At 67.4% G+C, this 44,351-nt stretch carries 40 protein-coding genes and 1 tRNA gene; 21 read left to right on the top strand and 20 right to left on the bottom strand.

Annotation, left to right across the window (positions count from 1 at the left end; translation table 11 throughout):
- Positions 1-46: 46 nt before the first annotated feature.
- From GGQ93_RS15655 to GGQ93_RS15645, 3 genes are all read right to left on the bottom strand, one after another.
- Positions 47-625 carry a Fic/DOC family N-terminal domain-containing protein gene (locus GGQ93_RS15655; RefSeq protein ID WP_183218304.1) on the bottom strand — a complete coding sequence of 193 codons (579 nt, stop codon included), beginning with the start codon at positions 623-625 and terminating at the stop codon, positions 47-49.
- Between the two features lie 351 nt (positions 626-976).
- Complete coding sequence (locus GGQ93_RS15650) at positions 977-1,534, bottom strand: ActR/PrrA/RegA family redox response regulator transcription factor (protein ID WP_054764658.1); 558 nt, start codon at positions 1,532-1,534, stop codon at positions 977-979.
- A gap of 108 nt (positions 1,535-1,642) precedes the next feature.
- The gene (locus tag GGQ93_RS15645) at positions 1,643-3,133 is read right to left on the bottom strand and encodes an ActS/PrrB/RegB family redox-sensitive histidine kinase (RefSeq protein ID WP_224764455.1); all 1,491 of its coding nucleotides are present in this window, start codon (positions 3,131-3,133) and stop codon (positions 1,643-1,645) included.
- A 44-nt stretch (positions 3,134-3,177) separates the two neighbouring features.
- Here GGQ93_RS15645 and GGQ93_RS15640 point away from each other — a divergent pair, with 44 nt between their 5' ends.
- The gene (locus GGQ93_RS15640; RefSeq protein WP_183218302.1) at positions 3,178-3,798 is read left to right on the top strand and encodes an SCO family protein; all 621 of its coding nucleotides are present in this window, start codon (positions 3,178-3,180) and stop codon (positions 3,796-3,798) included.
- On the opposite strand, the gene GGQ93_RS15635 is transcribed toward GGQ93_RS15640, so the two are convergent.
- Positions 3,795-5,438, bottom strand: coding sequence for a peptide chain release factor 3 (locus GGQ93_RS15635; protein WP_183218300.1), 1,644 nt, complete (start codon positions 5,436-5,438; stop codon positions 3,795-3,797). The genes GGQ93_RS15640 and GGQ93_RS15635 overlap by 4 nt on opposite strands.
- Positions 5,439-5,469: 31 nt before the next feature.
- Positions 5,470-7,044, bottom strand: coding sequence for a tetratricopeptide repeat protein (locus tag GGQ93_RS15630; RefSeq protein WP_183218298.1), 1,575 nt, complete (start codon positions 7,042-7,044; stop codon positions 5,470-5,472).
- 272 nt (positions 7,045-7,316) lie between these two features.
- On the opposite strand from GGQ93_RS15630, the gene GGQ93_RS15625 reads away from it, so the two are divergent.
- Positions 7,317-7,472 carry a hypothetical protein gene (locus GGQ93_RS15625; protein WP_183218296.1) on the top strand — a complete coding sequence of 52 codons (156 nt, stop codon included), beginning with the start codon at positions 7,317-7,319 and terminating at the stop codon, positions 7,470-7,472.
- A 22-nt stretch (positions 7,473-7,494) separates the two neighbouring features.
- Here GGQ93_RS15625 and GGQ93_RS15620 read toward each other — a convergent pair whose 3' ends face one another.
- Positions 7,495-7,869, bottom strand: a complete 375-nt coding sequence (locus tag GGQ93_RS15620; RefSeq protein ID WP_054764662.1) for a hypothetical protein — start codon at positions 7,867-7,869, stop codon at positions 7,495-7,497.
- 139 nt (positions 7,870-8,008) lie between these two features.
- On the bottom strand, positions 8,009-8,659 hold the full coding sequence (locus tag GGQ93_RS15615) for a DUF1345 domain-containing protein (RefSeq protein WP_152949446.1): 651 nt from the start codon (positions 8,657-8,659) through the stop codon (positions 8,009-8,011).
- Between the two features lie 172 nt (positions 8,660-8,831).
- Here GGQ93_RS15615 and GGQ93_RS15610 point away from each other — a divergent pair, with 172 nt between their 5' ends.
- Positions 8,832-10,949: a malate synthase G gene (locus GGQ93_RS15610; RefSeq protein ID WP_183218294.1), complete on the top strand. Its 2,118-nt coding sequence runs from the start codon at positions 8,832-8,834 to the stop codon at positions 10,947-10,949.
- A 57-nt stretch (positions 10,950-11,006) separates the two neighbouring features.
- On the opposite strand, the gene GGQ93_RS15605 is transcribed toward GGQ93_RS15610, so the two are convergent.
- Entirely contained in the window at positions 11,007-12,086 is a 1,080-nt protein-coding gene (locus GGQ93_RS15605) for a mechanosensitive ion channel family protein (RefSeq protein WP_183218292.1), read from the bottom strand.
- A 57-nt stretch (positions 12,087-12,143) separates the two neighbouring features.
- Positions 12,144-14,018: a PAS domain-containing hybrid sensor histidine kinase/response regulator gene (locus tag GGQ93_RS15600; protein WP_224764456.1), complete on the bottom strand. Its 1,875-nt coding sequence runs from the start codon at positions 14,016-14,018 to the stop codon at positions 12,144-12,146.
- Positions 14,019-14,209: 191 nt separating this feature from the next.
- Between GGQ93_RS15600 and GGQ93_RS15595 the strand changes: the two genes are divergently transcribed.
- The 9 genes from GGQ93_RS15595 to GGQ93_RS15555 all read left to right on the top strand — a co-directional run bounded on the left by GGQ93_RS15595 (position 14,210) and on the right by GGQ93_RS15555 (position 23,960).
- Complete coding sequence (locus tag GGQ93_RS15595; RefSeq protein ID WP_082382600.1) at positions 14,210-14,515, top strand: STAS domain-containing protein; 306 nt, start codon at positions 14,210-14,212, stop codon at positions 14,513-14,515.
- Entirely contained in the window at positions 14,512-14,880 is a 369-nt protein-coding gene (locus GGQ93_RS15590; RefSeq protein ID WP_054764668.1) for a response regulator, read from the top strand. Before GGQ93_RS15595 ends, GGQ93_RS15590 begins: the two co-directional genes overlap by 4 nt.
- A complete protein-coding gene (locus GGQ93_RS15585; RefSeq protein WP_183218288.1) occupies positions 14,877-16,922 on the top strand; it encodes a chemotaxis protein CheA in 2,046 nt (681 codons plus the stop codon). Before GGQ93_RS15590 ends, GGQ93_RS15585 begins: the two co-directional genes overlap by 4 nt.
- Positions 16,919-17,431, top strand: a complete 513-nt coding sequence (locus GGQ93_RS15580) for a chemotaxis protein CheW (protein ID WP_182715202.1) — start codon at positions 16,919-16,921, stop codon at positions 17,429-17,431. The genes GGQ93_RS15585 and GGQ93_RS15580 overlap by 4 nt, the downstream gene beginning before the upstream one ends.
- A 23-nt stretch (positions 17,432-17,454) precedes the next feature.
- Positions 17,455-19,512: a HAMP domain-containing methyl-accepting chemotaxis protein gene (locus tag GGQ93_RS15575; protein WP_183218286.1), complete on the top strand. Its 2,058-nt coding sequence runs from the start codon at positions 17,455-17,457 to the stop codon at positions 19,510-19,512.
- A 129-nt stretch (positions 19,513-19,641) separates the two neighbouring features.
- On the top strand, positions 19,642-21,471 hold the full coding sequence (locus GGQ93_RS15570; protein ID WP_183218284.1) for a methyl-accepting chemotaxis protein: 1,830 nt from the start codon (positions 19,642-19,644) through the stop codon (positions 21,469-21,471).
- On the top strand, positions 21,471-21,983 hold the full coding sequence (locus GGQ93_RS15565) for a chemotaxis protein CheW (protein WP_183218281.1): 513 nt from the start codon (positions 21,471-21,473) through the stop codon (positions 21,981-21,983). The genes GGQ93_RS15570 and GGQ93_RS15565 overlap by 1 nt, the downstream gene beginning before the upstream one ends.
- Positions 21,984-22,024: 41 nt before the next feature.
- On the top strand, positions 22,025-22,879 hold the full coding sequence (locus tag GGQ93_RS15560; protein WP_152949454.1) for a CheR family methyltransferase: 855 nt from the start codon (positions 22,025-22,027) through the stop codon (positions 22,877-22,879).
- A 4-nt stretch (positions 22,880-22,883) separates the two neighbouring features.
- A complete protein-coding gene (locus GGQ93_RS15555) occupies positions 22,884-23,960 on the top strand; it encodes a protein-glutamate methylesterase/protein-glutamine glutaminase (protein WP_054764674.1) in 1,077 nt (358 codons plus the stop codon).
- Positions 23,961-24,049: 89 nt separating this feature from the next.
- Here GGQ93_RS15555 and GGQ93_RS15550 read toward each other — a convergent pair whose 3' ends face one another.
- From GGQ93_RS15550 to GGQ93_RS15540, 3 genes are all read right to left on the bottom strand, one after another.
- A complete protein-coding gene (locus GGQ93_RS15550; protein WP_183218279.1) occupies positions 24,050-25,807 on the bottom strand; it encodes a hypothetical protein in 1,758 nt (585 codons plus the stop codon).
- 148 nt (positions 25,808-25,955) lie between these two features.
- Positions 25,956-26,031, bottom strand: a tRNA-Ala gene (locus GGQ93_RS15545).
- 221 nt (positions 26,032-26,252) lie between these two features.
- Positions 26,253-26,714 (bottom strand): TIGR02300 family protein, encoded by a 462-nt coding sequence (locus GGQ93_RS15540; protein WP_183218306.1) that lies wholly within the window; start codon positions 26,712-26,714, stop codon positions 26,253-26,255.
- 124 nt (positions 26,715-26,838) lie between these two features.
- Here GGQ93_RS15540 and aroA point away from each other — a divergent pair, with 124 nt between their 5' ends.
- From aroA to mscL, 7 genes are all read left to right on the top strand, one after another.
- A complete protein-coding gene (gene aroA, locus GGQ93_RS15535; RefSeq protein ID WP_183218277.1) occupies positions 26,839-28,158 on the top strand; it encodes a 3-phosphoshikimate 1-carboxyvinyltransferase in 1,320 nt (439 codons plus the stop codon).
- Positions 28,159-28,162: 4 nt separating this feature from the next.
- Entirely contained in the window at positions 28,163-28,489 is a 327-nt protein-coding gene (locus GGQ93_RS15530) for a type II toxin-antitoxin system RelE/ParE family toxin (protein WP_183218275.1), read from the top strand.
- Complete coding sequence (locus GGQ93_RS15525) at positions 28,479-28,787, top strand: addiction module antidote protein (RefSeq protein ID WP_182714921.1); 309 nt, start codon at positions 28,479-28,481, stop codon at positions 28,785-28,787. Before GGQ93_RS15530 ends, GGQ93_RS15525 begins: the two co-directional genes overlap by 11 nt.
- Complete coding sequence (gene cmk / locus GGQ93_RS15520) at positions 28,787-29,431, top strand: (d)CMP kinase (protein ID WP_183218273.1); 645 nt, start codon at positions 28,787-28,789, stop codon at positions 29,429-29,431. Before GGQ93_RS15525 ends, cmk begins: the two co-directional genes overlap by 1 nt.
- Positions 29,432-29,588: 157 nt before the next feature.
- On the top strand, positions 29,589-31,292 hold the full coding sequence (gene rpsA / locus GGQ93_RS15515; protein ID WP_054764680.1) for a 30S ribosomal protein S1: 1,704 nt from the start codon (positions 29,589-29,591) through the stop codon (positions 31,290-31,292).
- A 273-nt stretch (positions 31,293-31,565) separates the two neighbouring features.
- A complete protein-coding gene (locus GGQ93_RS15510; RefSeq protein WP_054766822.1) occupies positions 31,566-31,856 on the top strand; it encodes an integration host factor subunit beta in 291 nt (96 codons plus the stop codon).
- 23 nt (positions 31,857-31,879) lie between these two features.
- Positions 31,880-32,296, top strand: coding sequence for a large-conductance mechanosensitive channel protein MscL (gene mscL / locus GGQ93_RS15505; RefSeq protein WP_183218271.1), 417 nt, complete (start codon positions 31,880-31,882; stop codon positions 32,294-32,296).
- Positions 32,297-32,619: 323 nt separating this feature from the next.
- On the opposite strand, the gene GGQ93_RS15500 is transcribed toward mscL, so the two are convergent.
- Positions 32,620-33,756 carry a GNAT family N-acetyltransferase gene (locus GGQ93_RS15500; RefSeq protein ID WP_183218269.1) on the bottom strand — a complete coding sequence of 379 codons (1,137 nt, stop codon included), beginning with the start codon at positions 33,754-33,756 and terminating at the stop codon, positions 32,620-32,622.
- Positions 33,757-34,027: 271 nt separating this feature from the next.
- Here GGQ93_RS15500 and GGQ93_RS15495 point away from each other — a divergent pair, with 271 nt between their 5' ends.
- Positions 34,028-35,791: a peptide MFS transporter gene (locus GGQ93_RS15495; protein ID WP_054764683.1), complete on the top strand. Its 1,764-nt coding sequence runs from the start codon at positions 34,028-34,030 to the stop codon at positions 35,789-35,791.
- Between the two features lie 70 nt (positions 35,792-35,861).
- On the opposite strand, the gene GGQ93_RS15490 is transcribed toward GGQ93_RS15495, so the two are convergent.
- Entirely contained in the window at positions 35,862-37,934 is a 2,073-nt protein-coding gene (locus GGQ93_RS15490; RefSeq protein WP_183218267.1) for a TonB-dependent receptor plug domain-containing protein, read from the bottom strand.
- Between the two features lie 144 nt (positions 37,935-38,078).
- Between GGQ93_RS15490 and GGQ93_RS15485 the strand changes: the two genes are divergently transcribed.
- Positions 38,079-39,050 carry a TraB/GumN family protein gene (locus tag GGQ93_RS15485; protein WP_183218265.1) on the top strand — a complete coding sequence of 324 codons (972 nt, stop codon included), beginning with the start codon at positions 38,079-38,081 and terminating at the stop codon, positions 39,048-39,050.
- Between the two features lie 14 nt (positions 39,051-39,064).
- Here GGQ93_RS15485 and GGQ93_RS15480 read toward each other — a convergent pair whose 3' ends face one another.
- From GGQ93_RS15480 to GGQ93_RS15455, 6 genes are all read right to left on the bottom strand, one after another.
- Complete coding sequence (locus GGQ93_RS15480) at positions 39,065-39,370, bottom strand: hypothetical protein (protein WP_183218263.1); 306 nt, start codon at positions 39,368-39,370, stop codon at positions 39,065-39,067.
- 58 nt (positions 39,371-39,428) lie between these two features.
- Positions 39,429-40,859 (bottom strand): metalloprotease TldD, encoded by a 1,431-nt coding sequence (gene tldD / locus GGQ93_RS15475; protein ID WP_183218261.1) that lies wholly within the window; start codon positions 40,857-40,859, stop codon positions 39,429-39,431.
- Between the two features lie 59 nt (positions 40,860-40,918).
- Positions 40,919-41,797: a hypothetical protein gene (locus tag GGQ93_RS15470; protein ID WP_183218259.1), complete on the bottom strand. Its 879-nt coding sequence runs from the start codon at positions 41,795-41,797 to the stop codon at positions 40,919-40,921.
- A gap of 343 nt (positions 41,798-42,140) precedes the next feature.
- Positions 42,141-42,320, bottom strand: coding sequence for a hypothetical protein (locus tag GGQ93_RS15465; protein ID WP_183218251.1), 180 nt, complete (start codon positions 42,318-42,320; stop codon positions 42,141-42,143).
- Positions 42,317-42,826 carry an ATPase gene (locus GGQ93_RS15460; RefSeq protein WP_183218249.1) on the bottom strand — a complete coding sequence of 170 codons (510 nt, stop codon included), beginning with the start codon at positions 42,824-42,826 and terminating at the stop codon, positions 42,317-42,319. The genes GGQ93_RS15465 and GGQ93_RS15460 overlap by 4 nt, the downstream gene beginning before the upstream one ends.
- A gap of 1 nt (position 42,827) precedes the next feature.
- Positions 42,828-44,027 (bottom strand): reverse transcriptase domain-containing protein, encoded by a 1,200-nt coding sequence (locus GGQ93_RS15455; protein WP_183218247.1) that lies wholly within the window; start codon positions 44,025-44,027, stop codon positions 42,828-42,830.
- Positions 44,028-44,351 lie beyond the last annotated feature (324 nt).

Here is a 44,351-nt window from a genome sequence, read left to right as displayed (position 1 = left end):
GCTGCGCAGACCGGCCTCTTGCCAACCCAGCCGATCACAGCTCAGATCAACCTAGGACTCTCGTTATGGCTGGATGAGAAACGGGGGTCACGTCAGGATCGAGATCGGTGAGATCGTCATCGTTGATGAACGTCTCCAAGTTGGTCATCAATGTGAGAATGTCGTCGTGGCTCTGCGGTGGCGTGAAGACCACCTCTCCAGTCTTGTCGTTCTTAAGAGCTGTGCCGGGCAGCTTCCTGAAACCAGCCTTGTTCCGCTCCAAAGTAGATTGCATGGCGAGGATATCATTGGTTGTGATCAAGCCCGTTCGGCGAACGGTGTCAAAGCCCTCTCTCATGGCTCTGGCGTAGCTGAACACCTCCTTGGCGGCGAGACTCGCGAAACGATCAGCGAGTGCATCGCTTCGGTAGAGGTCATCATGCGTCGTGATGATATTTTCGATTGCCGAACTGTCCTTTGCTTCTTGCAAAGACAGGGTGTTGATCAAGATCGACTCGTTCGGCACCAACCCAGCGGCGCCTTTCAGTTCGGCAAGCGCGCCGCGCGCTGACGCGAGCTTTTTCAGGACAGTCTTGGTTTCCAGATCAATGGAGAGTGGAAGCAGGGGCGGCATATAGGTGGTCATCCTTGGAGGTCGCTCCTTACTCCAACCACTCGACTATTTCTGCCACCTATAGCCCAAATCTCCAGACCTGCGTTCGTCCAACCGCGGCTTGAGCCTTCCGAGGCGCTTTCACCCGAACATGAAACACCCTGCCTCTGACGATCAGGCCGGGAGGATTGGGGCGCCGACGATGTGGTGACCGCGAAGACGGTGAAGGGGGCCGTATGAACGGTTGGTTCATCAGGGCGTCGCGGACCTGGGCGAAGGGTGGGGCGCGCCGACAGCAGCCACAGACAGCGGCCCGAAAGCTCGCTCACGATCGACCGGGAAGCGAAAACGACCGCTCCACGGCCCCGGCTCCGCCCTCGCCCCTTACCGCGGCGCGCGCTTGGCCAGGATGCGTTGCAGGGTGCGGCGGTGCATGCCAAGGCGGCGGGCGGTTTCCGAGACATTGTGGTCGCACAGCTCATAGACCCGCTGGATATGCTCCCAGCGCACCCGGTCGGCGCTCATCGGGTTTTCGGGCGGCTCGGGGGCCGCGTCGCCGCTCGCCAGCAGGGCCTTGACCACGTCGTCGGCGTCGGCGGGCTTGGACAGATAATCGACGGCGCCGGCCTTGACCGCCGCAACCGCCGTGGCGATGGCGCCGTAGCCGGTCAGCATCACGATCCGGGCGTCCTCGCGCCGCTCGCGCACCGCCTCGACGATCTTCAGCCCGTTGCCGTCCTCCAGCCGCATGTCCAGGACGGCGAAGGCCGGGGCCTTTTCGTTCAGCCGCAGCTGAGCCTCGGCGACCGAGGCGGCGGTGGTCACCTCGAAGCCGCGCGCCTCCAGCGCCCGTCCCATCCGGGTGCGCAGGGCCTGGTCGTCGTCCAGCAGCAGCAGGGACTTGTCGGGCAGGGCGGCGATGCGGGTCTCAAGCTCGGGCATTCTGTTCTCCTGCTGAATCAAGTCGGGGCCGGAAGTCGTTCGGTCAAGGGCGAGCGGCCGCCTGCGACGCTTCGACCCAATACGGGCGGGGACGGGGTTTGGACGCGCTCAGGCCGCCACCTCCAGCGCCGGACGGGCCCATCGCACCGCCACACGCGCGCCGCGCAGGGGGGCGCGGCCGTCGGGGGCGGCGCCCGGCCGCGGCAGGCCCTGGCCCACGCTGACCACCCCGCCGGTCCGCTCCAGCAGGGTGCGGGCGATGAAGAAGCCCAGGCCCATGCCGCCCTGGCTGGGGGCGACCGTGGTCTCCGGCCCGCCGCGCCCGGCGCCGGAGGCCGCAGCGGCGATCTGGGCCGCCAGGGCCAGGCGCGCCTTGCCGTGCGGGCGGCTGGTCACATAGGGCTCGCCCAGCCGGGGCAGGATGTCGCTGGGAAAGCCCGGCCCGTCGTCCAGAATGGCGATCTCGATCCAGCCGGCGTCGACCTGGGCCTGGACCCGCACGGTGGAGGCGGCGAAGTCGGCGGCGTTCTCGACCAGGGTCGACAGGCCGTGCACCACCTCGGGCAGGCGGCGCACGCGCGGGGCCGGCTGGCCGGGCGGGGTCTTGACCAGGACCTCAAAGGCCAGGTCGAAGCCCCGGTGCGGCTCGACCACCTCCTCCAGCAGGGCCTTCAGAGCCACGTCGGCGTATAGGGCGTCGTCCCCCTCCGGCCGGCGCGACAGCTGGGCCAGTATGCCCCGGCACCGTTCGGCCTGTTGCAGGATCAGGGCCGCGTCCTCGGCGGCGTCGCTGTCGGGCGCCGAGGCGCGCTGAAGTTCCTTGGCTACGACCTGGATGGTGGCCAGCGGCGTGCCCAACTCATGGGCCGCGGCCGCCGCCAGACCGCCCAGGGCCGCCAGTCTCTGTTCGCGCTGCAGCACGTCCTGGGTCGTGGCCAGGGCCAGCTCCAGCTTCTCGGCGTCGGCCGCCACCCGCCAGGCGTAGCCGGCGGTGAAGACCACACCGGTCACCAGGGCCATGGCCATCCCCAGCCGATAGAGCAGGGGCAGGTGAAAATTCTCTCCCGGACGCCAGGGCAGGGGCTCAGACCAGAAGAACAGCACCCCCACGGCGATCAGGGCCAGAAGGCCCAGCGCCACGGCCTGGCGCGCGGGCAGGGCGGCGGCGGCGATCGTCACCGGCGCCACCAGCAGCAGGCAGAAGGGGTTCTCCAGCCCGCCGGTCAGGCCCAGCAGAAGGCTGAGCTGAAAAATGTCGAACCCCAGGTGCAGGGCCGTGGTGCGTCCGTCTGGCAGGCTGGCCTCCAGCCGCCGCACCCGCGCCATGGCGCCCACGTTCACCGCAGCGCTGACGGCGATGACGATCAGACAGGGCCACAGCGGCAGGGGGAAATGCAGCCCCTGAGACGCCGTCAGGATCGCCGCGCTCTGCCCCAGTATGGTCAGCCAGCGCAGGACGATCAAAGTCCGCAGGGAAAAGCCGCGTCCCCTACGGGCGCCGTCGGCGGGGCCGGGCTGCGACAGGGCGCTGTCCACGGCCGCCCCCTCTGAAAGGGACGGCCGCCCGTGCGGCGCGATGTGGTCTTCTGTCGAGGTCACGGGCCTTCTATAGACCGGGGCCGAGGTTTTCGTCAGAGGTCGTCATGCCGCGTCGTTCCATCCTGCTGTTCGCCGGCGCCTGTCTCGCCATCGCCGCCGCCCTGGCCATCGTCACCGTGGTGGTGGTCGGCAATCGGCCCAGCGCGACCCGGGGCGAGATCGGCGCGACCGGCCAGCCCCTGGTCGGCGGCGACTTCCAACTGGTGAACCAGGACGGGCGTCCGGTCGATCAGACCATGCTGAACGGCAAATGGAGCCTGGTCTTCTTCGGCTTCACCTACTGCCCCGAATTCTGCCCCACCACCCTGGCCGAGCTGGCCGCGGTGCAGCAGCGGCTGGGCGACAAGGCCGACGATCTCCAGATCGTCTTCGTCAGCATCGACCCCGAACGCGACACGCCTCAGCAGCTGAAGGACTATCTGTCCTCAGACGGCTTCCCCAAGGGGACCATCGGCCTGACCGGAACGCCGGACCAGGTGGCCCAGGCGGCCAAGGCCTACCGCGCCTATTATGAAAAGGTCGGCGAGGGGGAGGGCTATACGATGAACCACTCCCTGACCGTCTATCTGATGGGGCCCGACGGCCGGTTCCGCACCGCCGTCGCCTATGGCCTGGGGCCTGACAAGGCGACAAAGATCATCGAAGACGCCATGGCGCGGGGCTAACCCCGCTCCTTGGTCTTGGTGAAGGCCACCTTGGGGAAGCGTTCGCCGACATAGCCGGTCTCCCAGCTGGACTTGGCCAGGAAGACCGGGGCCTGGTCGATGTCGCGGGCCATCTGGGGGCGATATTTGCCCATGAAGTCCTCCAGATCGGCGTCGGACGCGTCGGAGGTCGGGGCGATCCAGCGCGCTTCGGCGTAGGGGCTGGGTTCGAAGACGACGTCCAGGCCGTATTCCTCGCCCAGCCGGTCGGCCATGACCTCGAACTGCAGCTGGCCCACGGCGCCGACGATGAAGTCGGCCCCGATCTCCGGGCGGAACAGCTGGGTCACGCCTTCCTCGGCTAGGCCCTCCAGCGCCTTCTTCAGATGTTTGGCCTTCAGCGGATCCTTGACCCGGACCCGTTGCAGGATTTCCGGGGCGAAGTTCGGCAGGCCGGCGAACCGCACCAACCCGCTCTCCGACAGGCTGTCGCCGACCCGCAGCACGCCATGGTTCGGAATGCCGATCACATCGCCGGCGAAGGCGTCGTCGGCCAGTTCCCGGTCACTGGCGAAGAACATGATCGGCGCATTGACCGACAGGGACTTGCCGGTGTTCTGGACCTTCAGCTTCATGCCGCGCTTGAAGGCGCCCGAGGCCATGCGGAACATGGCGATCCGGTCGCGGTGGTTGGGGTCCATATTGGCCTGGACCTTGAAGACGAAGCCGGTGACTTCTTCGGCGCCGGGCTCCACCGTCGTCTCCACGGGCGCCGGGGCGTTGCGGGTCTCGGGCGGGGCTTCTTTCCGCGCCTTCATGACCTTGGGCGCCGGCGCCCAGTCGCCGATGGCCTTCAGCAGTTCGTCTATGCCGAAATGGCGCAGGGCCGAACCCCACAGGACCGGCGTCAGATGGCCCTCCAGGAAGGCCTGACGGTCAAAGGCCGGATAGCCGCCCTCGACCAGCTCCACCGCCTCGCTCAGGGCCGCCCGCTCGCCCGCCTCGAAATACTGGGCCGCCTGGTCCAGGGGCAGGGCGGGCGGATGGTCGGGATCCTCGGCGGCGCCGGCGGCCTTGCGGGCATAGGGCTGGAACCGGCCGGTCCCGACCTCGACCATGCCGCGCAGACGATTGCCGCTCTCGGCCGGCCACCAGATGGGCGCCGGGTCCAGTTGCAGCCGCGAGGCGATGTCGTCCAGCAGGGCCATCGGATCCTGGGCCTCGCGGTCCAGCTTGTTGATGAAGGTGATGATCGGAATGTCCCGAAGACGACAGACCTCGAACAGTTTCAGCGTCTGCGGCTCGATCCCCTTGGCGGCGTCCAGCACCATGATGGCGCAGTCGGCGGCGGTCAGGGTGCGATAGGTGTCTTCCGAGAAGTCCTCGTGCCCGGGCGTATCGAGCAGGTTGAACATCTTGCCGTCGTGCTCGAACGTCATGACCGAGGCGCTGACGGAAATGCCGCGCTCCTTCTCGATCTTCATCCAGTCGGACCGGGTCCGCCGGTTCTCGCCCCGCGCCCGCACGGCGCCGGCCGCGCGAATGGCGCCCCCGGCCAGCAGGATATGCTCGGTCAAGGTCGTCTTGCCCGCATCCGGGTGGGCGATGATGGCGAAGGTCCGCCGGCGCGCGGCTTCTTCAGGCAGGGTCAGTGAGGACATGGCGCGCGACTAGCGCGCCCGGCGCAGAAAGTCACTCGCCGGCGGGCGCCGGGGGCGATTCCGGTTCGTCTTCCGGCGAAGGCTCGGGCTCGACGGCGGCGGCGTCCTCCGTAAGGCCGTCGAGGGTCGGCACGGCCTCGCCGTTGTTGAGCGCCGCGATCATCTGCGCCGCCCGGTCAGACGCCGCCCCGCCGTGGGGATTGTTCGCCAGGGGTTTCAGCACGGCGATCGCTTCATCCTTTTGATCCCGTTGGATCAGGGCGTCGGCATAGTTCAGACGAACCCCCGCCAACTGCGGCGCCCGCTCAAAGGCCAGACCGAGCGTGAGCATGTCGTTGTCGTTGGGATAGCCCGGCTCGCCGTGTCTCATCTCGGCGATCAGCATCAGGGTTCGATAATCGTTGTCCGTCGCGGCGTAGGCTCGACCCAGATAGACCCTGGCCTCTCGCTTCAGTGACACACGTTCCGCCTCATCCTCCGCTGCTTCCGCCAGGCGCAACCGTTCCTCGGCCAGGAATTGCAGGGCTTCGACATTGTCGGGCTCCAGTTCGACGAGCCGCTGCAGCGCCCGTTCGCCCGCCACCGTGTCGCCGAAATGCAGGCCGGCGTGACCGGCGGCCAAGAGGGCCAGGGGGTCATCGCCGTGACGCGCGGCGATCCGCGCCACCTCCTGGCCCAGGGCCGCACGATCCTCGTCCTTCACCCCGATCTTCAGTCTCTGATTGATGAGCAGCAGATCATTGGCGGATCGGGGCAGGCGCGTGACGACGATGTCGGCCGCCGGAAAGTCGCTCTTGATCACCCGCCCCATCAGCCGGCGGCTCATCAGATATTGGCGAAGCTCGGAGCGAAGCTGGGCCAGGCTCAGGCCAGTGGCGCTCTCCATGGCCTCAACCGGATCTTCACCGTCCGACACGGCCATCAGATAGGCGCTCAGCTGTCGCAGGCGGTCGGGGTCGCTGAAGAACCAGTGGGTCAGCAGCCAGGCGACCGGATAATAGGTCTCACGATAGCTGCTGCGCCTGACCTCGCCGGGACGAGAGCGCAACAGAACCTCAAGCGGCAGCCATGTGCCGTTGACCAGCCAATAGGCCCGATTCTCGCTGTAACCGCCCAGCTGAACCTCATCCGCCTCGATTTCCGCGGTCATATAGTATTCGGCGAAGCCTTCGACGAACCAACCCGGATAGGCGGCGGGGGCGCTTTCGAGCATGAAATGGTGCACATATTCGTGCAGCAGTATCTCGTTGTTTTCGCCTCGGATCGCGACGGCGAAGATGTCTTCCGAAGTGGGGAAATAGGTGCCCACGACATTCTGCGGCGTGGCGGGATTGACCCGAAGCATGCCGGAGCGTGAGCCGACCAGATAGATCGGCAGTTTGCGCAGCGGCGCCTGGTCCATGGGCAGGCCGGACCGATAGCGCATCACACGGTCGAAGGTCTCCAGCTTCTGGACATAGTCCCGGAGCGACCGTTCGCTGCCTTCGCTATAGACGATGAATCGCTCGCTTTCGGCCTTCAGCCAATCGGCGCGCGCCGCCGTCGCCGTCAGACTCAGCGTCGCTAAGGCGGCGGCCAATACGGCGACCAGTCCCGATCGTTTCATGGCTTGTTCCCCGTCCCCGCCGAATGGGACTGACGTCCATCCCGTCTCCCCCGACAACCTGAGTTGTCGCAAAGGTTGTGCGGGATCGTAAAGAGCCGCGTGCAGATTACGCGAAGAATCCTGCCCGTCGCTGCGCCTTTGCGCCACATCAAATAACCCCTCGCCATCAGGGGCTATTGGAGTCATGCTCGGCTCTGAGGAAGAGATCAGGCCGTCAGAGCCGGGCGTTCCTCTCCCGGAGCGATCCGGGTTCATAGGGAAAGGAAAAGACGATGGCTGTGATCCATCCACAAGACCGCGTTTCCGGCCTCGATCGCTCGTCCTACGAGCGCCCGCACAAGATGCACCCGGCCGTAGGGCTGGCGATGGGCTTCGGCTTCATCTTCGCCGTGGCCGCCGTCGTGCACATCCTGTTCACGGCGCTCTGACGCGGGTTTGAAGGCCGCCGCGTCAAGCGGCCAGACGGTTCCAGACGGCGCGATCGGCGGCGATCGCGTCGAGGCGACGGCCCTTGTCGTGCAGCTGTCCCATGACGGCGTCGGGCAGGGTGCAGAAGCGCGGCTCGACCAGATCGGGATTGCACCCGGCCTCGGGCGCGGCGAACAGGGCGGCGTTGACGTCCGGGCTGCGCTCGGCGATCAGCCAGGCCAGGCGGCGCGCCCGAGCGGGATCGTTGCGGTGCAGCAGCGGATCCTCGGCGAACAGCTCGCAACCCAGCTCCAGCACATAGTCGAAGCCCAGCTTCTCGAACCGGCGCGCGTCGGCGGGCGTGACCGGGCAGGCCTCGTCCAGGTCGAACACGACGTCGTTCAGAAGAAACAGCATGGGCGCGACGCCTTCGGCGATCCGGACGCGATGTCGTCCGTGATCCCCCTTCTAGCCGCCTGGGCTTGCAGTCCCGTTCACGGACGCGGTTAAGCCTTTGTGACCGGCGGGCTCAGTCCGCGCCCGTCACCCCGCCCCATCACCCCGCACCCAGGGCGCCCACCGCCAGATTGACCGCCAGGGCCACGATCACGGTGTTGAAGACGAAGGCGGTCAGGCTGTGGACGCTGGACAGCCGACGGACCCCCCGGTCGCTGATCTGCACATCAGCCGTCTGGCAGGCTACGCCGATGATCAGGGCGAAATGCAGAAAATCCCAATAGTCGGGCTGGGTCTCGCCGGGAAACATCAGGCCGCCGCGGTCCCCGCCCTCGTGGTCCCGCTGATAGAAGGCGTGGGCGTAGTGCAGGGCGAACATCAGATGGATGAAGGTCCAGGACAGGGCGACCGTCCCGAGGGCCAGCAGGCCGCCCGTCAGGGGAGAGCCGTGGCTGCGCGCCTCGCCGACCACCACGACGACGCTGGCCGCCGCCGCCAGAAGGCTGAGCGGCAGGACGGCCGCGCCGGTCTGATCCAGGGCGGCGGCGCGCCGGCGGATCGCATCGGCGTCCTGGGCCCGTGCCATCCGCGCCAGGGTGGCGGCGATGAAGACCGCGACCCCGGCGATCCAGCCATAGGCCGTCCGGGTCAAGGCGTCGTCGGCCACAGGGGTGAAGAGGGCGACGGCGATCACCACCCCCAGGCTGGCGAGGAGGACGCCGTAGAGGCGAAGGGGGCGAAACAGGCTCATGACCGCCGATCATGACGCCCGACGCGCCCTCGGCAAGGGGCCACCGAGCCCCCGCGCGCCCCTAGACGAAAAGCGAAGGGGCTGACGCGACGTGACCCTTGCGAAGCCCGGCGTGGTCGGCTTACGTGATCACGCATTGTTACAGCCTGGCCGCCGCCGGAAAGGGTTCCCCATGACCGTTTATGAAGATCGCGCTGGATTGCAGGTCGCGGCCGAACTCGCGGGCCTGATCGAACAGGAGGTCTTGCCGGGCCTGGGTCTGGACCCGGCGGGCTTCTGGTCGGGAACGGCGGCCGTCTTCGCCCGGTTCGCCCCGGAAAACCGCGCCCTTCTGGCCCATCGCGACGCCCTTCAGGCCCGGATCGACGACTGGCACGACGGGCGTCGAGGCCGGCCCTATGACGTCGCCGCCGCCCAGACCTTCCTGCGCGAGATCGGCTATCTGGTTGAAGAGCCTCAGCCCTTCACCATCGGCACGACCGGGGTGGACGCCGAGATCGCCCGGATGGCGGGGCCGCAGCTGGTGGTCCCGATTCTAAACGCCCGTTTCCTGCTGAACGCGGCCAACGCCCGCTGGGGCAGTCTGTATGACGCCCTTTACGGGACGGACGCCCTGGGCGACCTGCCGAAAGGCGGCGGCTATGATCCCGAACGCGGCGCCCGGGTCGTGGCCCGCGCCAAGGCGTTTCTGGACGAGGCCGTGCCTCTGGCCCAAGGCTCATGGTCCGATCTGACCGAGGCGGACGCCGTCGTGCTGAAGGATGCAGCCCAGTTCGTGGGACGGACGGAAGGCTCGCGCCTGTTCCGCCACAACGGCCTCCATATCGAGGTGATCGTCGATCGCGCCCATCCGGTCGGGCGCACCGATCCGGCCGGAATCGCCGATGTTGTGCTGGAATCGGCCCTGACCACCATCTGCGACCTGGAGGATTCGGTGGCCGCCGTCGATGCGGCGGACAAGGTCTGCGCCTATCGCAACTGGCTGGGTCTGATGAAGGGCGACCTGGTCGAGACCTTCGACAAGGGCGGCAAGACCCTGACCCGCCGCCTGAACCCGGACCGGGCCTTCATCGCGCCGGACGGTTCGACCCTGACGCTGAAGGGGCGTTCGCTGCTGTTCGTGCGCAACGTCGGCCATCTGATGACCACCCCCGCCGTCCGGCTGCCGGACGGGTCCGAGGCGCCGGAAGGGATTTTGGACGCCGTCGTCACCAGCCTGATCGCGCTCTACGACATCAAGGGGCTGGGCGGGCTGTCCAACAGCGCGACCGGCTCGGTCTATATCGTCAAGCCCAAGATGCACGGGCCGGACGAGTGCGGCTTCACCAACCGTCTGTTCGACGCGGTCGAGGATCTGCTGGCCCTGCCGCGCCACACGATCAAGGTCGGGGTGATGGACGAGGAGCGCCGCACCTCGGCCAATCTGGCCGCCTGCATCCATGCGGTGAGGGACCGGATCGTCTTCATCAACACCGGCTTCCTCGACCGCACCGGAGACGAGATCCACACCGCCATGCGGGCCGGCCCGGTGGTGCGAAAGGGCGACGTCAAGTCCAGCGCCTGGATCGCCGCCTATGAGGCGCGCAACGTCGCCATCGGCCTGAAATGCGGCCTGTCGGGCAAGGCCCAGATCGGCAAGGGCATGTGGGCCGCCCCCGACCGGATGGCCGACATGCTGGAGCAGAAGATCGGCCACCCCAGGACCGGCGCCAACACCGCCTGGACGCCCAGCCCGACGGCCGCGACCCTGCACGCGCTCCACTATCACGCGGTCGATGTCTTCGCCGTCCAGGCCGAGGTCGCGACGCGGCCGACGCCGGGGCTGGACGATCTGCTGACCCCGCCCCTGGCGAACGGCGTCAACTGGTCCGAGGAGGAGGTGAAGGCCGAGCTGGACAACAACGCCCAGGGCATTCTGGGCTATGTCGTCCGCTGGATCGACCAGGGGGTCGGCTGCTCCAAGGTGCCCGACATTCACGACATCGGCCTGATGGAGGACCGCGCCACCCTGCGGATCAGCTCCCAGCATATCGCCAACTGGCTGTTGCACGGCGTCTGCACCGCCGAACAGGTGGACGCGGCCCTTCTGAGAATGGCCGACAAGGTGGACGCCCAGAACGCCGGCGACCCGCTGTATCGTCCCATGGCGCCCGATCCGGACGCCAGCCCCGATACAAACCTGGCCTATCAGGCGGCCCGCGCCCTGGTGTTCCAAGGGGTGGAGCAGCCGAACGGCTATACCGAGCCCCTGCTTCACGCCTATCGACTTAAGGCGAAGGCCGCACACTGACGCCAATCAGCGTCCGTCGCCCTCGGGTGAGCGCCGGGTGTCGGGACGGAAAAGCCTTCAGCCCCCCGTTCGCCCCGGTGGGAGGTCGGGCGCGCGCTCCAGCGGCCCGTCCTCGTCTTCGGCCAGCATCAGGTCCTCGGCGGCGTCATTGTTGGCGCCGGAGGTCTGACCCTGGGCCGGACCGGGCGGCGGGGCGGGGCGGTTCGTCGCCGACCACGCACGATCGCCGTAGCCGAACCGGCCCAGCGCCTCGTCGCCCTCCAGGCCGAAGGCGCTGCGAATCCGCAGGTCGGTCTGGGGAAAGGGGACTTCGATGCCGGCGCCGTCCAGGGCGTCGGCGATCAGCCAAGTATAGGCGGCGTGCATGGCCGCCGGTCGCTTGACCGCCTCGCGCGTCGGCCAGACCAGCAGCTCGAACTCCAGCCCCTTGTCGCCGAACCCCACCAGCCAGACCTGGCTCTTGCGCGCCTCGGTCTCGGGCAGGGTGAAGGGGCTGGACCGGGCGCAGGCCAGCACCGCCTCGCGCACCCTGCCCCGATCCGATCCATAGGCGACGGCGAAGGGGACATGGATCCGCCGGGTGTCGCCCTTCAGCGTCCAGTTGGTGACCGGCTGTTCGATCAGCCGCGAATTGGGCACCAGGACATTGACGTTGTCATTGGTCCTGACCCGCGTCGCGCGCGGCCCGATCTCCATGATGGCGCCGCGAATGCCGATGTCCTCGATCTCGATATAGTCGCCGACAGAGACCATCCGGTCGAATATCAGGAACAGGCCCGAGACGAACTCCTTGACCACCCCTTGCAGGCCCAGACCCACGCCTATGCCCAGGGCGCCGGCGAAGACCGCCAGGGACGACAGGTTCAGCCCCGCCGTCGACAGGGCCGCCATGACGCCCAGTATGATCACCGCATAGCCGGACAGCCGCTCCAGCAGATACAGGGCCTGACGGCTGCGTTCGGCCCGTTCGCGCACGCGCCGCAGGGCGCGGGTGATCAGCCAGCTGACGCAGAAGGCGGCGATCAGGATCACGCCTGCGCCGACCAGACCGCCGACGGTCAGGCTGGCCCCGGCGATCCGCAGGACCGGCGACTGTTCGATCGCCTCCAGGTTCAGCTTCTCGATCGTAGAGACCATCCGCCTCAAGCGCGCGGCGAAAGGCCAAGGTTCCGCCCGCGATGACGCGCGTTTCCGTCAGTGACCCATGACGGCCTGGATTTCGCCGAACAGCCCGGCGGAGGTGAAGGGCTTGCCCAGGTGACGGTTCGCCCCGGCCTCCCGACAGGCGGCCACATGCTCCGCCTGGGTATTGGCCGTCAGCATGATGATGGGCGCCGGCGGCCGACCCGCAGCCTGTTCCCGGTCGCGAATGCGAGCGACCGCCGTGATTCCGTCCATCCGAGGCATCTGGATGTCCATCAGGATCAGGTCGAACCGTTCGCGCTCCACGGCCTCCACCGCCTCCACCCCGTCCTCCGCCATGACCACGTCGGCGACGCCGTCCAGCATCATCTCGACGATCCGCCGGTTGGTGGGGTGATCGTCGACGACCAGGACGTTCATTCGCCCTTGCGCCGCCGCAGCCCCCGGGTCGTCGCAGACGGCGGCGAGGGGGATGTCCAGCCAGAAGACCGAGCCCCCGCCCTCGCGCGGTTCGCCGTCCACCTCGCCGCCCATAGCCCTTGCCTGCTCGCGCGCCAGGGCCAGACCCAGCCCCATGCCGCCGAAGCGCCGCGTCAGGGCGTCGTCGCTCTGATGGAAGGGGGTGAACAGGGCGTCCTTCTTTTCAGGCGCGAAGCCGACGCCCGTATCCAGACAGGCGAAACGGATCACGCCGTTCTCGCGGCCTTCGATCCTCAGGCGGATCTCGCCCCGGTCGGTGAACTTCAGTCCATTCTGCAACAGGGGCGTCAGGATGCGCCCCAGGGCCTCCGCGTCGCCCAACAGCCGGGCCGGGAGGTCGGGCGAAATCTCGAGATGCAGGGCCAGACCCTTGGCCTCCGCCGCCGCGCGGTGGGGCGCGACAAGCTGTTCGGCGAAGGCGGTCGGCTCGAACGGCCCGGCCTTGGGCGCGCTGGGCGCAGCGCCCATGCGCGACACGGCCATCAGATCCTCGAAACGGTGCTGAAGCGACGTCGCCGAGGCCCGAATCATTGCGGCGATCTCGCGGATGTCGACGGTGTCGGCGCGACTGTCCAGAAGGTCGGCGCCGGCGATCACCCCGTTCAGCGGGGTGCGGATCTCGTGGGTGATGTTCGATATGAAGGCGCTGCGGGCGTGATTGGCGCGTTCGGCCTGCTCCAGGGCGGATCGCAGGGCGTCTGCGTCTCGCTGTCTCTGGGTCACGTCTTCCGCCAGGCCGATCAGATGGCGCAGACCGTCGTCGTCATAGGTGGCGACCTTGGTCGCCTCCAGATAGCGGACGCCGCCGCGGCCGTGATCCTCATGCACGGCGGTCTCTCGGCCTCTGGTCATGGCGGCGGCCGTCCATTCGGCCAGGCTCGAAGGCAGGACCTCGGCGGGCTTCAGCCCCGCCAGGCCCCCCACCCGGTCGAACAGGGTCTCTGCGGCCCTGTTGGCCAGGATGAAGCGTCCGGTCCGGGCGTCCTTGACCGTCAGGGCCAGGGGCAGGACATCGATGACCGTATTCAGAAAGGCGCTCGATTCCGTCTCGGCCGTCACGTCCTCCGACTTGGCCAACAGCCGCACGATCCGGCCTTGATCGTCGCGGACCGCGCTGACCAGGGTGTTCAGATAGAGGCCCGCGCCGTCCTCAGCGCCTTCGGACCTGGAAAGCCGGGCGCGGAAGGAGAAGGCGCGACCGGCCCGCGCCTCCCTGACCGCAAGATCCACCGAGGCGCGGCAGGCGGACGGCCATATGTCGCGCCAATCCTGGGCGGGGTCGTTCGGAGCGGAAGTTCGAAGTCGCCGCGCCGCGCTGTTGATGTAGACTATTCGACCGGAGGGGTTAAGCAGCCATACATTCGCTGGACAAGCTTCTGCGAGTTGGGCGTGAAAAGCATCGCCTTCGTAAGCCGTCTCGGCTTGAGGAGCGAACCTGTTCAACATTGAACTCCTAAACACTCAACACGATTCAGCTCCTCAGTATGCCGCACGGAGATGAAGTCGGAGTAAATCGGGCCGGTGAAATATTGCCCGCGCAAGTCTAGGTACATCTGCGTATGGCAAGCTTGAGCGGCATTTAACCATCCACGTCAATGATGCTTCCAGTTGTAGCGCCATAGCCGTGCGGGGGATGGATGAGACGAGTGTTGGTGGATGCGGCCCTGGTGGTTCGCAATGTCGCGGGTCTGCGCCAGTCCATTCTGGACGCCTTCGAAGAGGACGACGCCGTCACCCTGGACCTGGTCGAGGATCAGGCCGTCGATCTGTGCGGCGTCCAGCTGATCGAGGCGGCGCGCCGTCAGGCCCAGGCCGTCGGCAAGACCTTGAGCCTGGCGCATCCGGGCGAGGCGTTTCGCCCGGTGCTGGAAGCGGCGGGTTTTCTGACCGAGGCGTCCGAGGACGACCTGCGGTTCTGGTTTCATGAAGGATCGGTTCAATGACGGCTTCCATCCTGACCGTTGACGACTCGCCCAGCATCCGCATGGCCTTGAAGATCGCCCTGACCGGCGCCGGCTATTCGGTCGCCGAGGCCGGCGACGGCGCCGAGGGCATCGCCAAGGCCAAGGCCAGCGCCTTCGACCTGATCATCACCGATCTGAACATGCCGGTCATGGACGGCCTGACCATGATCGAAGAGATGCGCCGCATGCCCGAACAGATGGGCGTGCCGATCGTCTTCCTGACCACCGAGTCCGACGAGGGCATGAAGGCGCGGGCCAAGGCCGCGGGCGCCACGGGCTGGCTGACCAAACCGTTCGATCCCGACCAGCTGGTGCGGATCGCTAAGAAGGTGCTGGGCCGATGAACGAAGCCATCGCCATCTTCCAGGTTGAGGCGCGCGAGAACCTGGAACTGATCGAACAGGGCCTGCTGGACCTGCTGGATCGTCCCGAAGACCGGGATCTGGTCGACGCCGTCTTCCGCGGCCTGCACACGCTGAAGGGGTCGGGGGCCATGTTCGGCTTCGACGCCTTGGCCGGCTTCACCCACCATTGCGAAACCGCCTTCGACCGGGTCCGAAAGGGCGAGGTGGCGGCGACCACGGATCTGGTCTCTGCGGTTCTGGCCGCCCGCGACCACATGCGACAGCTGCTGGAGGATCCGTCGGGCGATCACGGCGCCGCAGGCGACGCCCTGCTGGCCGATCTGGAGCGCGCAGTGCGCGAGGCTGACGGCGCCGCCGCGCCGGAGACCCCGAAGGCCGGCGCGACGACCTGGCGCGTGAAGTTCGAACTGCCCGCCGACGCCTTCCGCAACGGCGCCAACCCCCTGGCCCTGCTGAACGAGCTGCGCGACCTGGGCGAGGCCCATGTGGTGGTCGATACCTCGCGGGTGCCGCCGCTCAGCCGGATGGAGCCGACCGACCTCCATCTGGGCTGGACCGTCACCCTGACGACCGAGCACGGCCGCTCGGCGATCGAGGACGTCTTCATCTTCGTCATGGACGAGATGACCCTGAGCATCGAAGCGGTGGACGCCGAAGCCGCCGCCCCGCAAGAGGCTCCCCAAGCCGCCCCCCAAGCCGCCCCCCAAGCCGCCCCCCAAGACGCCCCGGTCCAGGCCGCCGCCGAGCCGGCTCAGGCTCCGGTTTCGGCGGCCAAGCCCGCCGCCGTCGCCCCTGCTGCGCCCGCCGCCGAACCGGCTGAAGCAGGCGGCGCCAAGGCCGCCAAGGCTGCTGAGAGCGTGCGCGTTCCGGCCGACCGCCTGGATGAGCTGATGGACCGGGTCGGCGAACTGGTCATCGCCCAGTCCCGCCTGAGCCAGATCGCCGCCGGCGGGACCGACGTGGCCCTGCGCGCCGTGTCGGAAGAAATCGAGCGCCTGTCCGGCGAACTGCGCGACACCATGATGGTGCTGCGGATGGTGCCCGTCTCGACCCTGTTCGGCCGTTTCCGCCGCCTGGTCCACGACCTGGCGCGCGAGACGGGCAAGGCGATCGAACTGTCGACCGACGGCGAGAGCACCGAGATCGACAAGACCGTCATCGAGCGTCTGGCCGACCCCCTGGTCCACCTGATCCGCAACGCCGCCGACCACGGTCTGGAAACGGCCGAGGACCGGGCCGCCGCCGGCAAGCCGGCTACGGGCCGCATCCGCCTGTCGGCCCATCAGTCGGGCGGCGAAGTGGTCATCACCATCCGCGACGACGGCCGGGGCATCGACCGCGACCGCGTCCGCGCCAAGGCCGAGAGCCAGGGGCTGATCGAGCCCGGCGCGGCGATCAGCGACCATGACCTGCTGCAGATGATCTTCCATCCCGGCTTCTCGACGGCGGCGGCGGTCACCAACCTGTCGGGCCGCGGCGTCGGCATGGATGTGGTCAAACGCACCATTGAGGGCCTGCGCGGCTCCATCGACATCGCCAGCCGGCCCGGAGAGGGGTCGGAGGTGTCGCTGCGCATCCCCCTGACCCTGGCCATCATCGACGGCCTTCTGGTTCGCGTCGGCCACGGCCGCTACGTCATTCCGCTGGACGCGGTCGAGGAGTGTCTGGAGCTGTCGCTGGACGAGGATCTGCGTTCGCGCGGCCGCAGCTTCATCTCCCTGCGCAACAGCCTGGTGCCCTTCCTGCGCCTGCGCGAGATGTTCGACACCGGCACCCCGCCCGAACTGCATCAGAAGGTGGTGGTCGTCTCCACCGGCGCAGAGCGGATCGGCCTGGTCGTCGATCAGATCATCGGCGACCACCAGACGGTGATCAAGTCGATGTCCAAGCTTCATTCCGGCCTGCCGACCTTCTCGGGGGCCACCATCCTGGGCGACGGCGGCGTCGCCCTGATCCTGGACGTGGGCCACCTGGTCGCCAAGGGCCAGCAGCAGGAGGCGCAGATGCGTGAGGCGGTATGAGCGAGACGGCTGAAACCACCGGCTGGACCGGCGCGGAGCAGATGGAGGTCCTGACCTTCGAGCTGAACGGCGAACTGTTCGCCCTGGAGGCCGTCGCGGTGCAGGAGATCATGGACCTGGCGCCCGAGACGGTGGTGCCGGGGGCCGGCGCCTTCGCCGGCGCCGTGATCAACTTCCGCGGCAAGGTCATTCCCTTGTCGGATCTGCGCGTCGCCTTCGCCATGGAGCGGGGCGAGCCCACCATCGACAGCCGCATCGTGGTCATCGAGATCGATCTGGACGGAGAGCCGACCCTGGTCGGCCTGCGCACCGACAAGGTCCATGAGGTCACCACCCTGGCCCGCGCCGACGCCGAGGCCCCGCCCAGCGTCGGCATGCGCTGGCGGCCCGAGTTCATCCAATGCCTGGTCAAGCGCGACGGCGAATTCATCGTCGTTCCCGCCCTCCAGACCCTCTTCAACCAACAGCACGACGCTCGCCAGTCGACCGCGTCCGCCACCCGTCATTGACCGGTCCAGAAAGGACTCCCGCCATGCGCTTCACCATCAAGGCCAAACTGGCCGCCGGCTTCGGACTGATGATCGCCCTGCTTATCGGCGTGGCCGTTCTGGGGATGCACAGCCTGGGGCGGCTCGATGAGACAATGCATGAGGTGATCTCGGGTCCGGCCAAACGGCTGGAGACGTCGCAGTCGGCCAATATCCGTCTGCTGGAATCGATCCGGGCCGAAAAGAACCTGATCCTTTCCACAACCACGGAAGAGATGCGCCGGCATGTCGAGGCGGGCGATGCGGCGCGCAAGTCGATGGCCGAGCTTCTCGCCGTCGGCGAGGAAAAGGCGGCTGAGGCCAACAAGCCCGATTGGCAGAGGCTGAAAACTCTTTTGGCGCAAATGGGCGCTATGGAAGGCCGCATGGCCGATCTGGTCCGCGCCGGCCAGAACAGCCAGGCCGTGGCCCTGTCCAATGGTGAAGGCCGCGAGATCGCGGTCGAGATGAGCGAAATTTTCGACAAGATCGTCACGCGCAATGAGGCCGCCATGGTCAAGGCGGACGAGGACGCCAAGGCGCAATACGCCGAAACCCGCAACCTGGTCATCGGTCTGACGATCGCGGCCCTGGCCATGGCCGTCGCCTTCGCCCTGTGGATCGCCCTGGGCGTCAGCGCCGGCCTCAGCCGTCTGATGACGGTCGCCGACGCCGTCGCCATCGGCGATCTGGATCAGCGGATCGAAATTAAGTCGAACGATGAGATCAAGGATCTGGTCGAGGTGTTCAACACCATGACCGACAATCTGCGGGCCACGGCCGCCATGGCCGATCAGATCGCCATGGGCGACCTGAGCGTCGAGCCCAAGCCCCTGTCGGACAAGGACACCCTGGGTCTGTCGCTGCAAGGCATGACCCGGAACCTGCGCGCCACCGCCGCCATGGCCGATCAGATCGCCGTGGGCGACCTGAGCGTCGAGCCCAAGCCCCTGTCGGACAAGGACATCCTGGGCCAGGCCCTGCAACGGATGACGCTGAACCTGCGCACGACGGCGGCCATCGCCGACGAGATCGCCCAGGGCGATCTGACGGTCCAGCCCAAGCCCTTGTCGGACAAGGACACCCTGGGCCTGTCGCTGCAGTCGATGGTGGAGCGTCTGCGCGGCGTGGTCGCCGACGCCCTGTCGGCCGCCGACAACGTCTCCTCGGGCAGCCAGGAGCTGTCGGCCACCTCCGAACAGATGAGCCAGGGCGCCACCGAACAGGCCGCCGCCGCCGAACAGGCCTCGGCCTCGATGGAGCAGATGGCCGCCAACATCAAACAGAACGCCGACAACGCCGCCCAGACCGAGAAGATCTCGCGTCAGTCGTCGAGGGACGCTGAGGCCAGCGGCGAGGCGGTCAACCGCGCCGTGGACGCCATGCGCACCATCGCCGACAAGATCGGCATCGTGCAGGAGATCGCGCGCCAGACCGACCTGCTGGCCCTGAACGCGGCGGTCGAGGCCGCCCGCGCGGGGGAACACGGCAAGGGCTTCGCCGTCGTCGCTTCCGAGGTCCGCAAACTGGCCGAACGCAGCCAGACGGCCGCCGCCGAAATCAGCGCGGTCTCTGGCGACACGGTCAAGGCCGCCCAGGAAGCGGGCGAGATGCTGCAACGCCTGGTGCCGGACATCCGCAAGACGGCCGAACTGGTCTCGGAAATCAGCGCCGCCTGCCGTGAACAGGACGTCGGCGCCAGCCAGATCAACGAGGCCATCCAGCAGCTGGACAAGGTGACGCAACAGAACGCGGGCGCCTCGGAAGAGATGTCGGCCACCTCGGAAGAACTGGCGGCCCAGGCCGAAGAGCTTCAGACCTCGATCGCCTTCTTCCGCACCGACTCGGCCGGCGGTCGCGGCGGACGGGCTCCGGCCCGCGCCCCCGCCCGCACCTCGACCTTCAAGGCGCCCGCCAAGTCCGCCGCCCGTCCGGTCGGCAAGTCGGCGTCCCCTGCGAAATCCCCGGTCCACGCCCAACAGGCCCGGGCCAAGGGCTTCGCCCTGGACCTGACCAGCGGCGGCGCCGACGCCGAGGACATGGACTTCCGGGAGAGCGCCTGATGGCAGGCCCATCGCCTTCGCCCGGTTCACGCGATCCGCGCCTGTGCCTTGCAACCACGACCGGACGAACGTCGTCCGCATCCACCTTCGGACCTTCACCGGCCTGACATCAGAAAAAGGGGCTATGAAATGCGCTTAACGATCAAAGCAAAACTGGCCGGCGCCTTCGCCGCCGTCCTGGCGATCTCCCTCATTCTCGGCGTCGTCGGCGTCATGAAGATGAGCGCGGTCAACGACCAGTCGACCGTCATCACCGAAAACTGGATGCCGAGCATCGACGCCATCCACAGCATCAATACGGCGACTTCGGACCTGCGGGCCCAGCAGTACGCCCACATCACCTCGACCGATCCGGCGCGCATGGCCGAGGTCGAAAAGGACATCGCCGCCACGCTCGACACGATCAAGAGCGAACGGGCGAAGTATGAGACCCTCATCTCCTCGGACGACGAGCGGGCGCTCTACAATCAGTTCGCCGGCAAGTTCGAAAACTATCTGCGGGACGGCGAGCGGATGCTGACCTTCTCGCGCGTCAATCAGAACGAGGCCGCCGCCCAGGCCATGCTTTCCAGCAAGCCGCTGTATGACGACATGTCGGCCGACCTGCTGAAGCTCGTGAACCTGAACGTCGACGGCGGCAAGGCCGCCAGCGTCGAAGGCGACAAGGTCTTCGCCGAAGCCCGGACGATGTTCATCGCCCTGGTGGTCGCCGGACTGGTCATCGGCGTGGTCGCCGCCCTGTGGATTTCGCGCACCGTCACCCTGGGCCTGCGCAAGGTCTCCACGGCCATTGAGGCGGTCGCCATCGGCGACCTGGATCAGGACATCAAGGTCACGACCAATGACGAGATCAAGGATCTGGTCGATACGGTCGATCGCATGACGGCCAATCTGCGCGCCACCGCCGCCATGGCCGACGAGATCGCCCAAGGCGACCTGACGGTCCAGCCCAAGCCCCTGTCGGACAAGGACACCCTGGGCCTGTCGCTGCAGTCGATGGTGGAACGCCTGCGCGGCGTGGTCGCCGACGCCCTGTCGGCCGCCGACAACGTCTCCTCGGGCAGCCAGGAACTGTCGGCCACCTCCGAGCAGATGAGCCAGGGCGCGACCGAACAGGCCGCCGCCGCCGAACAGGCCTCGGCCTCGATGGAGGAGATGGCTGCCAACATCAAACAGAACGCCGACAACGCCGCCCAGACCGAAAAGATCTCGCGCCAGTCGGCCAAGGACGCCGAACTGAGCGGCGAGGCCGTGACCCGCGCGGTGGACGCCATGCGCACCATCGCCGACAAGATCGGCATCGTGCAGGAGATCGCGCGTCAGACCGATCTGCTGGCCCTGAACGCGGCGGTCGAGGCCGCCCGCGCCGGGGAACACGGCAAGGGCTTCGCGGTCGTGGCTTCGGAAGTGCGCAAACTGGCCGAACGCAGCCAGACGGCCGCCGCCGAGATCAGCGCGGTCTCGGGCGACACGGTCAAGGCCGCTCAAGAGGCCGGCGACATGCTGCAGCGCCTGGTGCCGGACATCCGCAAGACCGCCGAACTGGTCTCGGAAATCTCCGCCGCCTGCCGCGAACAGGACGTCGGCGCCAACCAGATCAACGAGGCCATTCAGCAGCTCGACAAGGTGACGCAACAGAATGCGGGCGCCTCGGAAGAGATGTCGGCGACCTCGGAAGAACTGGCGGCCCAGGCCGAAGAGCTTCAGGCCTCCATCGCCTTCTTCCGCACCGACTCGGCCGGCGGCCGCAGCGGACGGGCTCCGGCCCGAGCTCCCGCCCGCGCCTCGACCTTCAAGTCGCCGCCCAAGCCCGCCGCCCGTCCGGTCGCCAAATCGGCGGCCCCGTCTTCGGCCAAGTCTCCGGTCCACGCCCAGCAGGCCCGGGCCCAGGGCTTCGCCCTGGACCTGACCAGCGGCGGCGCCGACGCCGAGGACATGGACTTCCGGGAGAGCGCCTGATGTCCGGCCCCGTGGAAAAAGCGGGTGCGGCTGAAGGTCAATACGTCACCTTCGGCCTGGGCGAGGAGGTCTTCGCCGCCCCGGTCGGGCTGGTGCGGGAGATCCTGACCTATCAGCCCCCGTCGCGCATCCCCAACAGCCCCGCCTATCTGATGGGTCTGACCGATGTGCGCGGCCAGGGCGTTCCCACGGCGGATCTGCGGATCCGCCTGGGGATGGCGCCGGTCGAACCGACCCTGAACACCCGGATCCTGGTCCTGGACATCCCGCTGGAGGACCGGACCCTGAGCCTGGGTCTGGTCGCCGACCGGGTGTTCGAGGTGACCAGCTTCGCCGCCGACCAGATCGAGCCCTCGCCCGACATCGGCGTCAAATGGCGCTCGGACTATATCTCCGGCGTGGTGCGGCGCGACGACGGCTTCGTCGTCCTGATCGACCTGCCTCGCCTCCTGTCCACCACTGGCGATGCGGCCGATCTCGCCGCCTTCGCCCCTGTCGAACGCGCCGCCTGAGGGCGGCGCGAACGGCCCATAAAAAAGAAGAGAGAAACGCCTTGTCCCAAGCGGCGCTAGAACGGTCCGCCCCCACGCTTGATCAGATCAGCGCCCGCAACTTCGAACGGTTGGCGCGCTACATCTATGACTACAGCGGCATCAAGATGCCCTCGTCGAAGCGCACCATGCTGGAGGGACGGCTGCGTCGCCGGCTGCGCGTCACCGGCCATGAGACCTTCGACCGCTATTGCGACTATCTGTTCAAGGACGGCGGTCTGGAGACCGAGTCCGTCTTCCTGATCGACGCGGTCACGACCAACAAGACCGACTTCTTCCGCGAGCCGCGCCATTTCGACTATATGGCCAGCCACGTCCTGCCCGAGTTCAAGGCCGCCGGGCAGCGTCGCATCCGCGCCTGGAGCGCGGCCTGTTCCACGGGCGCCGAGCCCTATACGATGGCCATGGTCCTGCAGAAGTTCGCCGACGAAGAGGGCGGGCCGGACTATCAGATCCTGGGCACCGATCTGTCGACCGAGGTGCTGGAGACGGCCCTGCGCGGCGTCTATCCCGACGAAATGCTGACGCCCGTGCCGGCGGACATGAAGCGCTGGGTGATGAGGGCGCGCGACGCCAGCCGCCGCGAAAGCCGCATTCATCCGTCCCTGCGGTCCAAGCTGTCGCTGGCGCGGCTGAACCTGATGGACGAGGCCTATTCGGTCGGCGATCCTTTCGACATGATCATGTGCCGCAACGTCATGATCTATTTCGACAAACAGACCCAGGCTAAGGTTCTGAACCGTCTGTGCGCCCGTCTGCGGCCCGGCGGCTATCTGTTCATCGGCCATTCGGAAAGCATCACCGGCATCGAACTGCCGCTGGTCACCGTCGCCAACACCATCTTCCGGAAGACCTGACCTCATGCCCAAGGTTCGTGTTCTGGTGATCGACGATTCCGCCAGCGTGCGCCAGACCCTGGTGGACGTGCTGTCGGCGGATCCGCAGATCGAAGTCATGGGGGTGGCGTCCGATCCCTTCGTCGCCGCCCGCCGCATCGCCGAGGACGTGCCCGACGTCATCACCCTGGATGTGGAAATGCCGCGCATGGACGGCATCACCTTCCTTCGGAAACTGATGTCTCAGCGCCCGATCCCGGTGGTCATGTGCTCCTCCCTGACCGAGGCGGGCTCCGAGACCCTGATGCAGGCGCTCGAAGCCGGCGCCGTCGACATCATCCTGAAGCCGCGCATCGGGGCGGCGGACCATCTGGCCGAGAGCGGCGATCGAATCCGCGACGTGGTCAAGGCCGCCGCCCGCGCCCGCGTCGGCGCCCGCCGCCCGACCGCCCGGACGCTGGATCCCGGCACCAAGCTGACGGCCGACGCCATGCTGCCGCCGCCCAGCGGCGCGGCCATGGCCCGCACCACCGAAATGGTCGCCTGTCTGGGCGCCTCCACCGGCGGCACGGAAGCCCTGCGAGAGGTTTTGCAGGCCCTGCCGGCCAATGCGCCGGGCATCGTCATCGTCCAGCACATGCCGGCCGGTTTCACCGCCGCCTTCTCCAAACGGCTGAACAGCCTGTGCGAGGTCGAGGTCAAGGAGGCCCAGCACGGCGATCCCGTCCTGCGCGGCCACGTTCTGATCGCGCCCGGCGACAAACACATGCTGCTGGAACGCCAGGGCGCCCGCTATCAGGTGGCGATCAAGGACGGTCCGCCCGTGTCGCGTCACCGGCCCTCGGTGGACGTCCTGTTCCGCTCGGCCGCCCGCGCCGCCGGCCGCAACGCCATGGGGGTCATCATGACCGGCATGGGCGACGACGGGGCGCGCGGCCTGCTGGAGATGAAGGAGGCCGGCGCCGTGACCGTGGCCCAGGACGAGGCCAGCTCGATCGTCTTCGGCATGCCCAAGGAGGCCATCGCCCGGGGCGCCGCCCAAAAGATCATGGCGCTGGAACATATCGCGCGCGAAATCATGGCGGTCGATCGGTCGCGCTGAACCGGGCCTGGTCTTCGGCCTGTTCGACAGTTGACGCCGCGCCGACGGAGACGTCGGCGCGGCGTTCTCATTTCAGGGCTGCGTGATCTTCAGAACAGCAGGTCGGCGAACTCGTCCGCCTCGGCCGGCGCCGCTTCGACGGCCGCCGTCTCGGCCTGAGCCTCTTCGCCTTCCGGCGCAGCGTCCTTGGGAACGGCGTATTCGGCATGGATCAGCCGTTCGCGCGCCATCGTATAGCAGCGCCCGATCTCGTTCATCGCCTCGTCCAGGGCGGCCTCGATCTGGGACAGGTCGTCCACCTCGGGCCCTGCGGCCTCGACCAGGGCGGCGGCGGCGGCGTGAAGGGCGTCGCCCATGTCGGCCTTCAGCCCCAGCTGTTCGGCGGCGACGGTCAGGGACCGCGCCGTGGCGGCGCCCTGGTCGCTGAGGCCGCTCAGGTCGTGCTCGACCACGTCGGCGGCCTGGCGCAGACGGCTGCGCACCCCGTTCAGGCGACCGGCGTCCACCCGCCCGTCCTGATCGCCGCCCGCCTGCCTGTCATTGGCGACGCCCGCCAGGGCGTTCAGGGAGCTGAGCGTCAGATCGGCCTCTTCCTCCAGCTGGCCGGCGTGGCTGCTCAGCTCGATGGCGATCACGCTCAAAGGCTTGCCGATGTCGCCCAGGCGGTTGGAGCGCAGGCTGCTGTTGATGGCCATCTGCTGGATGTCACGCTTGACGCCCTGGATGGCGCCGACCCGGCGCGACAGGGCCTCGACCGCCGAGACGGTTTCGTTGCTGATCCTGTGGGCGTTGGCCATGGCCGCAGTCACGTCGCCGACGAGAAGGCCCGCGTGTCCCAGGCTCTCTTCCAGTTCGCGCAATCCGCCCTTGCCGCCTCGGCCGCCCAGGGCGTTGACCGCCAGGATCTGGGCCGTGTCCGCCGCCATGCCGTTCAGGCTCTGGGTCACCTTGACCGCTTCGGCCTCGAAATCGGCCGCGATGTCGCACATTTGGGCGGCCAGCATGTGCAACAGCCGACGTTCGGCGCGGTCGCGCGCCTCCTCGGCCAGGTCCGACTGGGCCGCCAGGCGGCTGGCGACGCGCAGACCCAGCTGGACGTGTTCGATGCGCTGACGGGTGATGTCGCCGATCTGAAGGGCCATCAGGGCCTTGCTGACCTTGGTCTGGATGTCGCGGGCGATGGCCGCGATCGAACGGGCGACGTCGGCGATCTGGGTGTGCTGTTGCTGAATGGCGCGGGCGTCGACCGCCAGCCGGTCCGGCACGGCGGGGATCAGGGCGGCGTATTTGCCGCTCAGGGTCTGTTCGAACTCCAGGGCCTGTTGCAGGCGGGTCGACAGATCCGTCAGCTGATCGGCCAGTTCGTCCAGCTGGCCGACGCCCAGGTCCAGCTGGCTGCACATCCGCTCGGCGAAGCCTGCGAACTCGTCCGACGCGCGGATGGTGGACCCGGCCGTAATCTTGACGTTCAGCGCAAAGGCCCGGAGGTAGCGCAGCGTTGTGCGCATCGACTCGATATTGGCCTGAAGCTGGGCGCCGGCGACCTTGATGTTGGCGAAATAGGCGATCCGGTCCTGCTGGGCCTCCGGCAGGGCGTTCAGTCCCTCGGCCGTGGACAACAGGTCCTGGGTCGTGTCCGACACGGATTTGGCGTCCAGGGTGACCTCAAGCCGATCCAGGGATTCGATCAGTCGTCCCACCATTTCCAACGACCCCGCCAGCCGGCCCCCGGCGTCGGAGAAGCGGCTTTCGATCAGCGCACGCGCTGTTTCGAGCTGGTCGATGATGGCTGTCGGTTGGACGGGGAGACCGGCCGTGACGGCGAAGTCATGATGCTGGATGTTCACTAACCGTCTCGTTCTGAGCGTCGTTCGGTGAAACATAGGCCGCAACTTACCAACTGAGGGTAAACGCCGTTGCGGCGGGCGGGCGGAGTCGATCAGGGTCCGGAAAATCAAAAGGGGCCGGCTGCGTCGCAGCCGGCCCCTTGGAAACTGGTGGAGCTTAGCGGAGTCGAACCGCTGACCTCTTGCATGCCATGCAAGCGCTCTACCAACTGAGCTAAAGCCCCGGACCTTGCGGTCTGGTTCGCCCGGTTCATCTTGCGATGGCCCCCGGCGAGGCGGCGGAACCTATGTCAGAGCTTTTTTAGGATCAAGCCCGTTTCGACATTTATTTTCACATCGGTTCCGGATGTGAAAAAAGGCAGGGATTTCAAACCGCAAGGGTCCGAAAGCCTGTCCGCCCGCCGCGTCTCCCTAAAGGGAAATACGGCGGGCGCAACAAAAAAGATCAGTCGTCGTCGTCGCGCGACGGCTTGGCGATTTCGTCGTCCAGGTCGTCGTCGTCTTCGTCCTCGATGAAGGGCACCGAGTCGTCGTCATCGTCGCCCAGGTCGTCATCGTCGCCGTCGGTCGAACCCATGCCCGGCTCGTCCGCGGCGTCGGCGGGGGAATCGTCGTCGTCGTCAGGCGTCAGGATCGGCTCGTGGCCTTCCTCGTCGATTTCCGGGGCGCGGATCTCTTCGTCCTCGTCCTCTTCGCCGTCGGCCGCCTTGTCCTTGACCTGATCCTCGGCCTCCTCGTCGTCGGTCGGATAGCCGGGACGGGCGCGGCGGCTGCGCAGCTTCAGGGCTTCTTCGGGATCGAAGTCCGTGCCGCATTTGGGGCAGTGGGCGGGGCGGCGGTTCAGGTCGTAGAACTTAGCCTGGCAGTTCGGGCAAACCTGTTTGGCGCCCAGTTCGGGATTGGCCACGTTTGGAACCTTCAACGGGTTGAATTCGGGGCGGTCCCTTGCCACCCCTCGGAGCCGCTGTCAAAAGCTGTCTTTCGCGCCGCCCGCGCGGCCCTTTCGACAAGCCAGCCTGAAGCGGGTGAAAATGCCGTCCCAACTGACCGCCAGCCGTTCGAACGCCCTCGCCGGAACAGTGCGGGCGCCGGGCGACAAGTCCATGTCCCACCGTTCGATGATCCTGGGCGGCATGGCGTCGGGCGTGACCGAGGTCGAGGGCCTTCTGGAGGGCGACGACGTCCTGGCCACCGCTCGGGCGGTCCAGGCCTTCGGCGCCAAGGTCGAACGGATCGGCGAGGGGCGCTGGCGGATCGAAGGGGCGGGGGGCTTCAAGACGCCCGCCTCGGTGATCGACTGCGGCAACGCCGGCACCGGGGTTCGCCTGCTGATGGGGGCGGCGGCGGGCTATCCGCTGACGGCGACCTTCGACGGCGACGCCTCCCTGAGAAGGCGGCCGATGAAGCGCGTCACCGGTCCTCTCGCCGACATGGGCGCCCGGTTCGACTGGCGGGCCGCCGAGGATCGGCTGCCGGTCGCCCTCACCGGCGGGGCTCTGACGGCGATCGACTATGTGCAGACGGTGGCCTCGGCCCAGATCAAGTCGGCCATACTGCTGGCCGGGCTGAACGCCCAGGGCGTCACCTCGGTGACCGAGCCGGAAAAGAGCCGCGACCACACCGAGCGGATGCTGCGCGCCTTCGGCGCCGAGGTGGGTGTCGAAGAGATGGGCCAGGGCTGGGTCGTCTCTTTGAAGGGGGGACAACCCCTGACCGGAACCTTCGTCGCCGTGCCGGGCGATCCGTCGTCCGCCGCCTTCCCCCTGGCCGCCGGCCTGATCGTGCCGGGCTCGGCGGTGACGGTCGAGGGGGTCATGCTGAATCCCCTCCGCACCGGCCTGTTCGCTGCCTGGCGCGATATGGGCGCCGACCTGACGATATCGAACCGCCGAGAGGCCGGCGGGGAAGCGGTCGGCGACGTCACCGCCCGGCATTCGGCGCTCAAGGGCGTGGTCGTGCCCGAAGACCGCGCCGCCTCGATGATCGACGAATATCCGATCCTGGCCGCCACGGCCGCCTTTGCGGAAGGCGTCACCGTCATGCGCGGGGTGGGCGAAATGCGGGTCAAGGAAAGCGACCGGATCTCGCTGATGGTCGAAGGCCTGCGCGCCTGCGGCGTCCAGGTGGAGGAGGAGCCGGAGGGCTTCATCGTCACGGGCGCCGGGGAGGGCGGGTCGGTGCGCGGCGGCGGCCTTGTCCACACCGCCCACGACCACCGCATCGCCATGAGCCATCTGGTCCTGGGCCTGGCCGCCGACCAGCCGGTGTCGGTCGACGAACCGGGCATGATCGCCACCAGCTTCCCGGGCTTTGTCGAGATGATGAACGGGCTGGGCGGGCGGATCGCTTGACGAAATGTCGCCTATAGACGACAGTGGGTATGTTGAGATTGAACTGACGCCGCAGTTCGTCGCTTGGCGCGCTAGGCTGCGGGACGCACGGGCGTTGGCGAAGATCGCCGATCGGCTGACAAGGCTTCAGTTCGGGCACTGGGGCGACGTCAAACCCATCGGGGAGGGCGTCAGCGAACTGCGGATCGACGTCGGTCCCGGCTACCGCGTGTACGCGTTCCAACGGAACCGCACCTGGGTCGTCGTGCCTGGCGGAGGCGACAAGTCGTCCCAAAGGCGGGACATAGAGGCGGCCTTGCTTCTGGCGAGAGAGTTGAGAAATGCCGATTGAGACTGTCCCCTTCGACGCCGCCGACTTTCTCGACACGCCGGAGGCGGTTGAAGAGTTTCTGGTGGCGTCGTTTGAATCCGCCGCCGAACTGGGCGATCCGCGCCTGATCACAAATGCGCTCGGCGTGGTCGCCCGCGCCAAGGGCATGACCCAGATGGCGCGCGACGCCGAACTGTCGCGCACCGCCCTCTATCGCGCCCTCAGCGAAGAAGGACGGCCCGAGCTTTCGACCATCTTCAAGGTGATGCAGGCCCTGGGTCTTCGCCTCGCCCCGGTTCGCGTGGACTCCGCCGCCTGATGTCCCTGATCATCGCCGTCGACGGCCCGGCCGCCTCGGGCAAGGGCACCATCGCCGCGCGTCTGGCGCGGACCTATGGCCTGCCGCATCTGGACACGGGCCTGCTGTACCGCGCCGTGGGCGTGAAACTGCTGGAGGCCGGCCGGTCTCTCGATGACGAGGCGGCCGCGACCGAGGCTGCGCGGTCCCTGGATGTCGCCGGCCTGTCCGACGATCCCCGCCTGACGACCGGCGAGGCGGGCGAGGCGGCCAGCCGCGTGGCGGGCCATCCCGGCGTCCGCGCCGCCCTGTTGGATCTGCAGCAGGCCTTTGCGGCCCAGGCGGTCGGGGCGGTTCTGGACGGGCGCGACATCGGCACGGTCATCGCGCCCGACGCCCCCGCCAAACTGTTCGTCACCGCGACGCCCGAGGTGCGCGCGACGCGCCGCTGGAGACAGCTGACGGCGCGCGGCTTCGACATCGGCTTCGAAGAGATGCTGGCCGATATCCAGCGTCGGGACGCGCGCGACGCCGGCCGGGGCGCGGCCCCCATGGTCCAGGCCGAAGACGCGGTCTTGCTGGACACGACCGATATGGATATAGAGGCCGCCTTCGATGCGGCCCGCCGTATCGTCGAGACGGCGCGCGCGAAACACGGTCTCTGACCGGTTTTGCAAATCCAACGCTTCGTCCTCGGCTTCCGCGGGCGTTCTGACCGATCCGGCCTCGCATCCTGACGACCTGCCTATCCTTTTTGACGTCCACCTCGCGCGGGGCCGTTCGGCCGCGCGCCACAGCCCCTACGGAACGCTTTTCAGCTCCATGACTGACACCCTCACCCCCACCCGCGACGATTTCGCCGCCCTGCTTGACGAACAACTGTCGGGCCGCGACTTCGGCGAAGGCCAGGTCGTTCACGGCCGCGTCGTCGGCATCGAAAAAGACATCGTCATCATCGACGTCGGTCTGAAGACCGAAGGCCGCATCGCCATGCGCGAATTCGGCCAGGGCGAAGACGGCGCCCTGCCCAAGGTCGGCGACAATGTCGAAGTCTATCTGGAGCGCGTCGAAAACGCCCTGGGCGAGGCGGTCATCAGCCGCGACAAGGCCCGCCGCGAAGAAGCCTGGACCCGTCTGGAAGCCGTGTTCGCCGAAGGTCATCCGGTCAACGGCGCCATCGTCGGCCGCGTCAAGGGCGGCTTCACCGTCGACCTGGGCGGCGCCTCGGCCTTCCTGCCGGGCTCGCAGGTCGACATCCGTCCGGTCCGCGACGTCGGCCCGCTGATGGGCAAGGAACAGCCGTTCCAGATCCTGAAGATGGACCGCCCGCGCGGCAATATCGTCGTCTCGCGTCGCGCCATCCTGGAAGAGGCCCGCGCCGAACAGCGCACCGAGCTGGTCGGCCAGCTGCAAGAGGGCGAAGTCCGCGACGGCGTCGTCAAGAACATCACCGACTACGGCGCCTTCGTGGATCTGGGCGGCATCGACGGCCTGCTGCACGTCACCGACATGTCGTGGAAGCGCGTCTCGCACCCGTCGCAGGTTCTCGCCGTCGGCGACACCGTCAAGGTCCAGATCGTTAAGATCAACCCGGACACACAACGTATCTCGCTGGGCATGAAGCAGCTGCAGTCGGACCCCTGGGACGGCGTGGAAGCCAAATATCCGGTCGGCGCCAAATACACGGGCCGCATCACCAACATCACCGACTACGGCGCCTTCGTGGAGCTGGAAGCCGGGGTCGAGGGCCTGGTGCACGTCTCGGAAATGTCCTGGACCAAGAAGAACGTCCATCCGGGCAAGATCGTCTCCACCTCTCAGGAAGTGGACGTGGTCGTCCTGGACGTCGACGCCTCCAAGCGCCGCATCTCGCTGGGCCTGAAACAGGCTCAGGACAATCCGTGGGACGCCTTCGTCGCCAACCACCCGATCGGTTCGACCGTCGAGGGCGAAGTCAAGAACGCCACCGAGTTCGGCCTGTTCATCGGCCTGGACAACGACATCGACGGCATGGTCCACCTGTCCGACCTCGACTGGTCGGTCTCGGGTGAAGAAGCCATCCAGCGCTATCGCAAGGGCGAGATGGTCAAGGCCAAGGTCCTGGACGTCGACGTCGAGAAGGAACGCGTCTCGCTGGGCATCAAGCAGCTGGGCGGCGATCCGATCGGCGAGGGCGATGCGTACCGTCGCGGCCAGCAGATCACCGTCACCGTGACGGCGATCGAGTCGGGCGGCATCGAGGTCAAGTTCGGTGAAGACGACGCCCCGGTCACCGCCTTCATCCGCAAGTCGGACCTGTCGCGCGACCGCAACGAGCAACGTCCGGAACGCTTCGCCGTCGGCGACCGCGCCGACGCCATGATCACCGCCGTGGACAAGGCCTCGCGCCGCATCTCGGTCTCGATCAAGGCGCTGGAAATGAAGGACGAACAGGAAGCCATCGAACAGTTCGGCTCGTCCGACTCGGGCGCTTCCCTGGGCGACATCCTGGGCGCCGCGCTGAAGAACGCCGGCTCCAAGGAGTAAGGCGCTCGCCGCAAGGCGTCAGGCGCTTCGCTCAAGCAGCGAAGCGCCGCGCGCTTCGCGATAGCGACCAAAAAAGACCAAGGCGGCAGGAGCGATCCCGCCGCCTTTTTCCTGTGCGGCGGCGGCCAATGACCGGAACCGGACATAATTCATGCAAATCCGAGGGCTCGCGGCCCGATAGGGGCTTTTTAGAGGGGCGGGCGGCGGTTAGGGTGCCGTACAGTGGATCATCGGCGGGCGCGGCCTGCCGATCATGAGCTGGCAGGGGCCCTGATGATCAAATCCGAGCTGATCGAGAAGCTTGCGGCGGAAAACACCCACCTGACCCATGCGGAGGTGGAGCGGCTGGTCAATGTCATCCTGGGCGAAATGACCGGCGCCCTGGCCGACGGCGGCCGGGTCGAACTGCGCGGCTTCGGGGCCTTTTCCGTCCGTTCGCGACCGGCCCGCGTCGGTCGCAATCCCCGCACCGGCGAGACCGTGGACGTTCCCGCCAAGGCCGTGCCCTTCTTCAAGAGCGGCAAGGAACTGCGCGAACGTCTGAACGCTTCTGGGGACGCCTAAGCCTAACGACCGAAAGACCCCGCATGAGCCTTCTGTCCGAGTTCCGCGAGTTCGCGATCAAGGGTAACGTCGTCGATCTGGCGGTCGGCGTCATCATCGGCGCCGCCTTCAACGGCATCGTCAAAAGCCTGGTGGATCAGGTGGTGATGCCCCCGATCGGTCTGCTGACCGGTGGGGTCGATTTTTCCGAGCTGGAATGGGTGCTGCGGCCCGAAAATCCGGCGACCGAAGAGGTCGAGAAGGTGGCGATCCAGTACGGCGCCTTCGCCAACACCGTGATCCAGTTCCTGATCGTGGCCTTCGTCGTCTTCCTGTTGGTCAAGGGGATCAACAGTCTGCGCCGCCAGGAAGCCGCCAAGCCGGACCCGGCGCCTTCGGCCCCGACCCCGACCGAGGCCCTGCTGACCGAGATCCGCGACTCGCTGAAGGCCCGGCCTTAAGGTCTGATCGGCTGAGCGACGCCGCGACCGGCTCCGCGCTTCGCCTTCGAACCGACGTCCCTATAGATTCGGGCGAGAAGCTCTCTATTTTTCAACGCCTTGCGGATTGAGCCGCCCAATCGGCCGTCGGTCCTTCCGACGCGCCTAGACTGGCGTTTCGGTCTTTGACATCGCAAGGGACGGCGCGACGGTTCGCCGACGGACTGTCCGATCGACGGCGGATTATTCTTCAGTAAAATCAAAGGGCGTCGGACAGATCGGACACATCGGACACCTTTTTTCGTGTCCGATCGCCGGCCCGACCCGGAGCAAGACCGGTCGGCTCAGACGGCGGCCGTCTCGCCTGGTTTCGCGCCGGATCGACGATCGGCGGGCGCCGGCACGGGGCGCAGGCAGACGGCGTAGTCGCCGTCGAACGGGGTGGGGCTCCATTCCTCGGCGGAGACGGGATCGCGGAAGACGGCGTGGCAGTGGCCCCATCCGCCCTCGCGCCGGGCCTTGGCGGTCAGGGCGCCCAGACGCTCAAGCATCTCTGGCGTCGTCACCTGCAGCCTGACCTTGGCCGCGCCCAGGCCCCGCGCATTGTCGATCAGGGTCCGCGCCAGGATTTCGATCGCATCGCCTGCCCCGTCCAGCGCCGCCAGATCCAGTATGTCCAGACAGGGCGGATCGATCAGACGGGTCTTGTTCATCTGGGCCAGGGCGACGCCTTGCAGCCGGTCCCGGTGAAAAAGGCCCAGAACCACAGGCGCCAGGGTCATGTCGGGGTCGCTCATGCGCCAGGCCATGATCTCGGGGCTGCGGTCGGCGATCAGCCGGCCCTCGGCGACCAGGGCCCGCCAGAAGTCGGCATAGGGCGAACCCTCGCCCAGGTCGGTCAGCACCCGGACCCCGTCCGGCAGCTTCAGGCGGCGGGGTTTGAACAGGCGGCGGTTCATCAGCCGGTCGCCCAACCGCCGGGCCGTCTCCGCCGACACTCCGCCCAGCAGTCCGCGCAGCAGCCGGCCCTTCGCACAGGTCAGGGGATCGACCCTCCAGGCCAGCTTCAGGGCGTGGGTCTGGGCCGGCGCTGGCTTGAAGCCGAACAGGGGATAGAGCGGCGCCGACCGGGCGTTGGCGTTCAGGGTGTAGCAGGCGAACAGGCCCGACTGGGCCAATATGGCCTTGATCAGGGGCCGGCTGGCGCCCCGTCGTTCGGGCGGAACGATGATGGAAAAACCGGTGGCGGCGTAAAGAACCTCGGGGCCGCGCCGAAACCTCTGGACCAGATTGCCCAGCATGGCCCGGGGCGCATCGGCCTCATCGACGACGACCCAGCCGGTCGGGGCGTCCAGGTCCCGTCGCGCCGGATTGGCCTCCAGCCACCGCCACCCCGCCTCGGACCGCTCGGGCCAGCCGACCTGGCGGTGCAGGGCGTTCAGCGCCGCATAGTCGGATCGGCGGATCGGCCGCACAGCCATTCAACACTCCCTCCCGTCCTCGACCGGGCCATATTGGCGCCCCGGCGGCGGGATGCGGGGACCTCTGCATATCGGGCGCCACTTCGGCGCATCGCCGGGTGCGGCGAGGGGGCGCATAACCTTAACTCTTGTTCGGGTTTGCTCCCTGTGCTGGGTATGCGCCTTTCGCGCGCCCCGTTGAGGCGCGGCAGTTGGGAGTGAGCCGTTGACAGTGACGGATGGGGGGGCGCTCGCGCCTCGTAAGACTTTCCTGGGGCACCCGCGGGGGCTGGTGATCCTGTTCTTCACGGAAATGTGGGAGCGTTTTTCCTACTATGGCATGCGGGCCCTGCTGGTCCTCTATCTGACCCAGCACTTCCTGTTCGGCCCGGCCGAGGCTCAAGGCATCTACGCCGCCTACGCCGCCCTCGTTTATCTGATGCCGGTCCTCGGCGGCCTGATCGCCGACCGCTATCTCGGATCGCGCAAGGCCGTCATCATCGGCGCCGTTCTGCTGGTCCTGGGGCACTTCACCATGGCCTTCGAAGGCACGGGCGGTCGCGAGCGCCTGACCATCGGTGACACCACCTATGAGCTGCAGGTCGAGGGCCGCGACCAGAACCGCCGCATCTTCGCCGTCAACGGCGATGAACGGGTCCAGGTCGCCATATCGCCCGAAGGCGTCTCCGCCGTGGGCGCCGAGCCCTCCGCCGCCAACGCCTCCGATGTGGCGGCCGTCGCCACGGGAGCGGCGATCAACGCCCAGCCGACCGGAGCGCTGGATCCGGCGACCGCAGCCGCGCCCGAGGCCGCCGCCAAGGCCGGCTTCCCCGCCTTCACCGCGACCGGCGCCTATACGCTGGAGACCACGCGGGATCTGGCGCTCGGCGAGCCGGTTCTTTTCCTGGCCCTGTCCCTGATCATCGTGGGCGTCGGCTTCCTGAAAGCCAACATCTCAACCGTCGTCGGCGCTCTCTATGAAGAGAACGACCCCCGGCGCGACGGCGGCTTCACCATCTTCTACGTGGGGATCAACCTCGGTTCCTTCCTGGCGACCATCGCCTGCTCCTATCTGGGCATCAAATACGGCTGGGCCTACGGCTTCGGCCTGGCCGGCATCGGCATGCTGTTCGGCCTGCTGACCTTCGTCCTGGGCCAGTCCTGGCTCGAAGGCCGCGGCGCGCCGCCGGTCCCCGTTCAGGGCCGTTCCATCCTGGGCGTGCCGCTGGTGCCTTTCTTCTGGATCGCCGGCATCGTCGCCGTCATCCCGACCTGGCTGCTGATGCAGCGCCACGAGATCATCGAGACGGCCCTGCCGTGGATCGCGGGCGTCATCTTCGCCGCCGTGGTGGGCTTCACGGTCTTCCGGCTCAAGGGCGCCGAGCGGTCGCGCATGCTGGTCGCCCAGGTGCTGATCTTCTTCTCGGTCCTGTTCTGGGCCCTGTTCGAACAGGCAGGGTCGTCCCTGACCCTGTTCGCAGACCAGTCCACCCAGATGCCGTCATGGTTCAACGCCGCCATGACCCAGACCTTCAACCCCGGCATCATCGTGCTGGGCGGGCCGATCATCGCCGCCCTCTGGGTCTGGCTGGCCAAGCGCAAGCTGGAGCCTTCGACCCCGGTCAAATTCTCCTTCGGCCTGGTCTTCGTCGGTCTGGGCTTCCTGGTGCTGACCTGGGCTGCCGCGACCCAGGCCAACGACGCCTTCCGGGTGCCGCTGATCTTCCTGTTCCTGACCTACTTCTTCCACACGATCGGCGAGCTGTGCCTGTCGCCGGTCGGCCTGTCGATGATCACCAAATTGTCGGTGGCGCGGGTGGTCGGGATGATGATGGGCGTCTGGTTCCTGTCCAGCTCCGTCGCCCATATCGTCGCCGGCATCATCGCCAAGGCGACGGCGACCGACACCGTCGCCGGCGTCGTCACCAGCCCCGAGCTGGCGCTTCAGACCTATGGGTCGATCTTCGGCACCATCGGCTGGACGGGCGTCGGCGTCGGCGTCTTCCTGCTGCTGATGTCGCCCCTGCTCAAGAAGGGCATGGCCGGGATCCACTAAAGCCCGCCTGTTCGACGCAAGAAGCCCCGGCGGAGCGATCCGCCGGGGCTTTTCGTTGGCGTCAGCCGCCTCAGAAGGTCTTGCGGACCCGGATGGAGGCGAAGGTGCGCGGGTCGACGACGCTGTCCTCGACGAAGGCCACCGCGCGGGTGTCGCGGTCGGCGAAGACGGTGCGGCTTTGGGTGAAGTCGTCCCACAGGTTCAGCTGGGCCCGGATCGCCAGGGTCGGGCTGGGCTTGTATTCGGCGAACAGCTCGAAATAGTCGGTTCCGCGCCAGCGCGAGACCTGATCGGGCGAATAGCTGGGCTGGCCCAGATAGGGCAGCCAGTTCACCCCCCATTGCAGCTTCAGGCGCGTGATGTCCTGCTCGAGGCCGACATTGGCCTGGGTCGGACGAACGCCGGAGATGGGCCGCTTCTCGCCCGTGGTCGGATCGGTGACCTCGGTCTTGTTCCAGTCGTTCCTGAAGGTGAAGCGGGCGCCCGTGACGCCCAGCTTGTCCAGCGGCACGGTCACGTTCAGCGACAGCCGGTCCAGCGTCCCCTCGCCGATATTGCCCACCGCCGACAGGCCGCCGGCCAGGGGGATGCGGTCGATGGCGTCGATGATCTCGTCGTGGCGATAGCCGATGGAGACCACGCCCTCGCCCCAGAAGCGGCGCTCATAGGTCAGCTCGGAGATCCAGCGCTGCTCGGGCTCCAGATCGACGTTGCCGCCGTAGACGTTCTGTTCCTCCAGGTCGGCCGAGGCGGCGAAGTCGGAGAAGTCGAGCTGGCCCAGTTCACGCTCGAAGCGGAAGCGCAGCTGGTTGTTCGGCATCGGCGTCCAGGTGGCCATGAAGCGGGGCTTGGCGAAGAAGAAGCTCTTCTCCTGATCGGCGTCGCCCGACTGGCTGATGGTCGAGGCCTCCAGGCGCAGCCCCGCCTCCAGCGTCAGGTCCGGGTGCAGCCGCCAGGTGCTCTTGGAGAAGGCCTCGCCCCGCGTCTCCTCCACCTTGACCGAGGCGCTGGGCAGGGCCACCGGGGCGCCGCCCACGCTATAGGCCTGATCGGTCTGGCGCATGTTGTAGGCCACCTCGCCGCCGGTCTCGATCGTCAGCTTGGGCGACCGCTCGTGACGGATCAGGGCCCGCAGGATGGTCTCGGACCGCTCGCCCGAATAGACGAACCGCTCTTCCGGGGCGTCCAGACCGTTGCTGAGGACGTTGTAGGTCGAGACCCCGTCCCAGCTGCCGAACTCATGCATCAGCCGGGTTTCCAGCTTGAACCGGTCGTTCAGCGGCCGCTCCCAGGTGACGCCGAACTCGCCGCTCTTGTTGTCCTCCTGGTCGAGGCTTTCACGGAAGGCGCTCGCTGACCGGCTGTTGTAGTAGCCGTTCCAGTCGTTGATCCCATAGCGGGCGGTCAGGTCGATCTTGCCGCCGGCGATCGGACCCGCATAGGTCCCGCGGATCGAATTGCCGCCGCCGTAGCCGTCAGTGTCGGTAACCTCGTCGCGCAGCACATCGCCTGCGGCGTTGCGGCGGACGGTTCGGCCGGGGCCGTTGGAATCGCTCATACTGATGCCGTCGGACAGGGTCACGCCCCAGCTGCGGTCGCCGTCTCGGGCGGTGAACTGATAGCTGCCGCCGTAGAGATCCTGGCCCGCGCCTTCGAACTGGGTCGTGTTCCACGTCAGGATCGACTGGCGGCTGGCCTCGGTCTTCAGGATGACGTTCACCACCACCGAGAAGCCCTGCATGTCGATGCCGGGCGCGCCGCCGCGGATCAGCTCGATCCGTTCCACCTGACGCGCCGGGGTGCGGCTCAGCACATTGGAGCCGCCGTCGTTCTTGGAGGCCGGACGGGCGTTGTTGATCAGCACATTGCCGACCGCCCCTTCAAAGCCGCGCGCCCCGGAACCGTCGTCGACCTCGAAGCCCGGCACGCGATTGACCATGTCGAGCGCCGTATTGGGGCGCTGGGCCGCGAAGAAGTCGGGCGTGAAGACCAGAACGCCGCGCTGGGTCGCGTCGGCCAGGGGCGCCTGGCCCGCCGGGCCGGTCGGAACCGGCGCCTGGGCCACCTGGGGCTCGTCCCCCGCGAAGGCCGATGCGGCCGACAGGAACAGGGCGGTGCTGGCCAGCAGCAAGGTCTTCGTCATCGGTCTTCCCCTCGAATGTTGTCGAGGGATGTGCCGTCAGCGGACGTTCATCTCCAGTTACAAGGCGGAAAGGTGGATTAAATCGCCGCCATCATTACAGACATTTCATTACGAAACCGAAAGGCGCGCGAATACAGTGAAGTCATGAACCGTATCCCCGCTCTTCTCTGTTCTATTCTGCTTGCCGCAAGCGCAGGCTGGCGGGCGACAGCCCAGGAGGCGGACCCGCCGGCCGATGCGGTGGAGGACATCGTCGTCACCGCCCGTCGGATCGAGGGGCCGATGTGGGAGGTCAGGCGCGGGGACGCGACCCTGATCCTGGTCGGGTCGATCGACGGCCTGTCGCGCGACATGGATTGGCGGACCGAAGCCCTGACGACGGCGGTGGAGCGGGCGGATCGGGTGCTGTTCCCGGTGCAGGGGCGGGCGTCCCTGGCCGATCTGGGGCGGGTCATCTGGCGAGCGCGGACCCTGACCCGCCTGCCCGAGGGCCGGACCACGGCCGACTATCTGCCGGCGGAGCTGGAGGCGCGGCTGGAGGCGGTCACGGGCGAGGGGCCCAGCCGCACCAGCCTGCTGCTGCTGTCAGCCGAGCTGATGGAGCGGGGCGGCTACGCCCGGCGCGAGCGGCCGGTCTCGGACGTGGTGCGGCGGGCGGCGCGGACCAACCGCAAGCCGGCCGAGCCGGTCGGCACCCTGCGGGGGGATGAGATCATCGACCGGGTGCTGACCACCCCGCCCGAGCGGTACCTGGACTGTATGGCGCGGGCGGTGACGGCGGCCGAGCTGGGCGAGGCGGAGGGCGAGCGGCGGGCCGAGGCTTGGCGCCGGCGCCGCGTCGCCGAGGTGCTGGCCTCGCCCCTGGATCAGGCGGTCAGCGCCTGCTCCTACTGGGCGGTTATGGATCAGGGGGCGGCGCTGGAGACCCTGTGGGGCCAGGCCGTGGACGACGCCCTGGCCGAGGGCGGGACGACGGTCGCCATCGCCCCGCTTCGCCTGCTGGCCCAGCCGGGCGGCCTGTTGGACCGGCTGGAGGCCCAGGGGCTGGAGCCTCTGGGCCCCGACTGGCGGCCGCAGCCGCCGGCCGAGGCCCCAGGCGGCGCGCCTATTTCGTAAGCATTATCAATGGGTTAGTTGGCGGGCGTCGCACGTTCCGGCACGGCGTCGCGGGCGGCCTCGCCGATGTTGTCGGCGGCGTTGCCGACGCTTTCGGCCGCCCCGGCCACGGCGTTGGACTCGATGGCGTCATTGCGGTTCATGTTCATCAGGAACCAGCCGATGACCAGGACCAGGGCCAGGCCGATGATCAGGGCCACGATCCCGCCCATGCCGCCGCCGCTGCGGCGCTCGACGATGGTGGGGGCGGGGGCGCGGTCGTTTTCGGTGATCCGTTCGACCCGGCCGTCGGGATGTTCGACAGTGCGTTCCGTGGACATGGTGTTTCCTCTCCTGTGTGGCGGGGAAACTCACGGTCGCGCGATCCGGTTCCGCCCCCTAGACCGCCGTTCCGCCGACGGTCAGGCCGCCGATCTTGAGGCTGGGCTGGCCGATGCCGACGGGCACGCCCTGTCCGGCCTTGCCGCAGACCCCGACGCCGGGGTCGAAGGCGAAGTCGTCGCCGATCATCTGGATCTTCGTCAGGGCCGTGGCCCCGTCGCCGATCAGGGTGGCGCCGCGCACGGGGGCGGTGATCACCCCGTCCTCGATCAGATAGGCCTCATTGCACTGGAAGACGAACTTGCCGTTGGTGATGTCGACCTGACCGCCCGAGAAGTTGGCGGCGTAGAGGCCGCGCCTGGTGTTGGCGATCATGTCGGCCTTGGAATCCCGCCCCCCCTCCATGAAGGTGTTGGTCATGCGCGGCATGGGCATGTGGGCGAAGGACTGGCGGCGGCCGTTGCCGGTGGCGGCGACGCCCAGCTGACGCGCCGACAGCCGGTCGTGCATCAGCCCGACCATGATCCCGTCCTCGATCAGGACGGTGCGGCCCGTGGGCGTGCCCTCGTCGTCGACCGACAGGGAGCCGCGCCGCCCGGCGATGGAGCCGTCATCGACCACGGTCACGCCCGGCGCCGCCACCCGCTTGCCCATCATGCCGTTGAAGACGGATGAGCCCTTCCTGTGGAAGTCGCCCTCGAACCCATGGCCGATGGCCTCGTGCAGCAGGACGCCGGGCCAGCCGGCCCCCAGGACCACGTCCATCTCGCCTGCCGGACAGTCGACGGCGTCGAGGTTGACCAGGGCCTGGCGCAGGGCCTCGTCCACCTGGGCCTGCCAGCGTTCGGGCGCCACCCAGGCCTCGAAGCCCGCCCGGCCCCCGGCGCCGGAAGAGGCGCTCTCGCGCCGGCCGTTCTGCTCGACCGTGACCGAGACGTTCAGCCGCACCAGGGGCCGCACGTCGCGCACCGCCCGGTCGTCGGCCCTCAGGATCTCGATGGCGCGCCGCTCGCCGACCAGGGAGGCCGAGACCTGGACCACGCGCGGATCGCGGGCCCGGGCCCAGGCGTCGATCTCGGCCAAGAGGGCGATCTTGTCGGAAAAGGCGGGCGAGGCCAGGGGATCGACCTCGGCATACAGTTTCTGATTGGTGGCGCGCGGCCCCTCGGCGACGCGGGCCTCATGCCCCGCCTTGGCCAGGGCGGCGCTGTCGGCGGCGCGGCCCAGGGCGGCGGCCGAAATCTCATTGGCGTGGGCGTAGCCGGCGGTCTCGCCCGCCACGACCCGCAGGCCGAACCCCTCGGTGGCGTCATAGGCGGCCGATTTCAGCCGCCCGTCGTCGAACACCAGGCTCTCGCTCTCGGAGCGTTCCAGAAACAGCTCCCCGTCGTCCGCCCCGGCTAAGGCGGACTTCAGGATCGACAGGGCGTCGTCGGTCGAAACGCCGGCGGCGTCGAGGAGGGGCGGCGGGGCGGCATGAAGGGTCATGACGCCTAGGTAGGGGCTGAAGCGCCCCTCGTCACCTGTTCAGGACCGGATCGGAACCGTCAGGAGGGGACGGGCGTGGAAAAAACACTGTCCGATGTGTCCGATGTGTCCGGTTGGTCCGATGTGTCCGGCGCCGGATCGACCGGATCGGGCCCCATCAGGACGACCGCCTTGACCGCCTTTTCCAGCAGGCGGCGATAGACGGGATTGCTCAGGTCCAGGCCGGCGAAGGACCGCTCCAGGTCCGTCAGGGCCTTCATCTGGCGTTCCAGCACCTCAAACCGATCGCAGTCCGACAGGGGTTTGGGGCCGGAGCGACGCTTGGGCGCAGGCGGTTTGGGCGCGGGGGCGGCCTCGGCCGACGGCGGACTCAGAGTCTGGGCCTCAGCCTCCGCCTTCGCCGCCTCTTCCGCCTGGGCCATGGCCGTCAGCTGGGCGTGCAGCCGCATCCAGCGCCCGGCCTCCACCCCTCGGCCCGCCAGGATCGCCCGCTGCATCCGCACCCGGGCGTGGCCCGCCAACAGGCCGTAGTCGCACAGGCCCGCCGCCGTCTCGGCCTCCAGGTCCACGGGCGCGTCCGCCTCTCCCGCCTCGAACCCATGGTCCAGAGGTTCGGTCTGATCCTGATCTTGGCGCAGCCAGCCCTCGTCGCGGGCGCGGGCGTAAAGGGTCGACCGCGCCAGGCCGAACCGCCGACAGACCGAGGCCCCCGGCTCGCCCGCCGCATAGGCCCGCTGGATCGCATCCCACCGGTCCTCCGATATCCGGCTGTAACCCCCGCCCCTCTGATAGGGATCGCGCACCCGCCGCCCGTCATACAGGGGCCGGTCGTTCAGGGGTTCATCGTCCCAGGCCCGCTCGGCGCCCGGCTCCGCCATCCCCTCCGCGCCCCAATCCCCGTCCCCGTCCTCGCCCCAGCCGCCTGCCGTCGCGTCCATCCGTCCCTCCCGACCGATCCGCCCCGATGCGGAGCCGCCTCAGTATGAGGTCGGGGGAAAGGGGTGATGGGTCGATTGTCGGAAAGCGCCGAAAAGCAGTGGGGAATCAGAGGGCGGTGTGGGGGAAGGGGTGGGGGCAGGGGGCGGATTTCGCACCCGACTTTCGTCATCCTCCGGGCCGCGCAGCGGAACCGGGGGACCCAGCGGCGCGCGAGAGCGCGAACCTGTCGCGGACCAGGTCTTCCCGCAGCGTGCGGCGGGCGGATTTCGCCTGACGGCGCCGCTGGGTCCCCCGGTCTGCGCCGCGAAGACGCGGCTTGCCGGAGGATGACGAAAGGGAGGGTTAGGCCGTCTTCTTTTTCCGGGGCGCGGCCGGAACGTCGGCGGCCGTGACCAGACGCCCCTTCCAGCCGGGCGGCGGCAGGAACTTGCCGGACTTCTCCTCGCGCGTGCCTTCGCGCGCGATCCGGGCGGCGTCGCGCAGGGCCTTCAGGGTGGTTTCGCGGTCGAAGATGCTGCTCATTTCGGTCCCCAATCTAACAGATCGGGCTCGCCGTCGCTAACCCCATAGACCTCCCATTGGTCCACCAGGGGCTTATAGACCGTCTCCAGATAGTCGAGGCTGAGCTGAAAGCGGCGGCGCAGCGTGTCTTCGGGAATGCCGTGCCCGCCCTGGGCGACCCGCCGCGCCACCCGCATGACCGAGAAGTCGGCCGAGGGCGGGCGCAGATAGACCAGTTCGACCCGGTATCCCGCCGCCCGCCAGCGACGGATGCGGCCGGCGTGGGATCGGGTCGCCAAGGTGGTCTCCAGAACGACATCGGCCCGTTCCGCAAACAGGGCCTCCAGCCGCTCCAGCACCAATCGTCCGGCCGCCAGATCGCGCGAAGCGCCGTCCCCCTCCAGATCGCGCGCCACCTCGTCCGGATTCACGAACCGAAACGCCTCCGCCCGCTGACGCAGGAAGCGGTTGATGAAGGTGGTCTTGCCGGCGCCGTTCGGTCCGGCGAGGAGGACGAGGGTGGGCATGCTAGATGGAAGGTGGTGCTGATGTCAGCGATTCGGCTTTGGCCTCGGCACGCTTTGTACGACCCGCGACGGCTCGATCTATCTCTAAGTCGGCTCGCGCTCTAATACGCTTTCGATGGTTCCGAAGTTGACCGAGAATATTTTTGTTCTTCGGAGCAAAGACTTCCGCTGCCTTCTGGGCGTACGTCCAGAAAGTCCATTTCGTATAGTCTTTGGAGTTCTCGGCGAAATCTTCGACGCGGCCAAAGCGCGCTATTAGCCGATCATAGTCAAACGACGCTTTTAGCTCGGCTGCCGACCTATTGGGGTAGCGGCGGGCTGCTTGGTTGGCGTCGCGGCGCGCGGCCATGGCTACTTTTCTGTAGAGGTTAGATAGAGTTGCGTCCCTCAAGTACACCCGCTTTCCGTCGAAACGGAAGCCAAGATACTCCAATCCGTTACCTCCTTGTGTTCCGTGAACGCGATCACAAAAGAGACCGCCATTAGGATCTTTCGTGAACACGTGTGCCACAGCCTTCTCTTCTTTAATTTTTAGTTTGGCTCCGAAGTTAGCAATGGCCGCTTGGCAGTTAGCTATCCAAACGTGCGCCTCGATCTCGCCGCCTGGAACGACGATGAACACGTCGTCGGAGTATCGAAAATAGACCCCTCCGGCGGCTTCAACCGCCGCTTTTAGCTGAAGGTCAAAATTCATCATATAAATGTTGGCAAGAACGTCTGACATCGGCGAGCCCTGCGGGATTCCGTGCTTTTTGAAGTTCTTTTTAACTATAGAACCAAGCGGTCCTCCGGATATTTTTTCTCTGAATTGCTTTCCGGTACAAAGTTGCTTGGGTACGTCTTTGTAGGGGGTCAGATACCCCATGATATCTTTGCCGTCCTTGGATTTTCGCTTTGGGCCGTAGTGCCCCAGACGTTCATACACGGCCTGGCGATCCACAAACGAGTAGCTTGTAATTGCTCTGAAGACCGCAAAGTGATCGTCGGGCAGCCGCGACACGCCGAGGAGGCCTTGCCAAGCGGTCTTTAGCATTTCGTGGTCGAGCGACTCAAAGAAGCTACTGATATCAATCGCTATTGCTGCGCAATTTTGGAGCCGCTCGACGGCTTCAAACGCATCCTTAGCAAAATGGATGTTGCACTTTCCGCCGCGCCCATCGGCTGTCGGTATCCTGCGATATGCCAAGACGTTCTGACTCAAGCCGTTGGCGGCGAGTGCCTCCTCATAAGCTTGTGCGAGGATGTGACGGTATCGAGTGAAAATGTAGGCGTCTCTTCTCGCTCCGTACCGAATTGGCCGCGACTTTGGCTTGCCGGTTTGGCCTTCCTCAGCGAACCGGTTCCAGCGTTCCGCGTAAAGCAGGAACGGGTAGAACGTGTGAGCGGTGACCGCTGCGGCGTTCGATGCATATGCTGTTGCTTCGTCCGTCGTGACGTGACCCCCTGAAACTCCTCCAGGAATAGCTAGAGTCCGCCCCTCGAAAGGACGGACAGAATGAAGCGATCACGGTTCACGGAAGAGCAA

The sequence above is a fragment of the Brevundimonas aurantiaca genome (assembly GCF_014199955.1).
In the GTDB taxonomy this organism is placed as follows: Bacteria; Pseudomonadota; Alphaproteobacteria; order Caulobacterales; family Caulobacteraceae; genus Brevundimonas; species Brevundimonas aurantiaca.
This window is presented reverse-complemented; position numbering and strand designations above follow the sequence as displayed.

Excerpts from the sequence above, each read along its gene's own strand:
- GGQ93_RS15655 (WP_183218304.1), bottom strand. The coding sequence starts at position 625 with ATGACCACCTATATGCCGCCCCTGCTTCCACTCTCCATTGATCTGGAA.
- GGQ93_RS15650 (WP_054764658.1), bottom strand. The coding sequence starts at position 1,534 with ATGCCCGAGCTTGAGACCCGCATCGCCGCCCTGCCCGACAAGTCCCTG.
- GGQ93_RS15640 (WP_183218302.1), top strand. The coding sequence starts at position 3,178 with ATGCCGCGTCGTTCCATCCTGCTGTTCGCCGGCGCCTGTCTCGCCATC.
- GGQ93_RS15635 (WP_183218300.1), bottom strand. The coding sequence starts at position 5,438 with ATGTCCTCACTGACCCTGCCTGAAGAAGCCGCGCGCCGGCGGACCTTC.
- GGQ93_RS15630 (WP_183218298.1), bottom strand. The coding sequence starts at position 7,044 with ATGAAACGATCGGGACTGGTCGCCGTATTGGCCGCCGCCTTAGCGACG.
- GGQ93_RS15625 (WP_183218296.1), top strand. The coding sequence starts at position 7,317 with ATGGCTGTGATCCATCCACAAGACCGCGTTTCCGGCCTCGATCGCTCG.
- GGQ93_RS15620 (WP_054764662.1), bottom strand. The coding sequence starts at position 7,869 with ATGCTGTTTCTTCTGAACGACGTCGTGTTCGACCTGGACGAGGCCTGC.
- GGQ93_RS15615 (WP_152949446.1), bottom strand. The coding sequence starts at position 8,659 with ATGAGCCTGTTTCGCCCCCTTCGCCTCTACGGCGTCCTCCTCGCCAGC.
- GGQ93_RS15610 (WP_183218294.1), top strand. The coding sequence starts at position 8,832 with ATGACCGTTTATGAAGATCGCGCTGGATTGCAGGTCGCGGCCGAACTC.
- GGQ93_RS15605 (WP_183218292.1), bottom strand. The coding sequence starts at position 12,086 with ATGGTCTCTACGATCGAGAAGCTGAACCTGGAGGCGATCGAACAGTCG.
- GGQ93_RS15600 (WP_224764456.1), bottom strand. The coding sequence starts at position 14,018 with ATGTTGAACAGGTTCGCTCCTCAAGCCGAGACGGCTTACGAAGGCGAT.
- GGQ93_RS15595 (WP_082382600.1), top strand. The coding sequence starts at position 14,210 with ATGAGACGAGTGTTGGTGGATGCGGCCCTGGTGGTTCGCAATGTCGCG.
- GGQ93_RS15590 (WP_054764668.1), top strand. The coding sequence starts at position 14,512 with ATGACGGCTTCCATCCTGACCGTTGACGACTCGCCCAGCATCCGCATG.
- GGQ93_RS15585 (WP_183218288.1), top strand. The coding sequence starts at position 14,877 with ATGAACGAAGCCATCGCCATCTTCCAGGTTGAGGCGCGCGAGAACCTG.
- GGQ93_RS15580 (WP_182715202.1), top strand. The coding sequence starts at position 16,919 with ATGAGCGAGACGGCTGAAACCACCGGCTGGACCGGCGCGGAGCAGATG.
- GGQ93_RS15575 (WP_183218286.1), top strand. The coding sequence starts at position 17,455 with ATGCGCTTCACCATCAAGGCCAAACTGGCCGCCGGCTTCGGACTGATG.
- GGQ93_RS15570 (WP_183218284.1), top strand. The coding sequence starts at position 19,642 with ATGCGCTTAACGATCAAAGCAAAACTGGCCGGCGCCTTCGCCGCCGTC.
- GGQ93_RS15565 (WP_183218281.1), top strand. The coding sequence starts at position 21,471 with ATGTCCGGCCCCGTGGAAAAAGCGGGTGCGGCTGAAGGTCAATACGTC.
- GGQ93_RS15555 (WP_054764674.1), top strand. The coding sequence starts at position 22,884 with ATGCCCAAGGTTCGTGTTCTGGTGATCGACGATTCCGCCAGCGTGCGC.
- aroA (WP_183218277.1), top strand. The coding sequence starts at position 26,839 with ATGCCGTCCCAACTGACCGCCAGCCGTTCGAACGCCCTCGCCGGAACA.
- GGQ93_RS15530 (WP_183218275.1), top strand. The coding sequence starts at position 28,163 with ATGTCGCCTATAGACGACAGTGGGTATGTTGAGATTGAACTGACGCCG.
- GGQ93_RS15525 (WP_182714921.1), top strand. The coding sequence starts at position 28,479 with ATGCCGATTGAGACTGTCCCCTTCGACGCCGCCGACTTTCTCGACACG.
- cmk (WP_183218273.1), top strand. The coding sequence starts at position 28,787 with ATGTCCCTGATCATCGCCGTCGACGGCCCGGCCGCCTCGGGCAAGGGC.
- rpsA (WP_054764680.1), top strand. The coding sequence starts at position 29,589 with ATGACTGACACCCTCACCCCCACCCGCGACGATTTCGCCGCCCTGCTT.
- GGQ93_RS15510 (WP_054766822.1), top strand. The coding sequence starts at position 31,566 with ATGATCAAATCCGAGCTGATCGAGAAGCTTGCGGCGGAAAACACCCAC.
- mscL (WP_183218271.1), top strand. The coding sequence starts at position 31,880 with ATGAGCCTTCTGTCCGAGTTCCGCGAGTTCGCGATCAAGGGTAACGTC.
- GGQ93_RS15500 (WP_183218269.1), bottom strand. The coding sequence starts at position 33,756 with ATGGCTGTGCGGCCGATCCGCCGATCCGACTATGCGGCGCTGAACGCC.
- GGQ93_RS15490 (WP_183218267.1), bottom strand. The coding sequence starts at position 37,934 with ATGACGAAGACCTTGCTGCTGGCCAGCACCGCCCTGTTCCTGTCGGCC.
- GGQ93_RS15485 (WP_183218265.1), top strand. The coding sequence starts at position 38,079 with ATGAACCGTATCCCCGCTCTTCTCTGTTCTATTCTGCTTGCCGCAAGC.
- GGQ93_RS15480 (WP_183218263.1), bottom strand. The coding sequence starts at position 39,370 with ATGTCCACGGAACGCACTGTCGAACATCCCGACGGCCGGGTCGAACGG.
- tldD (WP_183218261.1), bottom strand. The coding sequence starts at position 40,859 with ATGACCCTTCATGCCGCCCCGCCGCCCCTCCTCGACGCCGCCGGCGTT.
- GGQ93_RS15470 (WP_183218259.1), bottom strand. The coding sequence starts at position 41,797 with ATGGACGCGACGGCAGGCGGCTGGGGCGAGGACGGGGACGGGGATTGG.
- GGQ93_RS15465 (WP_183218251.1), bottom strand. The coding sequence starts at position 42,320 with ATGAGCAGCATCTTCGACCGCGAAACCACCCTGAAGGCCCTGCGCGAC.
- GGQ93_RS15460 (WP_183218249.1), bottom strand. The coding sequence starts at position 42,826 with ATGCCCACCCTCGTCCTCCTCGCCGGACCGAACGGCGCCGGCAAGACC.